This is a genomic window from Kitasatospora sp. NPDC004272, from assembly GCF_053603035.1.
The window spans coordinates 1-40,745 of record NZ_JBSGET010000073.1 but is presented as its reverse complement, the minus strand read 5'-3'; the positions used below and the strand labels follow the sequence as shown (position 1 = coordinate 40,745).

Sequence of the window (40,745 nt, the reverse complement as noted above, 5' to 3'; positions counted from 1 at the left end):
GGTGATCTACCTGCTGGAGGCCGAGGACGAACAGCTGCCGGTGCTGCGCGAACGGCTCGGCCGGCTCGGCGACTCGCTGGCGATCGGCGGGTCCGGGTCCGGCGGCAGCGGGGTGGGGCTCAGCGGGTCGGGCGGGTCGGTCGGCCGGGGCGGCGCGTCCGGCGGTTCGGGCGGCCGGACGTCCGGGTCGACGGGCATCGGGATGGTCGCGGCGGGTGCGGCGGCCGTCGTGGGTGCGGTGGGCGCGGGCGCGGCGGGTGTGACGGGTGCGGGCACCGGGATCACCTCCCCAGGGCGTGCGCGAGCTCGCTCTTGTTCATCTTCGAACGGCCCTTGACGCCGCGCTGCCGCGCCTCGTTGTACAGCTGGTCGTACGTCGGACCCCCGGGCCCCTGGTGCGAGCGCTTGCCGCCCCGGTGTCCGGAGGAGACGTCGTGGGTGGAGCTGCGGCTGGCCGTCCGGCTCTCGCCGTGCCGGGCGCGCTCCTTGTTGACGGTGCGGGCGGCGATCTCGGTGGCTCGCTTCTCGCTCGCGCCGCGCTTCAGCTCGCCCTCCTTGATGTGCTCGTACTGGCGCTCCCGCTTGGGGCTCGATCCGGCGGGCATGGTGGAACTCCTTCCGTCACCGGGTGGGTCACCGGCGCGCATACCCGCCGTCCGGCGGGCAAACCGGGCCGATCGGGTCGATCCGCGGAATCCGGTTCGGAACGGGCGGGCTGGGTACAAGTAGAACGCCACGTCGAGCGCGCACCGCCCGGCGGGGCCGACCCGCAGGGGTCGCCACGTCACCTCGTGTGACACGTCACGGCACGTGAGCCGGGGCCGCAGGACCGAGTGTCCGCGGCCGTGCGCCGCGTGTCGGGAGCCGTCGCCTGAAGAAGCCGGGTTCCACGGTTCTCGCCCGCCCCGCCGCCGCCACCGCGCGTGCGGCCCGCCGAGCCGCGGACGGTCCGCACCGTCCGGCGCGCGGCGTGCCCGCACCGCCCGGGCCGCCGGGGCAGGCCCCTACCGCACCCGGGAGATGACTCCCCGTGACCACCACGTCCACCACCACCGGCGCCACCGCCGGGCGGACCGGGGGCGGGACGGCCGAAGCCGACCCGCTGCGCCGGCCCACCCGGAGCGAGATGCGCGCCATGGGCAAGTACGAGGCGCGCCGGCTCAGCGACGCGCTGTTCCACCGGCTGGCCGGGCTGCCGCCCGAGGACCCGGCCCACAGCTACGTCCGGGGCACCGTGATCGAGCTGAACATGCCGCTGGTGCGCTTCGTCGCCGCCCGGTTCCGGCACCGCCCCGAGGACCTGGACGACATCGTCCAGGTCGGCACCGTCGGCCTGATCAAGGCCGTCGACGGCTTCGACCCGGACCGCGGCGTCGAGTTCGTCACCTACGCGATCCCCACCATCTCCGGCGAGATCAAGCGGTTCTTCCGCGACACCTCCTGGCCGCTGCGCGTCCCGCGCAGCGTGCAGGAGCGCTACCTGGCGGCCGTGCACGCCTCCGACCGGCTCGAACAGACCCTCGGCCGGCTGCCCGACACCGCCGAACTCGCCGAGGAGCTGGACGTCACCGAGGAGGAGGCCGCCGAAGGGCTGGAGGCCGGGCGGCTGTGCCGCTGCGACTCGCTCGACTCGCTGCGCGAGGACGGCCCCGACGACCCCGGCAGCGCCCTGGTCAACCGGCTCGGCAGCTGCGACCCCGAACTGGAGGTCGCCGAACTCCGGGTGATGGCCAAGCCGTTCCTCAACCGGCTGCCCGAACGCGAGCGCACCGTCCTGCTGCTGCGGTTCTGGGGCGGACTCACCCAGAGCGAGATCGCCGCCGAGATCGGCGTCTCCCAGATGCACGTCTCCCGGATCCTCGCCGCCACCCTCACCGGACTGCGCGAGCACATCGAGGGCACGACCGCCGGCAAGGCCGAGGGGGAGGGCGACGGGACGGCCGACGGGCCGGGCCGGGCCGGGGCCGCCGATTGAGTTGCGGGCCGGTCGGGTAGCCGCGACACCGGCCGGGTGGCCGGGACCCGACGGCGGCCCCAGGGTGAAAGGCCCCGGGTGCAAGGTCCCGGACGGAAGGCCCCGGCACCGTACGGCAGGAGGTGTTCGAGTCGTGGACGCACTACCGGGCGCGGATCCCGGCGCCCCGCTCACCGTCGCACTGGACAGCCCCGGCGGGGCGCTGGTGGTACGGCCCGAGGGCGAACTCGACCACGACAGCGTCGGCCCGCTGCGCGAAGCGCTGGAACGGGCCGTCGCCGACCCGCCCGGACGGCTGGTGGTGGACTGCGGCGGCCTGGGGTTCTGCGACTCCACCGGCCTCAACCTGCTGCTGCGCGCCCACGCCGCCGCCCTCCGGGCCGGCCTCCCGCTGCTGCTGGCCGCGCCCGGACCGGTGGTCGCCCGGATGCTGGAGATCACCGGCGCGGACGAGGTGCTGGACGTCCGCTCCACCGTGGCGGACGCGCTCGCCGCGCCGCTGCCGGGGGCCGGCGCCGACGGGGCCGACGGGCCCGGGACCGGGGTCGGCGGGACGGGAGCCGGCGGGGCCGGGACCTGGGCGGGAGCGGGAGACGCGGGCGGGACGGACGACGCGATCGGGGCCCCGTGATGACCGAGCAGCCCGCCTCCCGCGCCCACCCCGCCGACCCGCCGCGAACCGGGGCCGACCGGCGCAGCCTGCCGCTGACCGCCGTGCCGGGGACGGTCGCCCGGGGGCGGGAGTTCACCCGGCTCGCGCTGCGGGCCTGGGGCTGGCTGCCCGGTCCGGACCCCGCCGTCCGGGCCGTGGCCGAGGACGTGCTGCTGATGACCAGCGAGCTGGTGACCAACGCCTGTCAGCACGCGGCCGGCCCCTACCTGCTGGAACTGACCAGGTACGGGCCGCTGGTGCGGGTCGCCGTGCGGGACGCCGACGACCGGCCGCCGGTGCTGCGCCCGCCCCGGGTGCCCGCCCGGCCCGGCGGGCACGGGCTGCGGGTGGTCGACCGGCTGGCGACCGCCTGGGGCAGCGAGCCGCTGGTCGGCGGCGGCAAGACGGTGTGGCTGGAGGTGGTCCGGCCTCCGGCGGAAGCCTGACCCCGGAGGTGCCACAGTGGAAGCAAGCGTGGAAGCAGGCAGCGGCCCCGCCCGCCGGGGCCGGGCCGTCCTCTCGGAGCCGAGGTGGTGGTCGCGTGGAGAGCACACCGGACCCCGGACGGCCGCACCGGCTGCCGCCCCCGGACCGCCCGGACCGTTCGGACCGGAGCCGGGGGCTCGACGGGGAGCACGCCCGGGCGGCCGAGCCCCTCCCGGACGCCGAGCCCGACGGCCGGGCGCTGCGCCGGCTGCTGGCGGGCCTGACCGCCGTCCGGGACGGCGACCTCGCGTTGCGGCTGCCCGACGCGCCCGGTGTGCTGGGCGAGATCTCCGGCGTGTACAACGACATGGCGGAGCGGCTGGCCCGGCTGAACGCCGAGGTGACCCGGGTGGCCCGGGAGGTCGGCACCGAGGGCGTGCTCGGCGGGCAGGCGGAGGTGCCGCAGGCGCACGGCGCGTGGCGGGAGCTGACCGACAGCGTCAACGCGATGGCGGGCAACCTCACCACCCAGGTCCGCAACATCGCGCAGGTGACCACGGCGGTGGCCCGGGGCGACCTGACCCGGAAGATCGACGTAGACGCCCGGGGCGAGATCCTGGAGCTCAAGGACACCGTCAACACCATGGTCGAGCAGTTGAGTTCGTTCGCCGCCGAGGTGACCCGGGTGGCCCGCGAGGTGGGGACGGAGGGGATCCTGGGCGGGCAGGCGGACGTCCGGGGGGTCTCGGGGACGTGGCGCGACCTGACCGACAGCGTCAACTTCATGGCGGGCAACCTGACCGCGCAGGTGCGTTCGATCGCCCAGGTCGCCACGGCGGTGGCCCGGGGCGACCTGACCCGGAAGGCCGACGTGGTGGCGCGCGGCGAGATCCTGGAGCTGAAGAGCACCGTCAACACGATGGTCGAGCAGTTGAGTTCGTTCGCGGGCGAGGTGACCCGGGTGGCCCGCGAGGTGGGGACGGAGGGGATCCTGGGCGGGCAGGCGGACGTCCGGGGGGTCTCGGGGACGTGGCGCGACCTGACCGACAACGTCAACGTGATGGCGTCCAACCTGACCGGCCAGGTGCGTTCGATCGCCCAGGTCGCCACCGCGGTGGCCCGGGGCGACCTGTCGCAGCGCGTCACCATCGAGTCGGAGGGCGAGGTCGCCGCGCTGGCCGGGGCGTTGAACGCCATGGTGGACACCCTGTCGGCGTTCGCGGCCGAGGTGACCCGGGTCGCCCGCGAGGTCGGCACCGACGGCACGCTGGGCGGGCAGGCCCGGGTGCCGAACGTCGCGGGCACCTGGAAGGACCTCACCGACAGCGTCAACTTCATGGCGCACAACCTGACCTCGCAGGTCCGCAACATCGCGCAGGTGACCACGGCGGTGGCCCGGGGCGACCTGACCCGGAAGATCGACGTAGACGCCCGGGGCGAGATCCTGGAGCTGAAGAACACCGTCAACACCATGGTCGAGCAGCTGAGTTCGTTCGCCGCCGAGGTCACCCGCGTCGCCCGCGAGGTCGGCACCGAGGGGCGGCTCGGCGGGCAGGCCGAGGTGGAGGGCGTCTCCGGCACCTGGAAGCGGCTCACCGAGAACGTCAACGAGCTGGCCGGGAACCTGACCCGGCAGGTCCGGGCGATCGCCGAGGTCACCGGCGCGGTCACCGCGGGCGACCTGACCCGCTCGATCACCGTGGACGCCTCCGGCGAGGTCGCCGACCTCAAGGACAACATCAACGTGATGGTCGAGTCGCTGCGCGAGACCACCCGGGCCAATCGCGAACAGGACTGGCTCAAGACCCACCTGGCCCGGCTCACCGCGCTGATCCAGGGACGGCGCGAACCGGCCGCCGTGGCCGAGCTGCTGATGGACGAGCTGTGCCCGCTGCTGGACGCCCAGTACGGCACCTGCTACCTCGCCGAGGACACCGACGACGGCACCGTGCTGGTCCGGGCCGCCGCCTACGGCCACCACCACGCCGACACCCCGCGCCGGTTCGGTCTCGGCGAGTCGCTGATCGGGCAGGTCGGGCGCAGCCGCCGCCCCATCGCGATCGGCGAACTCCCGCCCGGCTACGCCGAGATCGGCTCCGGACTGGGCTCGGCCACCCCCCGCGAACTGCTGATCCAGCCGGTCACCATGGAGGACAAGCTGCTCGGCGTGGTCGAGGTCGCCACCCTGCACCACTTCACCGACCTGCACCGGGACTTCCTGGAGCGCCTCGCCCAGGACATCGGCACCACCCTGGCCACCCTGCTGGCCAACGCCAGGACCGACGAACTGCTCCGCGAGTCCCGCCGCCTCACCTCCGAACTGCGGGCCCGCTCCGAACAGTTGGTCGACGGCCAGGAGGAGCTGCGGCGCTCCAACGCCGAACTCGGCGAGAAGGCCGAACTGCTGGCCGCGCAGAACCGCGACATCGAGGCCAAGAACCTCCAGATCGAACAGGCCCGCCGCGAACTGGAGGAACGCGCACGGCAGTTGACCCGCACCTCGATGTACAAGTCGGAGTTCCTGGCCAACATGAGCCACGAACTGCGCACCCCGCTGAACAGCCTGCTGATCCTGGCCCAGCTGCTCGCCCAGAACACCGAGGGCAACCTGAGCGGCAAGCAGGTCGAGTACGCCGAGGTGATCCGCTCGGCCGGGTCCGACCTGCTCCAGCTGATCAACGACATCCTCGACCTGTCGAAGGTCGAGGCGGGCAAGCTCGACGTCACCGTCGAACCGTTCGAGCTGCGCGAACTGCTCGACTACGTGGACACCACCTTCCGCCCGCTGGCCGCCGAGAAGGGACTCGACTTCCGGATCACCACCGGGCCCGGTGCGCCCGAGCACCTCTACACCGACCAGGCCCGGCTGCGCCAGATCCTGCGCAACCTGCTGTCCAACGCGGTCAAGTTCACCGACCGGGGCTTCGTCGAACTCGCCGTCGAACCCGCCCGGCCCGGCGAACTGCCCACCGAGCGGCGCGACCTGGCGGCCGTCGCGTTCCGGGTCCAGGACTCCGGGATCGGCATCGGCGCCGACCACCTGGAATCCATCTTCGGCGCCTTCCAGCAGGCCGACGGCACCACCAGCCGCAAGTACGGCGGCACCGGCCTCGGCCTGTCCATCAGCCGCGAACTCGCCCGGCTGCTCGGCGGCGCCGTCAGCGCCGAATCGATCCCCGGCGAAGGCAGCCGCTTCACCCTGCTGCTGCCCGCCGCGCACCTCGGGACCGGAGCGGAGACGGACACCGGGGAGGACACCGCCGCCGCGCCCAGGGGCGGGGAGCGCCGCATCCTGGTGGTCGAACCCGACCCGCCCGGCCTGCTCACCCTGCTCACCCGCAGCGGCGTCACCGGCCGCGACCCGGCCACCACCGTCGACAGCGCGGGCGGCCCCGACAGCGCTGTCGACGCCCTCGACCGCGCCCCCCACGACCTGGTCGTGCTCGACCTCGGCCTGCCCGAGGACGGCGCCCGCACCCTGCTCGCCGCCCTCGACCGGCGCGCCGACCCCGTCCCCGTCCTCGGCCACACCGGCGGCGCCGGGCGGCCCGTCCCGACCGCCGACCGGCTGGAGGTCACCACCGGCCTGGACGAACTGCGCGAACGCATCGCCCGGTTCACGACCGACGAGCGGCCCGGTGAGCGGCCCGGTGAGCGGCCCGAGCCGGGGGCCGGTTCGGGGAGCGGCCGGGAGGCCGCCCCGGCGCCCGTCGGCCGGCTCACCGGACGCACCGTGCTGGTCATCGACGACGACCCGCGCAACGTCTACGCGCTCAGCACCGCGCTCGAACTGGAGGGCGCCACCGCCCTGCACGCCGCCAACGGCCGCACCGGACTGGCCCTGCTGCGCGCCCACCCGGAGACCGACCTGGTCCTGATGGACCTGATGATGCCGGAACTCGACGGCTACGCCGCGACCACCGCCATCCGGGAGAGCACCGACCACGCCACCGTCCCGATCGTCGCCGTCACCGCCAAGGCTATGCCCGACGACCGGGCCCGCAGTCTCGCGGCCGGGGCCGACGACCACCTCACCAAACCCGTCGACGCCGACCAGCTGATCGCCACCGTGCAGCGCTGGGTGGAGGGTTGACGGCATGAACGATCCCAGGAAGCCGCCGGAGAACCGAGCCGGACCCGGCGGACCCGGCGGAGCGGATCCCGGCGGGCCCGGACCACACCCGACCGGCGGACCCGGCGGAGCAGACCCCGGCGGGCCCGGACCGCACCCGAGCGTGCGCCAGCTGCTGGCGCTGCGGCTGCGCGGCGCCCAGGCCGAGACCGAGGAACTGCGCACCGCGCTCGCCGCCCGCCCGCTCACCGCGCTGGCCACCGGCGTCCTGGCCGAACGCCTGGGCTGCGGACCCGCCGAGGCCGGGGCCCAGCTGCTCGCGCTCGCCGAACGCGCCCACCTCGGCCCGCAGGAACTCGCCGCCGACATCCTCACCACGCTGCCCGCCGCCACCACCGGCAGCACCACCGGGCCCGGCCCGGCCCCGCCCGCCCCGCCCACCGCACCGCCCGGCCGGCCGCCGCCCGTCGTCGAGGCCACCCTCACCCAGATCGCCGACATGCTCGGGGCCACCGCCGCCGTGCTGTGGACCGTCCAGCCCGGCGGCGCCCTGCACCCCGCCGCCGCACCCGGCTTCACCGAGACCGAGCGCACCGCCTGGCGGCACGTCCCGCCCGGCCTGCCCACCCCCGCCCAGCAGGCCCTGGCCGCCGGCGCCGCGCTCGGCCCCACCGGCCCGGTCAGCGCCACCCTCGGCGCCGACCGCGCCCCCTACCGCCTGGCCGTCCCGCTGCACCGCGCCGACGGCCCCGCCGCCGTCCTCGAACTCGCCTGGCCGCAGCGCCCGCCCGAACCCACCCCCGCCGAACGCCGCCGCCTGCGGGTCGCCGCCGAGGTCAGCGCCCTCGCCCTCACCGACCGCCCCGACCCCGCCCCCGCCGGCACCACGGCGGGCCCCGACACCGCCGCCCTCGACGCCGCCCTCGCCCCCGCCCTGCTGCTCGCCCCCGAACCCGCCACCGGCACACCCGTCGACTTCCGGATCGTCCGGGTCAACGCCGCCTTCACCGACCTCGCCGACCGCCCCCCGCACCGGGTCGAGGGCCGCACCCTCTCCGCCACCTACCCGCGCGCCTGCGCCGACGGCCTGCTCGACCTGCTGCTGCGGGTGCACGCCACCGGCCGCCCGCAACACGCCGACAGCCTCGCCCTGACCTTCCTCGCCGGCCAGACCCCCACCCCCGTCCTGCTGGAGTTCGCCGCCGCCCGCCTCGCCGCCCCGCCCGGCCACCTGCTGGTCAGCTGGCGGCCCAGCGGTGCCGACGACCGCACCGACCGGCTGCTGCGCACCGCCCAGCGCCTCAGCCACCTCGCCGGGTTCGAGGAGGACCTGCGCACCGGCGAGATCCACTGGACGCCGCGCACCGCCGACCTGCTCGGCCTGCCCCCCGGCACCGCCCCCGTCCCGCTCGCCGCGCTGCCCGCGCACGTCCACCCCGACGACGAGCAGAACGTCCGTCGGGTCGTCAACTCGGCCGTGCAGAACGGGCGTTCCGACTCCACGGTGTTCCGGATGCGGCACCTCAGCAGCTACACCCACTACGTCCGGATGGTCGCCGAACCCGTCCCCGACCCGAGCGGGCGCACCGCCGCCGTGCAGGGTGCCTTCCAGGACGTCTCCGCCCAGCACTGGACCGAGACCGCGCTCGCCGCCACCACCGAGAGCCTCGCCTCCACCCGGCAGGAGGCCGCCGAACGCCACCTGCTCGCGCTGCGCCTGCAACAGGCCATCCTGCCGCCCGCCCCGCCCCCGCTGGAGAGCGCCGGACTGCGCGCCGCCGTCCGCTACCGGCCCTCCTCGCAGCGCGACCGGGTCGGCGGCGACTGGTACGACACCACCCTGCTGCCCGACCGCACCGCGCTGCTGGTGGTCGGCGACATGGCCGGGCACGGCGTCGAGGCCGCCACCGGCATGGTCGCCCTGCGGCACGCGCTGCGCGGCCTCGCCCACACCGGCGCCGGGCCCGGCCGCCTGCTCGGCTGGCTCAACCAGGCCACCGCCGAGCTCACCGGCGCCGCCACCGCCACCGTCGTCTGCGCCCGCTACCACCCCGACACCCGCACCCTGCACTGGGCCCGGGCCGGCCACCTCCCGCCCGTCCTGCTGCGCGACGGCACCGCCCGCCCGCTCCCGATGCCGCACGGCATCCTGCTCGGCGCCGCCGAGGACCCCGACTACCAGGAGCACCACCTCGCCATGCGCCCCGGCGACGTCCTGCTGCTCTACACCGACGGCCTGATCGAACGGCGCGACCGGTCCGTCGAGGAGCCGCTCGAACAGCTCGTCCGCACCCTCGCCGAACCCGCCGCCGACCTGGACGCCCTGCTCGACCGCGCGCTGGCCACCAGCACCGCCGACACCGACGACGACACCTGCCTGATCGCCGTCGAGGTCCTCGCCCCGGACCCGGACGAAAACGTTTGAGACGGGACGAACCGGTCAGACGCCCGGCAGACCCACAGCGGGTCGGCGGCCGCCGTCCGTCCCCACTCGACGGCCGCCCGTGGACCGAGGAGGTGACCACCGTGCTCGCGATGCTGTTGGTGCTCCTGCTGATCATCATCCTGTTCGGTGCGGGATTCGCCGTGAAGGTGCTGTGGTGGATCGCGCTCGCCGTGCTGATCATCTGGCTGATCGGCTTCTTCGCCCGGGGTGCCGGGACCGGTGGCAGCCGTTCCCGCTGGTACCGATGGTGACCTGCCCGGCCACCGCCCGCAGCCGCTGACGAGACAGCCGCTGACGAGACAGCCGCTGAACGAAACAGCCACTGAACGAAACGGAGGAGAACGCATGAGCATGGTCCAGGAGACCATCGAGGTGGACGTCCCCCTGCACACCGCGTACGACCAGTGGACGCAGTTCGAGGACTTCCCCCGCTTCATGGACGGCGTCGAGCAGGTCGTCCAGATCGACGAGCGCCACAACCACTGGCGCACCAAGATCGCCGGCGTGACCCGGGAGTTCGACACCGAGATCGTCGACCAGCTGCCCGACCAGAAGATCGCCTGGCGGACGGTCGGCGGCGACGTCCAGCAGATGGGCGTGGTCAGCTTCGCCCGGCTGGACGACTCGCGCTGCGAGGTCCGGCTGGCGATGGACTACGACCCGCAGGGCATGGCCGAACGCGCCGCCGACACCCTGGGCATGATCGACCGCCGGGTCCGCGGCGACCTCGACCGCTTCAAGTCCTTCATCGAGGAACGCGGAGTCGAGAACGGCGGCTGGCGCGGACGGATCACCCCCGCCTGACCCGCGCCCGCCGCACCCTCGCGCCGCCCCGCACCGTTCAGCGGGGCTGCGCGCGCCTGCGCGTCCGGGGGCGGGTCCGGGCGGCCGGGCGTCCGGGGGCGGCCGCGGGTCCGGGGCGTCCGCGGGTTCAGTCGAACGGGTGAATTCGAGGGCGGGTCGGGTGGCGCTCCCGGGCGGCGGGTGCCCTGGCCCGGAGGCGGGAAACCCGGGTCCGGGGCGGCAGGCGACCGGTGGCGGCCGGTTGAAGCCGGTGCGCGGACGGCCCCATGATCGAGCTGGCCCCACTGACCCGCACCCGCTCCGGACGGTACGCCAACTCCACTCCTCCGTGGCCGACTTGAGGTGTCCGGTCGGCAGGATTCGGTCGGCGGGATCCGACCGGCCGGGTCCGGGCGACCGGGGACGCGGGAGAACGAGGAGGAGACCGACCGGTGATCGACTTCACGGTGCTGACCGACCTGGCCCGGCGCGAGGGCGTCGGGCGGATCGGCGTCGGCGTGCTGGTCCGCGACGGCTCCGGCCGGATCCTGCTGCTCCGCCGGGCCGCGCCCGCCGCGCCGCCCGCTCAGCGGTCGCCGTCCGAGCGGCGGTCGCCGTCCGAGCAGTGGGAGTACCCGGGCGGGGACGTCGCGGACGGGGAGGGCGTACCGGCGGGCGCGGTCCGGGAGTTGGCCGGGCGGACCGGGATCGAGGGCCTGCCGCTGGAGTACCTGCGGCACCTGGACGGCACCGACCGGCACGGCCGGCGGACCCGGCAGTTCGTCTTCACCGCGGTCGTCCCGGACGGCACCGCGGTGCGCCCGTCGCCGGAGCACGACGCGCACCGGTGGGCCGAGCCCGGGCGGCTGCCGCCCACCGGCGAGGGACAGCGGGCGGTGGTCGAATGGCTCACCGCCCGCCTGGCGCGGCCCGGTTGGCGGCCGGTCGGCGGGCACCTCACCACCGTCGACCGCCCCGGCGCGTACAGCTGCCTGCTGCTCACCGACCCGCAGGGGCGGGTGCTGGGGATGCGCTCCGCCGCCGACCCGGACGTCTGGGACATCCCCGGCGGCAACGTCGACCCCGGCGAGACGCCGTTCGCCGCCGCGCTGCGCGAGACCGGCGAGGAACTCGGGCTCGACCTCGCCGCCGAGAACCCGGACGTGCTCTCCCGGCGCCGCCTGGTCGCCGTCCTGCACGAACGGGCCGGCACCGGGCACCCCGTCCCGTTCTGCGGCTACGTCTTCGACGGCGGCGTCCTCACCGCCGAGCAGCAGGCCAGGATCCGGCTGGACCCGGCCGAGCACACCGAGTGGCGCTTCGCCACCGCCCACGACTGGCGCGCCCGGATGGACCCGGACCGCTACCGGTGGCTCCTGCAGGTCCTCCGCGCGCACCGCTCCGGACGCGCGCTCTACCTCGAACAGCCCTGCCCCGAAGGCGAGTTCGAAGGCGTCCTGGTCCTGGTCACCGACCGCGACGGCCGACTGCTGATGCACCGGCGCGACGACGTCCCCGGCATCGCCTGGCCCGGCCACTGGACCCCGATCGGCGGCCTGCGGGAAGCCGACGAGACCCCCGAGGAGACCGCCGCCCGCGAGACCCGCGAGGAGGCCGGCATCACCATCACCCGGATCCGCCCCCTCCCCGGCCCGCACCACCCCCTGGTCCACCCCACCACCCGCGTCCTGCACGCCCAGTGGAACGGCCCCGACGCCGAACTGCGCCTCGGCGACGAGGGGACGGCCGTCCGGATGGTCCCGCTCGCCGAACTCCCCGCGCTGCGCGTCCCGCCCTACCTGGAGCACTACCTGCCCCGGCTCGCCACCTGAACCGCCCGCCCGGCCCCGGGCCGCCCGGTGTTTGCCCGCAGCGGGGACGGACAGCCGCGAGGGCATGGACACCTACCACGCTGCCGCCGACCGGCTGGACACCCCGGCGAGCTGGACGTTCCTGGACCCGGTGGCGGAGCGGATCGCCGCCCTCGTGCAGCGGCTGCCGCTCGGCCCGGCCCGGGACGTGCTGCACGGGGTGTGGCTCGGACACCCGCTGCACCCGGCGCTCGCGCAGGCCCCGATCGGCTGCTGGACGGCCGCGAGCCTGCTGGAACTGACCGGGGGCGACGAGCGCGCCGTGCGCCGCCTCACCGCCGCCGGACTCGCCGTCCTGCCACCGGTGCTGCTGGCCGGCTGGGTCGACTGGTCCCGGCTGCCGCCCACCCACCGCCGCACCGGACTGGTGCACGCCGCCGGGGCCGTCACCGCCGCCCTGCTGCACGCCTGCTCGCTGCGGGCCCGCTGCCACGGCCACCGCGCCCGCGGCCGACTGCTCGGCCTGGCCGGCACCGGCACCGTCGGCCTGGTCGCCGCGCTCGGCGGCCACCTGGCCTACCACCAGGCGGCCGGCGCCGCGCACGCCGAGGCCGAACCCCGGCTCGCCCCGTCCGACTGGCAACCGCTCGGGGCGACCGCCGACATCCCCCTCGGCGCCCCCGTCCGCCGCCTGCTCGGGGACGTCCCCGTGGTCGTGGTCCGCACCCACGACGACGGCTGGACCGTCCTCGCCGACCGCTGCACCCACATGGCGGCCTCGCTGTCCGGCGGCGAGGTCGTCGCCGGCTGCCTGGAGTGCCCCCTGCACCACTCCCGCTTCCGGCTCTCCGACGGCCGCCCGGCCCGCGGCCCGGCCACCGCCGCCCAACCGCGCTTCGAGACCCGCGTCCTGGCCGGCCGCCTGGAGGCCCGCCCGCACCCGGAGGGCTGAGCGACGGCCGGACGGGGGACCGGTACCGGCACGGGGCGCCCGGTCGGTCCGGGGGAGCGCGTGCCCAGGGGGGCGGGTCCGCGCGGTCCCGGCCGGCCGGGAGTCCGCGCACGCCGCCGGGGCCGCGACCGGTACCCGTGGTCGGCGCGGTCCGACGGACCGGCGCGGGTGTGCGGGCGGCCGCAGCGGGCAGACGCGTGCGCGGCGCCCGGACGTTCCGGGCGCACGACCGGACGACGGAGGTCGAGATGTCCGCACCGCAACACCGCACCGTCGGCGCCGGGGGCGACCCGGGCGTCATCGAGACCGACGTCCCGGCCAGACTGGACCGGCTGCCGTGGTCGCCCTGGCACTGGCGGATCCTGATCGGCCTGGGCACCGTCTGGATCCTGGACGGCCTGGAAGTCACCATCGTCGGCAACCTGGCCGCCCGGCTCGCCGAGCCCGGTAGCGGCATCGCGATCAGCACCGCCCAGGTCACCACCGTCGCCGCCGCGATCTACGTGGCGGGCGCCTGCTGCGGCGCGCTGTTCTTCGGCTGGCTGACCGACCGGCTGGGCCGCAAGAAGCTGTTCATGCTGACCCTGGCCGTCTACCTGCTGGCGACCGGCGTCACCGCACTGTCCTGGACGCCCTGGTTCTTCTTCGTCTGCCGCTTCTTCACCGGCTTCGGCATCGGCGGCGAGTACGCGGCCATCAACTCGGCGATCGACGAGCTGATCCCGGCCCGGGTGCGCGGCCGGGTCGACCTGATCGTCAACGGCAGTTTCTGGATCGGCGCGGCGCTCGGCGCGTTCGCCTCGATCGCGCTGCTGAACACCTCGCTGTTCGCCACCGACGTCGGCTGGCGGCTGGCCTTCGGCATCGGCGTGGTGCTCGGCCTGGTCATCCTGCTGGTGCGCCGGCACGTCCCGGAGAGCCCGCGCTGGCTGTTCACGCACGGCAAGGGCGAGGAGGCGGAGGAGATCGTCCGGGACGCCGAGGCGATCGTCGAGCGGGAGACCGGCGAGCCGCTGCCGCCGGTGGACGAGCCGCCGATCCGGATCCGCGAGCGCGGCCCGATCGGTTTCGTCACCATCGCCCGCACCCTGGTCTCCACCTATCCGCGCCGGACGATCCTGGGTCTGTCGCTGTTCATCGGGCAGTCCTTCCTCTACAACTCGATCACCTTCGGGTACGCGGTGATCCTCACCCAGTTCTTCGACGTCCCGGCGGGCAACACCGGCTACTACTTCGCGGTGATCGCGGTCGGCAACTTCCTCGGCCCGGTGCTGCTCGGCCACTTCTTCGACTCGGTCGGCCGCAAGCCGATGATCGCGGGCAGCTACATCGGCTCCGGCGTGCTGCTGTTCGGCACCGCCTGGCTGTTCCAGAACGGTTCGCTGAGCGCCGTCGGGATGACGGCCTGCTGGACGGCCGTGCTGTTCTTCGCCTCGGCGGGGGCGAGCGCCGCGTACCTGACCGTCAGCGAGATCTTCCCGCTGGAGACCCGCGCCCTGTGCATCGCCTTCTTCTACGCGGTCGGCACCGCGGCGGGCGGCATCTCCGGGCCGCTGCTGTTCAACGGCCTGGTGAGCAGCGGCGAGGTCGGCGACGCCACGCTGGCGTTCTGCATCGGCGCGGCCCTGATGACGGCCGCCGGGCTGGTCGAGGCGTTCCTCGGCGTGCGCGCCGAACGCCGAAGCCTGGAGTCGCTGGCCGCCCCGCTCAGCCAGGTCGAACGCGCCGACGCGACGGCCTCCTGAGATGTTCCCGCTCTGGGTGGTCCTCCGGCGGGCCGTGCGGTGGGCGGCGTGGTGGGCCGTCTCGCGGCTCGTGCGCCGGACCCTGCGGCACGGCGCCCGGTGAACCGGGCGGGGGCGCCCCGGATGGTCTCCGGGGCGCCCCCGCGCGCAGCCTGACGGTCCGTCAGGAGAACGTGAACCAGTTGAGGTTGACGAAGTCGGCGGGCTGGCCGCTGCTGAAGGTCAGGTACACGGTCTGGGCGCCGGTGATCCGGCTCAGGTCGGCCGGGACGGTCTTCCAGGTCTGCCAGCCGCCGGTGTTGCCGACGGCGAAGCTGCCGACCGGGGTGGCGGTGGGGCTGCCCAGCCGGACCTGGACCAGGCCGCTGACCCCGGCGGCCGCGCCGGAGGCCACCCGGGCGTCGATCCGGGTCGCGCCGGTGGAGCCGAAGTCCAGCGAGTAGCGCAGCCAGTCGCCGTTGGCCAGCCAGCCGACGTCCGTGCCGCCGCCGGTGTCGGAGCACGCCTCGGTCTGCGCGCCGGACTGGGCGGCGTACGACTCGGCCTGCACGGTGGCGAACGCGCTGCCGCCCCCGCCGCCGGGCGTCGGGCTGCTGCTGGTGCCCCCGCCGCCGCTGCCCGCCAGGCCGCCGACGGTGATCACCCAGCGGGTCGGCGCGCCGGACTGCACCTTGCCCTCGAAGTCGACGCCCGCCGGGTGGACGTCGTCGTACGGGAAGGCGTAGCCGAGGCCGTCGGGCGTGGTGGAGTGCAGGATCCGGGCGTAGTGGTTGGTGCGGGCCTGGGTGTAGAACGCGGCCGGGTTCTCGCCGGTGGGCTGGTTCGGGTCGCTGAGCAGCGTGGTGCGGTTGAACGCGGCGGCCAGCCGGGCGCTCAGGTTGCCCATCAGGTCGTTGCCGGTGGTGAACGGCGCGTCGCTGCAGGAGAAGATCGCCAGCGTGGACGGCTTGGCGAAGGACCCGGCGCCGGGGAAGGTGAGCGTGTTGCCGCTGACCCGGCCGGTGAACGCGCCCCAGGTGTACTGGGTGTCGATCCGCAGGTCGGTGCCGGCGTACTTGCTCCACACCTGGTCGACGTAGGGCTCGAAGTAGCCGCTGAACAGGGCGCTGTTGCCGCGGATCGCCAGGTTGGGGGCGAGCACCCGCAGGTCGGCGCCAGAGCGGTTGACCACCAGCCTGCTCCAGTCCGAGCCGTCGGCGGCGGACTGGGCGCGCAGCGCGGCGGCGACCCGGGCCAGGCCGTCGGAGGGCAGGCCGCGCACCGTCTGGGTGGCGCCGCCGGAGACCTCAAGCTGGAAGGCGATCGGCAGGCAGACCATGTCGACGAAGGTGATGTTGCCGAACAACTGGTCGTTGTTGAAGGTGAATTCGCAGAAGTCGTGCCGGACGTCGATGTTCGGGTCGGACGGGTTGACCACCGAGGGCAGGGCCAGGCCGCCGCCGCGGTTCATCAGGAAGGTGAGCTTTGCGCCGACCGAGAAGTAGATCCGGCCGCTGTCCAGGTGCGGCAGGGTCACCCGGCGCGGCGCCGCCCCGGAGGGGTTCAGCGCGATCGCGCAGTCCACGCCCAGCGGCGTCTGGTCGTTGGCCGGGTTCGGCGGGTGGTACAGGCTGGCGCCGTCGGACTGCAGGAAGGCCCAGCCGCCGCCGGTCGCCGGGTCGCGGCCGACCACGTACGCGTAGACGGTGTTGCTGCCGGTGGTGTTGGCCAGGTCGAGCGGCAGGGTCGCGGGCGTCTGCGCCTGGGCCTGGCCGCCGAGCGCCAGGTAGCCGGCCGGCAGGGCGAGCGCGGCGGCGGTCAGCAGGGTGCGGCGGGAGACCTTCGCCGCGTGACGGGGCGTCATGGTGTGGGGGAGTCCTCTCGGGTGGGGGAGGCCGTGCGGGTGCGGGCCTGCGGGGGCGGGGGGGCGGGCCCGCGAGCACAGGCCCGCGAGTACGGGCCGCGGGTCGGCGGGCCGGGGGCGCGGCCGGCCGGCGGTGGTGCGAGGGACGGGCCGGCCGCGCCGGGGGAGGGGCCGGTGGGGGCGGCCCGTGGTCGCGGGGTGCGGTGTCGGCGGTGACGGGGTGTCAGTGCCGACGTCGCGTCAGCCGAACGTCCACTTCTGCGCGCCGGTGCCGTTGCAGGTCCACAGCTGCAGGTGGGTGCCGTCGGCGGCGGAGCCGTTGGGGGAGTCCAGGCACTTGCCGGAGCCGGGGTTCTGCAGGTCGTTGCCGGAGCGGTGGACCCACTGCTGGGCGCTGGTGCCGTTGCAGGTGTAGAGCTGGATGGCGGCGCCGTCGTCGTGCGAGGCGGCGGCGACGTCCAGGCACTTGCCGAGGGCGCGGACGGTGCCGTCGGTGCCCACCGTCCACTGCTGGGCGGCGCTGCCGGTGCAGTTGTGCAGCTGGATCGGGGTGCTGTCGGCGCTGGAGCCGCCCGCCACGTCCACGCACATGCCGCCGGGGCCGGTGATCCGCCCGGTGTAGCTGCCGCCGGTGCTGCCGCCCCAGGTGGTGGTGTGGACGTAGTCGACGGTCATGGTCTGCGGGTAGGTCGAGGAGCCGTCGGGGCTGCCGGGCCAGTCGCCGCCGACCGCGAGGTTGAGGATCACGAAGAACGGGTGGTCGAACACCCAGCGGTTGCCGCCCAGGTCGGCGGGGGTGCGGGTCTGGTAGGCGGTGCCGTCCACGGACCAGGTGATGGCGGTGGGGCTCCAGTCGACCGCGAAGGTGTGGAAGGCGTCGGCGAAGGACTGCCCGGCGGGCAGGCTGTACGGGGCGCCGATGCCGGCCGCGCCGGAGTAGCCGGGGCCGTGGATGGTGCCGTGCACGGTGCCGGGCTCGCGGCCGATGTTCTCCATGATGTCGAGCTCGCCGCTGGTGGGCCAGCCGACGGTGCCGAGGTCGTTGCCGAGCATCCAGAACGCGGGCCAGATGCCCTGCCCGCGCGGGATCTTGATCCGGGACTCGAAGTGCCCGTACGCCTGGCTGAAGGTGCGGGAGGTGTTCAGCCGGGCCGAGGTGTACTGGCAGGTGCCGTACCAGCAGGACAGGCCGGGGTCGGTGCTGCGCTTGGCGGTGATCACCAGGTGGCCCTGGCCGTCCAGCGCGGCGTTCGCGGCGCCCGCCGTGTAGTACTGCAGCTCGTGGTTGCCGTTGCCCGAACCGCCGGTCTCCATCGTCCACTTGGCGGGGTCGACGGCGGAGCCGGCCGGTCCGTCGAAGTCGTCGTTCCAGGTGCCGGCGGCCACCGGTGCGGCGGCGAGCGGGGTGGCGGCGGTGCCCGCGGTGGAGGTGGAGCCGAACGGGGCGGCGGTCATCAGGGCGGTGGCGAGCAGGAGCACGAATCCGCCGAGGGGCCAACGGCGCGTGCGTGGGGCAGCAGCCATGGAGGAATCCTTTGCTTGAGAGCGCTCTCTTCGGCGGGGCGCCTCCGCCGGTGGATCTGAATGGTACGGACCCGATATCGGCATGGCAATGTCAAAGAACGGCTGATTTTTCGGACCTTTGGCCGCAACTCGCCTTCAGTTCTTGGCGGCTGATGCCGGATCGGCCGCCCGGGGCTTGTGAGAGCGCTCTCTCGGTGGTGGGGCGACCCGGTTCGACGTGCACTGGGCGGCGGGCCGGAGGGCATGTAAGGTAACCCTTGCCTAACTAATCGGGGTGGCGGGGCGAGGGCGGGAGACACGTGGTGGCCGAACTGGGCGCGCGAACCTCGGACCGGGGGCCGGACCTGCTGTCCTGCCTGGCGGGTCTGCGGGCCCACCGGGGCGCGACGGTGGTGCTGAAGTTCGGCGGGAACGCCATGGTGGACCGGGAGTTGAAGGAGTCCTTCGCCCGTTCCGCGGTGCTGCTGCGCTACGCCGGGCTGCGGCCCGTGGTGGTGCACGGCGGCGGCCCGCAGATCGACGCGCACCTGCGCCGGATCGGCCTGCGGGCCCCCTTCGCGGGCGGGCTGCGGGTGACCACGCCCGAAGTGGCGGACGAGGTCCGGATGGTGCTGGCCGGGCAGGTGCAGCGCGAACTCGTCGGCCTGATCAACGCGCACGGCCCGTTCGCGGTCGGCCTGACCGGCGAGGACGCGGGCACCCTGGCCGCCGTCAAGCGCTGGGGCCGGGCGGACGGGCGGCGGGTCGACCTCGGCCGGGTCGGCGAGGTCGCCGAGGTGCGCACCGGACTGCTGACGGCACTGCTCGCAGACGGCCGGATCCCGGTGCTGTCCTCGATCGCGCCCGCCGCCGACCGCTCCGACGGCGCCGTCTACAACGTGAACGCCGACACGGCCGCCGCCGCGGTGGCCGGTGCGCTCGGCGCCGACTCCCTGCTGATGCTCACCGACGTGCCCGGCCTGTACCGGAGTTGGCCGCCGCAGGGCCCGCCGGTCGAGCACCTGGACGCGGACGGACTGGCCCGGATGCTGCCCGCCCTGGCCGGCGGCATGGCGCCCAAGGCGGCGGCCTGCCTGGCGGCGCTGCGCGCCGGGGTCGGCGAGGTGCGGATGCTGGACGGGCGGGTGCCCGGCGCGGTGCTGCGCGCGTTCGGCCCGGACGCGCCCGGGACCCGGGTGGTGGCGGGTGCGGCTTCCGGTGGCCCGGCTTCCGGGGGTGCGGCTTCCGGGGGTGCGGCTTCCGGGGGTGCGGTCTCCGGCGGTGTGGCCTCTGGCGGTCCGGTGGGCGAGGGCGCGCTGCTCGCCCTCCGGTAGTGCGTCCGGGGGTGGACCGTCCGGCCGTTCGGGCCGCTGCTCCGGGCGCGGTCCGGCTCGTCGTGCCAAAGGCGCTGGCCGCAGTGCGGGCTGAACTTGACTCAGCTGCCCGCGATGAGAGAAGTTAGGTAAGCCTTACCAAAGTAAATGGGGGCGCGGGCCTGCCCGTCCCTGCCGCACCGGTACCCGGAAGAGGGAAAGGACGCGCATGTCGCTGGAGAACGAGGCGGTCCGCACGGACGGGGACGCCGACGACCTGATCGGCATCGGCTTCGGCCCCGCCAACCTCGCCCTCGCGATCGCGGTCGACGACCACAACCGGGCCGGCGCCGAACCCCCGCTGCGGGTCAACTTCCTGGAGCGCCAAGAGGGTTTCGGCTGGCACCGGGGCATGCTGCTGGACGGCGCGACCATGCAGGTGTCCTTCCTGAAGGACCTGGTCACCCAGCGCGACCCGCGCAGCCGCTTCACCTTCCTGACCTACCTCCAGGAACACGGCCGGCTCGCCGACTTCATCAACCTGAAGACCTTCTACCCGACCCGGCTGGAGTTCCACGACTACTTCGAGTGGTGCGCCGCCGAGTTCGCCGACCGGGTCGGCTACGGCCGCACCGTCACCGGCATCCACCCGGTCACCGGCCCCGACGGCCGGACCGAACGGGTCGAGGTGGTCTCCGAGGCGCTCGGCGGCGGCGCCCGGCAGGTGCGCGCGGCCCGCAACATCGCGATCGGCACCGGGCTCACCCCCCGGCTGCCCGAAGGCGTCCGGACCGGCCCGCACCTCTGGCACACCAGCGAACTACTGCTGCGCGCACCCGAGTTGGCGCAGCAGCCGCTGCGGTACCGGCGGATCGCGGTGGTCGGCGCCGGCCAGTCCGCCGCCGAGGCCGTCGAGTACCTGCACCGCACCTTCCCCGGGGCGGAGATCTGCGCCGTCCTCTCCCGGTACGGCTACAGCCCCGCCGACGACAGCCCGTTCGCGAACCGGATCTTCGACCCGGCCGCCGTGGACGAGTTCCACGCCGCCCCCGAGGCCGCCAGGCAGACCCTGCTGACCCAGCACGCCAACACCAACTACTCAGTCGTGGACGGCGAGTTGATCGAGGCGCTGTACCGCACCGCCTACCAGGAGAAGGTCGCCGGACAGGAGCGCCTGCGGGTCCTGAACGCCACCCGGCTGACCGCCGCCGAAGAGGTCGCCGACGGGGCCCGGGCACACGTCCGCTCGCTCACCACCGGCCGCGAACAGGTGCTGGAGTGCGACGCGGTGGTGCTCGCCACCGGCTACACCCACCTCGACCCGCGCCGGCTGCTCGGCGAGCGGCTCGCCGCCGCCTGCCGCACCGACGGACAGGGCCGGCTGCGGGTCGACCGGGACCACCGGGTGCTCACCGACGAGAGCCTCGACGTCGGCCTCTACCTGCAGGGCGGCACCGAGCACACCCACGGCATCACCTCCTCGCTGCTGTCCACGCTGGCCGTGCGCTCCGGCGAGATCCGCGACTCGATGCTGCTGCGCCGGACCGCCCGCGAGCTGCGGGCCCGGGTCGCCATCGGCTGACCGGCCACCGGCCGACCGACCGCCCCCTCACGAACGGATCCACCGACATGACCGCCGCCCCCGGCTTCGACCCCGACACGCTGCGCGCCGAGATCGCCGAACTGCTCGGCGAGCGCCCCGAGGACGTCCGCGACGAGGACGACCTGCGCGACCTCGGCCTGGACTCGATGCGGGTGATGCACCTGGTCGAGACCTGGCGGGCGCGCGGCGCCCGGGTCGAGTTCGCCGACCTGGCCGACCTCGGCACCGCGCCCACCCTGCTCGCCTGGTCCGCGTACCTGAACCGGGCCTGATCCGGGCTTGATTCGGGCCTGAACCGGGTCCGAACCGGGCCCGGCCGATCCTGACCGGCCCCCGCCCGGGCCCGAACTCCCCCCGCCGCAACGACCCACGGAGAACCATGAACACCCGCGCCCTGACCTCCCGCACCGCCAGAGCGTTCGCCGCGGCCGCCGCCGTCGCGCTCGCCGCCACGGCCTGCGGCTCCAGCGGCGACAGCGAGGACGCCGCCCCGGCCGCCTCCGGCGCCGTCAACACCGGCGGCCCCGTCACCGTCGAGGCCAGCAACGGCAAGATCACCGTCCCGGCCGGGGTGCAGCGGATCGTCAGCGTCTCCTACGCCACCGGCGCACTGCTCGACCTCGGCGTGCAGCCCGTCGGCACCAGCACCATCGACGAGAACAACCCGATGGAGCTGCTGCCCGCGCAGACCGAGGCCGCGAAGAAGATCGAGCCGATCGGCTCCGGCATCGAGATCAACATCGAGAAGGTCGCCTCGCTGCGCCCCGACCTGATCATCGTCGAGGGCGCCACCGCCTTCGACTGGGGCGTCAGCAAGCTCGAAGGCATCGCCCCGACCCTGTACTTCGGCATCGACAAGCCCGTCGACCTGCTGAACGCCCAGGAGAAGATCGCCACCGCGGTCGGCAAGCAGGCGGAGTTCGCGAAGCTCAAGTCCGACTACGAGACCAAGGCCGCCAAGATCAAGGCCGACTACGCGGACCAGCTCAACTCCACCAAGTGGACCATCGCCTCCTCCTACGGCGGCGGCGAGTTCCTGGTCGACACCGCGACCTCCTGGGTCGGCCGGGTGCTCGCCGACGCGGGCGCGCAGTTCTCCCAGGCGTCCGCCGACACCACCGACCACGAGGTCACCTACTCGGTGGAGAAGCTCGACGTGCTCGCCGACGCCGACGTCATCCTGATCCCGAGGACGGCGGCCACCGGCGAGGTGCCGCAGGACACCAAGGACCTGGACAAGCAGCCGTCCTGGCAGAACCTCAAGGCGGTCAAGGCCGGCAAGGTCGTCCCGCTGACGTACGCCACCACCGACCGGTACGGCACCTCCATCGACGTGCTCGACCAGATCGAGACCGTCCTCAAGGGCCGGTAGGCCCACCCCCGTCGGGCGGACCGCAGCGGCAGCGGTCCGCCCGACGCACCTCCGAACCCGTTTTTCGCACCACACCGCGGCCCGCGCCCACTCCGGGCCCGGCGGCCGCCGACACCGGGAAGGGCCGGACCATGGCTGGCACCACGACCACGCAGGCCGAGCACGGCGAGCGGCAGGAGCTGACGGCGGCCCAGGCCGGCGTCCTGGCCGCGCAACGGATCGACCCCGGCAGCCCCGCCCACAACGTCGGCCAGTACGTCCGGATCGACGGCCCGCTCCGGCCCGAACTGCTCGAAGCCGCGCTCGCCCGCACCCTCGCCGAGGCCGACGGCCTGCACCTGACGGTGCACCCGAACGGCGAAAGTGCCAGCAACCACCGCTTCGAACCCGGCAGTTGGACGCTCGCCCGGCTCGACACCCGCGGCGCCACCGACCCCGAACGGGCCGCCGTCGACCTGGTGCGCGAGCAGCTCGCCCGCCCCGCCGACCTCTCCGGCGACCCCCTGCACGGCGCCCTGCTGGTCCGCACCGGGCCGGAGCGCCACCTGTGGTTCCAGTGGTTCCACCACCTGGTGATCGACGGCTACGGCGTCGCCCTGTTCACCCGCCGGGTCGCCGAGGCGTACACCGCGCTCGCCGCCGGAGCCGACGTCCCGGACAGCCCGCTGCGCCCCGCCGCCGTCCTGCGCGAAGCCGAACGCGCCTACCTGGACGGCGAGTCGGCCGCCGCCGACGCCCGCTGGTGGCAGCAGCGGTACGCCGACCGCCCGCAGGTCCGCTCGCTCACCGAGCAGCAGGCCGCCGCCGCCCCCGCCGCGCTCCGCCACCGGATCACCCTCGACGCCGCCCGCACCGCCCCCGTGCTCGCCGCCGCCAAGGCCGCCCGCACCACCTGGGCCGAGGCCGCGCACGCCGCCCTCGCTGCCTACCTGCACCGGATGACCGGCACCGCCGACCCCGTCCTCGGCATGCACCTGATGGCCCGCACCGCCCCCGGCACCCCGCGGGTGGTCGGCATGGCCGTCAACATCCTGCCGCTGCGGCTGGCCGTCGACCCCGCCGACGGCTTCGACACCCTGCTGCGCCGCTCCGCCGCCGAACTCAAGGACGTCCGCCGCCACCAGTTGCACCGCGGCGAGGAACTGCGCCGCGCCCTCGGCCTGGTCGGCACCGACGAACGGCTGTACGGCCCGCTGCTTAACATCAAGCCCTTCGACCTCGACCTGGACTTCGCCGGCAGCCCCGGCCACACCGTCAACCTCGCCGCCGGACCGGTCGAGGACCTCTCGCTGTCCGTCGCCAAGACCCCCGACCACCGCCTGCAGTTGGAGTTCGACGCCAACCCGCGCCTGTACACCGAGGCCGAACTCGCCCTGCACGCCCACCGGTTCACCACGCTGCTGGAACGGCTCGCCGCCGAGCCGGACCGCCCGCTCGGCGAACTCGACCTGCTGGCCGAGCAGGAGCGCGCGGACGTGCTGGAGCGGTGGAACGCCACCGGGCACGACGTCCCGCCCGGCACCCTGGTCGACCGGATCGCCGACCGGGCCGCCCGCACCCCGGACGCGGTGGCGGTCGCCGCCCCGGACGGCGAGCTGACGTACCGTCAACTCTGGCAGCGGGCAGGCGAACTGGCCCGCGAGCTGGCAGCCGGCGGGGCCGGGCCGGACACCGTGGTCGCCGTCGCCGTGCCGCGCTCCACCGCGCTGATGGTCGCCCTGCTCGGCGTGCTGCGGGCCGGCGCCGCCTACCTGCCGCTGGACACCGACCACCCGGCCGAACGCCTCGCCGGCATGATCGAGGACGCCGACCCGGTCCGCGTCCTCACCGTCGGCGCGGTCCTGGACCGGCTGCCGGAGCGGGCCGCCGCCCGCGTCCTGCTGCTCGACGGCCCGCGGGCGGACCGGACGCGGGCGGACCGGGCGGCGCACGCCGAGCCGGTGCCCGCCGGGCCCGACCACGCCGCGTACGTCATCTTCACCTCCGGCTCCACCGGCCGCCCCAAGGGCGTCCCGGTCACCCACCGGGCCATCGTCAACCGCCTGGAGTGGATGCAGCACCAGTACCGGCTCACCGCCGCCGACCGCGTCCTGCAGAAGACCCCCGCCGGGTTCGACGTCTCCGTCTGGGAGTTCTTCTGGGCCCTGTGCGAAGGCGCCACCGTCGTCCTCGCCCGCCCCGACGGCCACCGGGAACCCGGCTACCTCGCCGACCTGATCGCCCAACAGGCCGTCACCGCAATGCACTTCGTCCCCTCCATGCTGCGCGCCTTCCTGGAGGAACCCGACCTCGGCACCCGCTGCACCACCCTGCGGCACGCCTTCTGCTCCGGCGAGGCCCTCCCCGCCGACACCGTCGACCGCTGGCACACCGCCCTCCCCGGCGTCCCGCTGCACAACCTGTACGGCCCCACCGAGGCCGCCGTCGACGTCACCCACCACACCACGGCCCCCGGCGCGGGCACCGTCCCGATCGGCCGACCCGTCTGGAACACCCGGCTGTACGTGCTGGACGCCGCGCTGCGGCCCTGCCCGGTCGGCGTGCCCGGCGAACTCTACTTGGCGGGCGTCCAGTTGGCCCGCGGCTACCTCGGCCGCCCCGGCCTGACCGCGAGCCGCTTCGTCGCCGACCCGTACGGCGGACCCGGCGAGCGGATGTACCGCACCGGCGACCTGGTCCGCCACCGGCCGGACGGCGCGGTGGAGTACCTGGGCCGCACCGACGACCAGGTGAAGATCCGCGGCTTCCGGATCGAACTCGGCGAGGTCGAGGCCGCCCTCGCCGCGCTCCCCGGGGTGGCCCAGGCGGCGGTGGCGGTGCACCGGATCGGCAGCGGCGCGGCCCAACTGGTCGGGTACGCGGCCCCGCCGCCCGCCGACCCGCAGGCGCTGCGCGACCGGCTGGCGCTCACCCTGCCCGAGTACTTCGTCCCCGCCGTGATCGTCGGCCTGGACACCCTGCCGCTGTCCGTCAACGGCAAGCTCGACCGCAAGGCGCTGCCCGCGCCGACCCCCGGAGCGGCGGGCGCGGGAGCACCGCGCACCGACACCGAACGCATCCTGGCCGCGCTGGTCGCCGAAGTCCTCGGCCTGCCGGTCGAACAGGTCGGCGCGGACGACAACTTCTTCTCGCTCGGCGGCGACTCCATCTCCGCCATCCAACTCGCCAGCCGGGCCCGGCACGCCGGACTCGCCCTCACCCCGCGCACCGTCTTCGACCGGCGCACCGTCGCCCGGATCGCCGGCACGGTCACCCCCGCCGAGACGGCCGCCCCCACCCCCGCCGTCGACCGCGACGGCCCGCTTCCCCCCACCCCCATCACCGAGTGGCTCCGCCACCAGGGCGGCCCGATCGGCCGCTTCGCCCAGTCCACCACCCTCACCGTCCCGGCCGGCCTCGACCTGCCGCGACTGGTCGCCGCGCTCGACACGCTCACCGAGCACCACGACGCGCTGCGGCTGCGGCTGCACGTGGGGGGTGTCGACGGGGGCGCGCCGTCGGGCCCGGAGGGTGTCGCGCCGTGGACGCTGGAGGTGCGGCCGGTCGGGGCGGCGCCGGCCGCCGCACGGGTGCGGCACCTGCGGGTCGCCGCCGGGGAGCTGGCGGCAGCGGCGGAGGTCGAGCGGGAGGCGGCGGCGGGACGGCTGGATCCCGCGCGCGGCGTGGTGCTGCAGGCCGTGCACCTGGACGCGGGGGCCGAGCAGGACGGGTTGCTGGTGCTGGTGGTGCACCACCTGGCCGTGGACGGGGTGTCCTGGCGGATCCTGCTGCCGGACCTGCGGGCCGCGTACGAGGGGCAGCCGCTCGCGCCGGTGCCGACCTCGCTGCGGGCCTGGGCGCACGGGCTGGCCGAGGCCGCCGCGAGCCCGGCCGTACGGGCCGAACTCCCTTACTGGCGCGCGCAGTCGGCGCTGCCGCGGGTGCCGCTGCTGGCCGAGCCGCCGCTCGACCCGGGCCGGGACACCGCGGCCCGCACCCGCCGGCTGCGGCTCACCCTGCCCGCCGCGCGCACCGGGCCGCTGCTGACCACCGTCCCGGCCGCCCGCCGGGCCGGGGTGGACCACGTGCTGCTGGCCGGGCTCGCGCTCGCGGTCCGGGAGCGCCGCCGCGCCCTGCACGGGGCGGCCGCCGCCGACGGGCTGCTGCTGCGGCTGGAGGGCCACGGCCGGGAGGACCAGCTGGTGCCCGGGGCGGACACCTCGCGCACCGTCGGCTGGCTGACCAGCGAGTTCCCGCTGCACCTGGACCTGGCCGAACTGGCGGAGCCGGGCGCCGCGCTGTCCGGGGTGAAGGAGCGGCTGCGGGCGCTGCCGAACGCGGGCACCGGCTGGGGCCTGCTGCGCCACCCGGACACCGCCGGGGTGCTGGCGGACGCGCCCGAACCCCCGCTGCTGTTCAACTACCTGGGGCGGTTCGAGGCCGGCGGCGAGCCCTGGACGCCCGCCCCCGGCGCGGGCGACGCGATCACCGCCACCACCGACCCGGAGCGGCCCTGCGGGCACGCACTGGAGATCGGCGCGTTCGTCCACGAGCGGGCCGAAGGACCCGAGCTGACCGTCCAACTGACGTGGCCCGAAGCGCTGTTCGGCGAATCGGAGATCCGCGAACTGGCCGCCGAGTGGTTCGACCGGCTGGACGGACTGGTCCGCTGGGCGGCCCGCCCGGACGCCGCCGCGCTCACCCCGTCCGACGTGCCGCTGGCCGCCGTGACCCAGCCCGACCTGGACGCCCTGGCGGTCCGCCACCCGGGCCTGGAGGAGGTGCTGCCGCTCTCCCCGCTCCAGGAGGGCCTGCTGTTCCACGACCGGATGCTGCCGCCCGGCGACGACGCCACCTACACCTCGCTGACCTCGCTCGACCTGCACGGCCCGCTGGACCGCGCCGCCCTCGCGCACGCGGTGGACACCGCGGTGGGGCGGCACGGCGCGCTGCGCGCCGCCTTCACCCTGACCGCCGCCGGGGAGCCCGTGCAGGCCCTCGTCCCCGGGGTCCGCGTCCCGTGGAGCACCCACGACCTGTCCGGGCTCGACGAGCGGCGGCAGGCCGCCGAGACCGCCCGGATCGAGGACGCCGAGGCCGCCCGCCGCTTCGACCTGGCCCGGCCGCCGCTGGTGCGCTGCGCGCTGCTGGTGCTCGGCCCCGAACGGCACCGGCTGCTGCTGACCCGGCACCACATCGTGATGGACGGCTGGTCCACGCCGGTGCTGCTGCGCGAGGTGCTCGCCGTCCACGAGGGCGCCGCGCTGCCCGCCGCGCCGCGCTGGGCCGACCACCTGGCCCACCTCGCCGCCCGCGACACCGCCGCCGACACCGCCGCCTGGCGCGACGCGCTGGCCGGACTGGACGGCCCGACCCTGCTGGCCGACGCCGACCGCAATGAACCACCGCAGACCGCGCGGGAGTTGGAGCTCCCGATCCCCGCCGGGACGGCCGCCGCGCTCACCGCCACCGCGCGCCGCCACGGCCTGACCCTGAACACCCTGGTGCAGGGCGCCTGGGCGATCCTGCTGGGCCGGCTCACCGGCCGCACCGACGTGGTGTTCGGTGCCACCGTCTCCGGCCGCCCCGGCGAACTCCCGGGCGTGGAAGCCGCCGTGGGCCTGTTCAGCAACACCGTCCCGGTCCGCTTCACCCTCGACGAGGACGAGCCGGCCGCCGCCGCGCTGGCCCGGCTCCAGCAGGCGCAGTCCGCGCTGCTCGACCACCAGTACCTCGGCCTGGCCCAGATCCAGGCCGCCGCCGGACACGGCACCCTGTTCGACACCCTGCTGGTGTTCGAGAACTACCCCGTGCAGCCCGGCGAGTTGACCTCCGGAGCGCTGCGGGTCGGGGCGATCGGCAACCGCGGCGCCACCCACTACCCGCTGACCGTGCTCACCCTGCCCGGCGAGCACCCGCAACTCACCGTCGAGTACCGCCCCGACGCCTTCACCCCCGCCCGGGCCGCCGCCGTCGGCGCCCGGCTGCTGCGCCTGCTCACCGCGATCGCCGCCGAACCCGACACCCCCGTCGGCCGGTTGGACGTCCTGACCGCCGAGGAGCGGCACACCGTGCTGGCCGGCTGGAACGCCACCGACCGCCCGGTGCCGCCCGGCACCGTGGTCGACGCCTTCCGCGCCACCGCCGCCGCCCACCCCGGGCGGACCGCCGTCGTCCACGGGGACCAGCGGCTGACGTTCGGCCGGCTCGCCGAGCGGGTCGAGGCGTACGCCCGGCACCTGGCCGCGCTCGGCGCCCGCCCGGACACCGTGGTCGCGCTCGCCCTGCCGCGCTCCGCCGACCTGGTCGCCGCCCTGCTCGGCGTGCTCGCCGCCGGCGCCGCCTACCTGCCGGTCGACCTCGACCACCCGGACGAGCGGATCGCCCTGATGCTCGCCGACGCCACCCCGCTGCTCACCCTCACCACCGCCGAACTCGCCGCCGAACGGCCCGTGCTGGCCGGGGCGGAACTCGGCGCCGTCCCGCTCGCCGCGCTCGGGTCGCCGGCGGCCGAGCCCGTCCGCCCCGAGCCCGTCCGCCCCGAGCCCGTCCGCCCCGAGCCCGGGCACCTCGCGTACGTCATCCACACCTCCGGCTCCACCGGCCGCCCCAAGGGCGTCCAGGTGACGCACGGGGGCCTGGCCAACCTGCTGGAGCACCACGGCGGCACCGTCTTCGGCCGGGCCGCGGCCGCCGCCGGCGGGCGCGTCCTGCGGGCCGCGCACACCGCCTCGTTCTCCTTCGACTCCTCCTGGGAGCAGCTGCTCTGGCTGCTGCTCGGCCACGAACTGCACGTCTACGGCGAGGAGTTGCGCCGCGACCCGCAGGCCCTCGCGGCCCGGCTGCTGGCCGACCGGATCGACACCCTGGACGTCACGCCCTCCTTCGGCGCCCAGCTCGTCGAGTGGGGCCTGCTGGACGACCCGGCGCACCGCCCGCTGCTGTTCCTGGTCGGCGGCGAGGCCGTCGGCGACACCCTGTGGCAGCGGATCCGGGACACCCCCGGCGTGCTCGGCCACAACTTCTACGGCCCCACCGAGTACACCGTCGACACCCTCGGCGCCGACCTTGCCGACAGCCCCGCCCCGTTCGTCGGCCGCCCGATCGGCAACACCCGCGCCTACGTGCTGGACGCCCGGCTGCGGCCCGTCCCGCCCGGCACGCCCGGCGAACTGTACGTGGCCGGGCCCGGGTTGGCCCGCGGCTACGGCAACCGGCCCGGCCTGACCGCGAGCCGCTTCGTCGCCGACCCGTACGGCCCGCCCGGGGAGCGGATGTACCGCACCGGCGACCTGGTCCGGCACCGCCCCGACGGCAGCCTGGACTACCTGGGCCGGGAGGACGACCAGGTGAAGATCCGCGGCTTCCGGGTCGAACCCGGCGAGGCCGAGGCCGCGCTCGCCGCGCTGCCCGGCGTCGCGCAGGCCGCCGTCGTGGTCCGGCCCGCCCCCGGCGGCGCCAAGCGCCTGGTCGGCTACCTGGTCGCCGCCCCCGGCGCGGACGCCGACCCCGCCGCCCTGCGCAAGGCGCTCGGCGAGGCACTGCCCGAGTACCTCGTCCCGGCCGCGCTGGTCGTGCTGCCCGCGCTGCCGCTGAACGTCAACGGCAAGCTCGACCGGCAGGCCCTGCCCGAACCCGGCGCCGACGCGTACCCCGCGCCCGCCGGGGCCGCCCCGCGCACCGAGCGGGAGGAACTGGTGTGCCGGGCGTACGCCGAGGTGCTCGGCCTGCCCGCGGTCGGCGTCGACGAGGACTTCTTCGCGCTCGGCGGCCACTCGCTGCTCGCCACCCGGCTGGTCGGCCGGCTGCGCGCCGCGCTCGGCACCGAGGTCGCCATCCGCACCCTGTTCGAGACCCGCACCCCCGCCGCGTTCGCCGCCCGCCTCGACGAGGCCGCGGGCCCGGACGCCGCGACCGGCCCGCAGGACGCCGACCGGCCCGCCGCCCGCCCGCGCCCCGAGCTGCTCCCGCTCGCCCCCGCGCAGGCCCGGCTCTGGTTCCTGGACCGCCTGCAGGGCCCGTCCACCGCCTACACCATCCCGTGCGCGCTGCGGATCGACGGCGAACTCGACCCCGAGGCGCTGCGGTCGGCCTTCGGCGACGTGCTGGCCCGGCACGAGGCGCTGCGCACCGTCTGCGCCGAGCGGGACGGCCGCCCGTACCAGCGGATCCTCACCCCGGCCGAGGCCGGAGTGCCGTTCGAGCTGCGCGAGGTGGCCGGCCACCGGCTGGACGTCGAGACCGCCACCGCCGGGGCGCACGTGTTCGACCTGACCGGGGAGATCCCGGTGCGCGCCGTCCTGCTCAGCGCCGGGCCGCGCCGCCACGTGCTGAGCGTCGCCCTGCACCACATCGCGGCCGACGAGTGGTCCGAGGGCGTGCTGCTGCGCGACCTGGACGCCGCCTACGCCGCCCGCCGGGCCGGGCGCACGCCCGAACTCCCGCCGCTGCCGCTCCAGTTCGCCGACCACACGCTGTGGCAGGCGGAACGCCCGCTGGCGGCGCAGTCCGCCTACTGGGCCGAGCGGCTGGCCGCTCTGCCCGCCGAACTCGCGCTGCCCGCCGACCGCCCCCGCCCCGCCGAGGCCAGCGGCCGCGGCGGCGCCGTCCGGCTCGCCCTCCCCGACGAACTGCGGGACGCCCTGGCCGAGTTCACCCGTAGCAGCGGCACCACCCCGTTCATGGTGGTGCAGGCCGCCGCCGCCCTGCTGCTCGGCCGGCTCGCCGGCACCGCCGATGTCGCCCTCGGCGCACCCGTCGCCGGACGCGGCGAACCGGACCTCGAACAGCTGGTCGGCTTCTTCGTCAACACCCTGGTGCTCCGCCACGACCTGGGCGGCGAACCGGCGTTCGCCGAACTGGTCGACCGGGCGAAGGAGACCGTGCTCGGCGCGCTCGCCCACCAGGACCTGCCGTTCGACCGGCTGGTCGAACTGGTCAACCCGGAACGGACCCTGGGCCGGCACCCGCTGTTCCAGGTGATGGTGCAGTACCGCAAGGAGGCCGGCGGCCTGGACCACCTGCTCGGCGCCCGCACCGCCCTGCTGCCCGACCCCGTGCACGCCGCCCGCTTCGACCTGGCGTTCACCTTCGTGGAGTCCGCCGACGGCACCCGCACCGACCTGACCGTCATCCACGCCGAGGACCTCTTCGACCGGGCCACCGCCCGCCTGTACGGCGCCCGACTGCTGCACGTCCTGGAACGGGCCCTCGCCGACCCCGGACAGCCGATCGCCCGGATCGAACCCGTCTCCGCCGAGGAGGCGCGCGGCCTGGCCGGCGCCTGGAACGCCACCGAGATCCCCGTCCGCGAAGGCACCCTGGTCAGCCGGATCGCCGAACGCGTCGCCGCCACCCCGGACGCGGTCGCCGTCGACTACCAGGGCGATGAACTGACCTACCGTCAACTCTGGTCGAAGGCCGGTGGGTTGGCCGCCGAACTGACGGCCCGCGGCGCCGGGCCGGACGCCGTGGTCGGCGTCGCCGTGCCGCGTTCCGCCGAACTGATGGTCGCCCTGCTCGGGGTGCTGCGCTCCGGCGCCGCCTACCTGCCGCTGGACACCGAGTACCCGGCCGAACGCCTCGCCGGCATGGTCGAGGACGCCCGCCCGGTCTGCGTCCTCACCCCGCCCGGCGCGCCCGCCCCCTGGGCGGTGGACGGCGTCCCGGTGCTGCCCGTCGACACCGCCGGCCCCGAGGAGGCCGAGGACGCGGCGAGTACCGGGCCCGGGCCCGGGCCCGACCACGCCGCGTACGTCATCTTCACCTCCGGCTCCACCGGCCGCCCCAAGGGCGTCCTGGTCACCCACCGGGCCATCGTCAACCGCCTGGAGTGGATGCGCGAGATGTACGCGATCGGCGCCGCCGACCGCGTCCTGCAGAAGACCCCGGCCGGGTTCGACGTCTCGGTCTGGGAGTTCTTCCTCCCGCTGACCGTCGGCGCCCGCGTCGTCCTGGCCCGCCCCGGCGCCCACCGCGACCCCGCCGAACTCGCCGCCCTGGCCGCCCGCGCCGCCGTCACCACCTGCCACTTCGTGCCGTCCATGCTCGCCGCGTTCACCGCCGCCGCCGAGGACGACGACACGCTGCGCCGCCGGTTCGCCACCGTGCGAAGGGTGTTCTGCTCCGGCGAAGCACTGCCCGCCGCCACCGTCGACCGCTTCCTGGCCCGGTGGCCGCAGATCGAACTGCACAACCTGTACGGCCCCACCGAGGCCGCCGTCGACGTCACCCACCACCGGGCCTGGGCCGGCGCGGGCACCGTCCCGATCGGCCGACCCGCCTGGAACACCCGGCTGCACGTGCTGGACGCCGCACTGCGGCCCTGCCCGGTCGGCGTGCCCGGCGAACTCTACTTGGCGGGCGTCCAGTTGGCCCGCGGCTACCTCGGCCGCCCCGGCCTGACCGCGAGCCGCTTCGTCGCCGACCCGTACGGCGGACCCGGCGAGCGGATGTACCGCACCGGCGACCTGGTCCGCCACCGGATCGACGGCAGCGTCGAGTACCTGGGCCGCACCGACGACCAGGTGAAGATCCGCGGCTTCCGGATCGAACTCGGCGAGGTCGAGGCCGCCCTCGCCGCACTCCCCGGGGTGGCCCAGGCGGCGGTCACGGTACGGCAGACCGCCGGCGGAACGAAGCAGCTGGTCGGGTACGTGGTGCCCGCCGCGGGCTCCGGCACCACCGGGGCCGCCGCTCGGGCCGCGCTGGCCGCCACCCTGCCCGACCACCTGGTCCCCGCCGTGGTGGTCGAACTCGCCGCCCTGCCGCTGTCCGTCAACGGCAAGCTCGACCGCAAGGCGCTCCCCGCGCCCGACCGGCACCCGGCCGCCCCCGACCACCGGCCCACCACGACCGTCCCCGCCCAGCGCGGCCCCTCCGCCTTCGCGCGGGTGTTCGCCGAGGTGCTGGGGCTGCCCGAGGTGGGGGAGGAGGAGAACTTCTTCGCGCTGGGGGGCGACAGCATCGTGTCGCTGCAGCTGGTGAGCCGGGCGAAGGCGGCCGGGTTGGCGATCACGACGAAGGACGTCTTCCAGCACCCGACCCCCGCCGCGCTCACCGCCGCGTTCGGCGGCGGGGCCCCCGGCGCAAGCGCCCCCGCCCTCACCGCGCCGGTGCCGAACGCCCCCGTCGAAGGGCCGGTGCCGCTGCTCCCCGTCGTGCACTGGCTGCGCGAACGCGGCGGCGGCGTACGGCGGTTCAACCAGTCCGTGCTGCTCACCGTCCCCGGCGGGCTCGGCGAGCGGCCGCTGCGGGAGGCGCTCGCCGCCCTGGTCGAGGCCCACCCCGCGCTGCGCACCCGGCTGGACGACACCGACGGCCTGTGGACCCAGGAGACCCTGCCGCCCAGCGCCGATCCCGCCCTGCTGCGCCGCGTCCCCGTCCCCGGCGGCCCCACGGCCGAGCAGCTCACCGCCGGGGCCGACCGCGCCGCCGACGCCCTCGACCCCGCCGCCGGACGGATGCTGCGCGCCGTCTGGTTCGACGCGGGCGAGCAGGCCGAGGGACGGCTGCTGCTCACCGTCCACCACCTCGCCGTGGACGGCGTCTCCTGGCGGATCCTGCTCCCGCGCCTGGCCGCCGCCCACCGTGACGCCGCCGCCGGACGCCGACCCGCCCTCGCCCCCGAACCCGTCGCCCTCCGCGACTGGGCCGCCCACCTGCACGCCCACGCCCAGCAGCGCACCCGCCTCGCCGAGGCCGGCTACTGGCGCACCGCGCTCACCGGCCCGCCCGGCCAGCTCGCCGACCTCGCCGCCGACCCGGCCCGCGACACCCACGCCACCCTGCGCACCCTGCGCCGCACCCTGCCCGCCGACCGCACCGCCCGACTGCTCGCCGCCGCCGCGGCGACCGCTGCTGACGGCACCGGCACCGGCACCGGCACCGGCACTGACGAACTGCTGCTCGCCGGACTCGTCCTCGGCCTGGCCCGCACCCGGCCCGACGCCGCGCCCGCGCTGCAGGTCGACCTGGAGGGCCACGGCCGCGGCGGCCACCCCGGCCACGCGCCCGACCTGTCCGGCACCGTCGGCTGGTTCACCACCGTCCACCCCGTCCGCCTCGACCTCGGTGGAATCGACCTCGCCGCCGCCCCGGACGTCCTGGCCCGGGTCCAGGAGCAGCTGCGGGCCGCCCCCGACAAGGGACTCGGCCACGGCCTGCTGCGCCACCTCAACCCGCAGACCGCCCCGCTGCTGGCCGCCGCGCCGCCGTCCCCGGTGCTGTTCAACTACCGGGGCCGCACCGACCAGGCGGGCCCCGCGCTCGGCGGCTGGCCGTTCGCCCCGGCCGCCGAGCGCGCGGCCGTCGCCGCCGGAGCCGGACCCGACCCGGCCGCGCCCGTGGCCCACCCGCTGGAGGTGGACGCCGTGATCGCCGCCGACCGGGACGGGCGGCCCGAACTCGCGGTCGAACTCGGCTGGCCGCAGGCCCTGGTGACGGACGCCGAAGCGGCTCTGATCGCGGACGCCTGGCTCGACGCGCTGGACGACCTCGCGACCGCCGGCCCCGCCGCCGCTGTCGGCTCCGCAGCCGCAGCCGCAGCCGTGGCCCCGGCCGGCCCGCCGCTGGTCGCCCTCAAGCAGGCCCAACTCGACAAGCTGGAAGCCAAGTTGCGCGGACGGCGGCGCCGATGACCACCCCGCGCGCCGTCCCGCCCGAAACCGCAGCCCGCCCCGAAGCGCCCACCCGCCCCGAAGCCACCGACCGCCCCGAAGCCACCGACCGCACCGACCCCAGGACTGAGAACACCGCGATGAACGACTCCGCCACCCCGCACGACGACCCGCAGGCGACCAGCCCGGCCCCGTCGGACCTGGAGGACGTGTACCCGCTGTCCTCGCTCCAGGAGGGCCTGCTGTTCCACGCGCTCTACGACGACGAGGCCCGGGACGTGTACGTCGTGCAGGCCCACCTCGACCTGGCCGGCCCGGTCGAGCCGTCGCGGCTGGCCGCCGCCGTGGACGCGCTGCTGGTCCGGCACGCCAACCTGCGGGCCGGGTTCTGGTACGAGGACCCGCAGGACGTCCTGCAGTTCGTCCAGCGCACCGTCGAAACCCCGCTGCGCACCGTCGACCTGACGAGTGGTCAGGAAGCGGACGTGCAGCGGGAGATGGACGCGGACTGGCGGCGCCCGTTCGAACTGGACGCGCCGCCGCTGCTGCGCTTCGCCCTGCTGCGGCTGGCCGCCGACCGGCACCGGCTGGTGCTGACCTGCCACCACCTGCTGCTGGACGGCTGGTCGATGCCGATCGTGGTGCGCGAACTGCTCGCGCTGTACCGCGGCGAGAGCCTGCCGCCGGTGCGCCCCTACCGCGACCACCTCGCCCTGCTGGCCACCCGCGACACCGCCGCCGCCGAGCGCGCCTGGGCCGCCGCCCTCGCCGGGTTCGACACCCCGCACCCCGTCGCGCCCGGCACGGCCGGGACGCCCGCCGTCGAGCCGGTCCTGCTCACCCGGCAGGCCGGGCCCGAGCTGACCGCCCGGCTGACCGCCGCCGTCCGCGGCCGGGGCCTGACCCTCGGCAACGTCGCGCACACGCTGTGGGGCGTGCTGCTCGGCGCGCTCACCGGCCGCACCGACACCGTGTTCGGCACCACCGTCTCCGGCCGCCCCGCCGACCTGCCGGGCGCCGAGTCGATGGTCGGCCTGTTCATCAACACCGTCCCCGTCCGGGTCAACCCCGCCCCCGGCGCCACCCTCGCCACGGCCGCCGCCGAAGTCCAGTCCGCACAAGCCGAGTTGATGGAGCATCAGCACCTCGGCCTGGCCGCGATCCAGCGCGCGGCGGGCACCGGCGGGACGCTGTTCGACACCCTGCTGGTGCTGGAGAACTACCGGGGCGGCGGCGAGCAGCTGGAGACCGCGCTGGACGCCGCCGGCGGCGACGGCCCGACCGTCACCGCGCTCGGTGCCCGCGACGCCACCCACTACCCGCTCGGCCTGACCCTGCTGCCCGGCGAGGACCTGCGCCTCGAACTCGAATACCGCCCCGACGCGTTCGACGCCGCGCGGGCCGCCACCGTCCTGGAGCGCTTCCTCGGCCTGGCCGAGGCGTTCGCCGCCGACCCCGACACCCCGCTGGCCCGCCTCGACCTGCTCACCGCCGCCGAACGCGCCGCCCGACCCGCCACCACCACCGGCCCGGCCCTGCCCGCCGTCCCGCCGCCCGGCGTCGACGACCTGCTGCGCGCCCGCGCCGCCGAGAGCCCCGCCGTCCGCGCCCTGGTCGGCCCCGCCCTCGACGGCACCCGCACCGAGCGCAGCTACGCCGAACTCGACGCCGACACCGACGCGTTGGCCCGCCTGCTGCTGGCCCGCGGCCTGCGCGCCGAACGGATCTGCGCGCTCGCCCTGCCCCGCTCCACCGAGGCCGTCACCGCCCTGCTCGCCGTCCTGCGGGCCGGCGGCGGCTACCTGCCACTCGACCTCGACCACCCCGACGAGCGGCTCGCCCTGCTGCTGGACGACGCCCGCCCCGCCGTGCTGCTCACCACCCGCGCCGTGCTGGCCCGGCTGCCCGCACACCCCGCCGGCACCGTCGTGCTGCTCGACGACCCGGCCGTGCGCGCCGAACTCGCCGCCCCCGGCGAGCCGGTGCGCCTGCCCGTGCACCCCGGGCAGGCCGCGTACGTCATCCACACCTCCGGCTCCACCGGCCGCCCCAAGGGCGTCGTGCTCACCCACGCGGGCCTGGCCAACCTCGTCCACGACCACCTCACCCGCGAGTTCGCCACCGCGCTGAGCGCCGCCGGCACCCAACGCCTGCGCGCCCTGCACACCGCCTCGTTCTCCTTCGACTCCTCCTGGGAGCAGCTGATCTGGCTGCTCGGCGGCCACGAACTGCACCTGCTCGGCGAGGACGACCGCCGGGACGCCGAAGCGGTCGTCGCCTACACCCGGGCCGAACGCATCCACGCCCTGGACGTCACCCCCAGCTACGCCCGCCAACTCCTCGACAGCGGGCTGCTGTCGGGCGCGCACCGCCCGCCGGTGCTGCTGCTCGGTGGTGAGGCACTGCCCGAGGCGCTGTGGACCGAACTGCGGGCCGAACTGGCCGCCGTACCCACCGGCACCGTGCTCAACTACTACGGCCCCACCGAGTTCACCGTGGACGCGCTGGTCGCCGACCTCGCCGACACCCCCGACCCGGCCGTCGGCCGCCCGCTCACCGGCGGCCGCGCCCACGTGCTGGACGCCCTGCTGCGGCCCGTCCCGGACGGCGCGCCGGGCGAACTGTACCTGGCGGGCGTGCAGTTGGCCCGCGGCTACCTGAACCGCCCCGGCCTGACCGCGGGCCGCTTCGTCGCCGACCCGTTCGGCGAACCCGGCACCCGGATGTACCGCACCGGCGACCTGGTGCGCCGCCGCCCCGATGGCACCCTCGACTACCTGGGCCGGGCCGACGGCCAGGTCAAGATCCGCGGCCACCGGATCGAACTCGGCGAGATCGAGGCCGAGTTGGCCGCACACCCGGCCGTCGCGCACAGCGCGGTGCTGGTCCGGCGCGGCCCGGTGGACCGGATCGTCGCCTACCTGGTGCCCGCCGTCCCGGGCGCACTGGACACCGCCGCCGTGCGGGAGGCGCTCGCCGCCCGGCTGCCCGGGTACATGGTGCCCTCCGCCTTCGCCGTCCTGGACGCCCTCCCGCTGACCGTCAACGGCAAGCTCGACCGGGCCGCCCTCCCCGACGACGCCCTCGACTACGCGGGCGCGACCGGCTCGCGCACCGCCGAGACCGCCACCGAACGCCTGCTGTGCGCCCTGTACGCCGAAGTCCTCGGGCTGCCCGAGGACGCCGCGCTCGGCGCCGAGGACGACTTCTTCCGGCTCGGCGGCGACTCCATCTCCTCCATCCGGCTGATCGGTGCCGCCCGCGCCGAGGGCCTCGCGCTCAGCCCCCGCGACGTCTTCGAGCGGCGCACCCCCGCCGCCCTCGCCGCGCTCGCCGACACCCGCGGGGCCGCCCCCGCCCGGCCCCCGCTGCCCGAACTGCCCGCCGCCACCGCGGCCGAACTCGCCGCCGTCCGGGCCGCCGCCCCGCACCTGGAGATCGAGGAGGTCTGGCCGGTCTCCCCGCTCCAGGAGGGCCTGCTGTTCGAGGCCGACTACGACGACGGCGCCGTGGACGTCTACACCGCCCGCGACGTCATCACCCTCGACCGCCGCGTCCCGCTGCCCGCCCTGCGCGCCGCCGTCGCCGCCGTCCTGGACGCCCACCCCAACCTGCGGGCCGGCTTCCTGCAGACCGGCCCCGAGCGGCCCGTCCAGTTCGTGCCGCGCGCCGTCGACGTCCCGCTCACCGAGACCGACCTGTCCGACCTCACCGAAGCGGAATTCGCCGACCGACTCGACGAGTTGAAGGCGCAGCAGGCCGCCACCCGGTTCGACCCGGCCGCGCCGCCGCTGCTGCGCCTGGTCTCGGTGCTCGCCCCCGGCGGCGGGCAGCGGATCCTGGTCACCAACCACGCCCTGCTGTGGGACGGCTGGTCCTCCGGCCTGTTCCTGCAGGAACTACTGAGCCGCTGCGCGGGCCTGCCCGCCCCCGAACCCGGCCTGCCCTACCGGGAGTTCCTGCGCTGGCTGGCCGCCCGCGACGCCGAACGGGGCGCCACGGCCTGGCGCGAGGCACTGGCCGGACTGGACGGGCCCACCCTGCTCGCCCCGCAGGCCCGCGAGCGCGCCGGACTGCTGCCGCACTCCGTCACCGCCCGGCTGAGCACCGAACTCACCACCCGGGTCACCGAGTTCACCCGCACCCACGGACTCACCCTGAACACCGTGCTGTCCGGCGCCTGGGCGCTGCTGCTGGCCGGGCTCACCAACCGGCAGGACGTGGTGTTCGGCGCCACCGTCTCCGGTCGCCCCGCCGAACTGCCCGGCATCGACGCCACCATCGGCATGTTCCTCAACACCGTCCCGGTCCGGGCCGCCCTGGACGGCGGCGAGGGCGTCGCCGCCTTCCTCGCCCGCCACCAGGCCGAACAGGCCGCCCTGCTGCCGCACCACCAGACCGGCCTCGGCACCATCCAGCGCGGCACCGGCCTCGGCCGGCTCTTCGACACCCTCCAGGTGCTCCGCAACACCCCCGCCGACGCCGCCACCCGCGCCGACCTGCGCGAACGCCTCGGCGTCCGCGAGGTCGAGGACGTCGACGCCGCGCACTTCCCGCTGGTCTTCATCACCAACCCCGGCGCGGCGCTGACCTTCGAGTGGAAGTACCGCCCCGACGTCTTCGACCGCACCGAGGTCGAACGGCACGCCCAACGCCTGATCCAGCTGCTCGACCAGCTCACCGCCGACCCCGACCGCCCCGTCCGCAGCCTGGACGTGCTGACGGCGGGGGAGCGGGTGTTGTTGGGTGAGTGGGCTTCGACGGGGCGGGAGTTGCCGTCGGCGTCGGTGGCGGAGCTGTTGGCGGAGCGGGCGGTTTCGGTGCCGGAGGAGACGGCGTTGGTGTTCGGTGCGCAGTCCTGGTCGTACGCGGAGCTGGATGCGCGGGTGGACCGGTTGGCGCGGTTGTTCGCGGCGCGGGGGGCGGGGCCGGAGTCGGTGGTGGCGCTGGGGTTGCCGCGTTCGTTGGACATGGTGGCGGCGCTGTTCGCCGTGCTGCGGGCGGGTGCGGCGTATCTGCCGCTCGAACTCGACTATCCGGCCGACCGGTTGGCGTTCATGGTGGAGGACACCGCCCCCGTCGTCCTGGTCACCGACTCCGCCACCGCCGCCCTGCTGCCCGCCCACCCCGGCACCGTCCTGCTCGACGACCCCTCCGTCCGGGCCGAACTCGCCGCCTTTCCCGCCGAGCCCTACCGGGTGCCCTACGAGCCGGACGCGGCGGCGTACGTGATCTTCACCTCCGGTTCGACGGGTCGGCCGAAGGGGGTGGTGACGCCCTACCGCGGTCTGACCAACATGCAGTTGAACCACCGGGAGGCGATCTTCGACCCGGTGGTGGCCTCGGCCGGCGGCCGTCGGCTGCGGATCGCGCACACCGTCTCGTTCTCCTTCGACATGTCGTGGGAGGAGCTGCTCTGGCTGGTCGAGGGCCACGAGGTGCACGTCCTGGACGAAGCGCTGCGCCGCGACGCCCAGGGCCTGGCCGACTACTGCGCCAAGCACGCCGTCGACGTCGTCAACGTCACCCCGTCCTACGCCCAGGCCCTGCTGGAGTGCGGCCTGTTGGACGAGGGGCGGCACCGTCCGGTGCTGGTGCTGCTGGGCGGTGAGGCGGTCGCGGAGACGCTGTGGACGCGGCTGCGCGAGACGCC

General features: G+C 75.6%; 20 protein-coding genes. 16 read left to right on the top strand and 4 right to left on the bottom strand.

Annotated elements, in window-relative coordinates; genetic code table 11:
* Window positions 1-6 precede the first annotated feature (6 nt).
* Both ACWEO5_RS22435 and ACWEO5_RS22430 read right to left on the bottom strand, forming a co-directional pair.
* On the bottom strand, window positions 7-276 hold the full coding sequence (locus tag ACWEO5_RS22435) for a hypothetical protein (protein WP_452164064.1): 270 nt from the start codon (window positions 274-276) through the stop codon (window positions 7-9).
* A gap of 5 nt (window positions 277-281) precedes the next feature.
* On the bottom strand, window positions 282-605 hold the full coding sequence (locus tag ACWEO5_RS22430; RefSeq protein WP_344555905.1) for a plasmid stabilization protein: 324 nt from the start codon (window positions 603-605) through the stop codon (window positions 282-284).
* Between the two features lie 425 nt (window positions 606-1,030).
* Between ACWEO5_RS22430 and ACWEO5_RS22425 the strand changes: the two genes are divergently transcribed.
* From ACWEO5_RS22425 to ACWEO5_RS22380, 10 genes are all read left to right on the top strand, one after another.
* Window positions 1,031-1,975, top strand: a complete 945-nt coding sequence (locus tag ACWEO5_RS22425) for a SigB/SigF/SigG family RNA polymerase sigma factor (RefSeq protein WP_452164063.1) — start codon at window positions 1,031-1,033, stop codon at window positions 1,973-1,975.
* Window positions 1,976-2,108: 133 nt separating this feature from the next.
* A complete protein-coding gene (locus ACWEO5_RS22420; RefSeq protein ID WP_452164062.1) occupies window positions 2,109-2,606 on the top strand; it encodes an STAS domain-containing protein in 498 nt (165 codons plus the stop codon).
* The gene (locus ACWEO5_RS22415; protein WP_452164061.1) at window positions 2,606-3,073 is read left to right on the top strand and encodes an ATP-binding protein; all 468 of its coding nucleotides are present in this window, start codon (window positions 2,606-2,608) and stop codon (window positions 3,071-3,073) included. The genes ACWEO5_RS22420 and ACWEO5_RS22415 overlap by 1 nt, the downstream gene beginning before the upstream one ends.
* A gap of 239 nt (window positions 3,074-3,312) precedes the next feature.
* On the top strand, window positions 3,313-7,146 hold the full coding sequence (locus ACWEO5_RS22410) for a HAMP domain-containing protein (protein WP_452164066.1): 3,834 nt from the start codon (window positions 3,313-3,315) through the stop codon (window positions 7,144-7,146).
* A gap of 142 nt (window positions 7,147-7,288) precedes the next feature.
* The gene (locus tag ACWEO5_RS22405; RefSeq protein WP_452164060.1) at window positions 7,289-9,550 is read left to right on the top strand and encodes a SpoIIE family protein phosphatase; all 2,262 of its coding nucleotides are present in this window, start codon (window positions 7,289-7,291) and stop codon (window positions 9,548-9,550) included.
* Between the two features lie 101 nt (window positions 9,551-9,651).
* Window positions 9,652-9,822 (top strand): hydrophobic protein, encoded by a 171-nt coding sequence (locus tag ACWEO5_RS22400; RefSeq protein WP_452164065.1) that lies wholly within the window; start codon window positions 9,652-9,654, stop codon window positions 9,820-9,822.
* Between the two features lie 94 nt (window positions 9,823-9,916).
* Entirely contained in the window at window positions 9,917-10,375 is a 459-nt protein-coding gene (locus ACWEO5_RS22395) for an SRPBCC family protein (RefSeq protein ID WP_344555915.1), read from the top strand.
* A 431-nt stretch (window positions 10,376-10,806) separates the two neighbouring features.
* Window positions 10,807-12,186 carry an NUDIX domain-containing protein gene (locus tag ACWEO5_RS22390; RefSeq protein WP_452164059.1) on the top strand — a complete coding sequence of 460 codons (1,380 nt, stop codon included), beginning with the start codon at window positions 10,807-10,809 and terminating at the stop codon, window positions 12,184-12,186.
* A 64-nt stretch (window positions 12,187-12,250) separates the two neighbouring features.
* Window positions 12,251-13,117 carry a Rieske 2Fe-2S domain-containing protein gene (locus tag ACWEO5_RS22385; protein WP_452164058.1) on the top strand — a complete coding sequence of 289 codons (867 nt, stop codon included), beginning with the start codon at window positions 12,251-12,253 and terminating at the stop codon, window positions 13,115-13,117.
* 248 nt (window positions 13,118-13,365) lie between these two features.
* Entirely contained in the window at window positions 13,366-14,862 is a 1,497-nt protein-coding gene (locus tag ACWEO5_RS22380; RefSeq protein ID WP_452164057.1) for an MFS transporter, read from the top strand.
* A gap of 163 nt (window positions 14,863-15,025) precedes the next feature.
* Here the strand turns inward: ACWEO5_RS22380 and ACWEO5_RS22375 are convergent, their stop codons facing one another.
* On the bottom strand, window positions 15,026-16,705 hold the full coding sequence (locus tag ACWEO5_RS22375) for a glycoside hydrolase family 64 protein (RefSeq protein WP_452164056.1): 1,680 nt from the start codon (window positions 16,703-16,705) through the stop codon (window positions 15,026-15,028).
* Between the two features lie 240 nt (window positions 16,706-16,945).
* Entirely contained in the window at window positions 16,946-18,229 is a 1,284-nt protein-coding gene (locus ACWEO5_RS22370; RefSeq protein WP_452164055.1) for a ricin-type beta-trefoil lectin domain protein, read from the bottom strand.
* Window positions 18,230-18,531: 302 nt separating this feature from the next.
* Here ACWEO5_RS22370 and argB point away from each other — a divergent pair, with 302 nt between their 5' ends.
* From argB to ACWEO5_RS22340, 6 genes are all read left to right on the top strand, one after another.
* A complete protein-coding gene (argB, locus tag ACWEO5_RS22365) occupies window positions 18,532-19,542 on the top strand; it encodes an acetylglutamate kinase (protein WP_452164054.1) in 1,011 nt (336 codons plus the stop codon).
* A 208-nt stretch (window positions 19,543-19,750) separates the two neighbouring features.
* A complete protein-coding gene (locus tag ACWEO5_RS22360; protein WP_344555928.1) occupies window positions 19,751-21,103 on the top strand; it encodes a lysine N(6)-hydroxylase/L-ornithine N(5)-oxygenase family protein in 1,353 nt (450 codons plus the stop codon).
* Window positions 21,104-21,150: 47 nt separating this feature from the next.
* Window positions 21,151-21,396, top strand: coding sequence for a phosphopantetheine-binding protein (locus ACWEO5_RS22355; protein WP_452164053.1), 246 nt, complete (start codon window positions 21,151-21,153; stop codon window positions 21,394-21,396).
* A gap of 107 nt (window positions 21,397-21,503) precedes the next feature.
* Window positions 21,504-22,496, top strand: coding sequence for an ABC transporter substrate-binding protein (locus ACWEO5_RS22350; RefSeq protein WP_452164052.1), 993 nt, complete (start codon window positions 21,504-21,506; stop codon window positions 22,494-22,496).
* A 131-nt stretch (window positions 22,497-22,627) separates the two neighbouring features.
* A complete protein-coding gene (locus ACWEO5_RS22345) occupies window positions 22,628-35,113 on the top strand; it encodes an amino acid adenylation domain-containing protein (protein ID WP_452164051.1) in 12,486 nt (4,161 codons plus the stop codon).
* A partial coding sequence (locus tag ACWEO5_RS22340; protein ID WP_452164050.1) for an amino acid adenylation domain-containing protein occupies window positions 35,110-40,745 on the top strand: 5,636 nt, incomplete at its 3' end. The genes ACWEO5_RS22345 and ACWEO5_RS22340, both read left to right, overlap by 4 nt.

Excerpts from the sequence above, each read along its gene's own strand:
- ACWEO5_RS22395 (WP_344555915.1), top strand. The coding sequence starts at position 9,917 with ATGAGCATGGTCCAGGAGACCATCGAGGTGGACGTCCCCCTGCACACC.
- ACWEO5_RS22345 (WP_452164051.1), top strand. The coding sequence starts at position 22,628 with ATGGCTGGCACCACGACCACGCAGGCCGAGCACGGCGAGCGGCAGGAG.
- ACWEO5_RS22355 (WP_452164053.1), top strand. The coding sequence starts at position 21,151 with ATGACCGCCGCCCCCGGCTTCGACCCCGACACGCTGCGCGCCGAGATC.
- ACWEO5_RS22380 (WP_452164057.1), top strand. The coding sequence starts at position 13,366 with ATGTCCGCACCGCAACACCGCACCGTCGGCGCCGGGGGCGACCCGGGC.
- ACWEO5_RS22385 (WP_452164058.1), top strand. The coding sequence starts at position 12,251 with ATGGACACCTACCACGCTGCCGCCGACCGGCTGGACACCCCGGCGAGC.
- ACWEO5_RS22370 (WP_452164055.1), bottom strand. The coding sequence starts at position 18,229 with ATGGCTGCTGCCCCACGCACGCGCCGTTGGCCCCTCGGCGGATTCGTG.
- ACWEO5_RS22375 (WP_452164056.1), bottom strand. The coding sequence starts at position 16,705 with ATGACGCCCCGTCACGCGGCGAAGGTCTCCCGCCGCACCCTGCTGACC.
- ACWEO5_RS22350 (WP_452164052.1), top strand. The coding sequence starts at position 21,504 with ATGAACACCCGCGCCCTGACCTCCCGCACCGCCAGAGCGTTCGCCGCG.
- ACWEO5_RS22360 (WP_344555928.1), top strand. The coding sequence starts at position 19,751 with ATGTCGCTGGAGAACGAGGCGGTCCGCACGGACGGGGACGCCGACGAC.
- ACWEO5_RS22415 (WP_452164061.1), top strand. The coding sequence starts at position 2,606 with ATGACCGAGCAGCCCGCCTCCCGCGCCCACCCCGCCGACCCGCCGCGA.
- ACWEO5_RS22430 (WP_344555905.1), bottom strand. The coding sequence starts at position 605 with ATGCCCGCCGGATCGAGCCCCAAGCGGGAGCGCCAGTACGAGCACATC.